Source organism: Clostridium manihotivorum (genome assembly GCF_004015185.1).
Taxonomy (GTDB): domain Bacteria; phylum Bacillota; class Clostridia; order Clostridiales; family Clostridiaceae; genus Clostridium_AR; species Clostridium_AR manihotivorum.
In genome coordinates this window covers 5,593,721-5,651,391 of the sequence record NZ_CP025746.1, presented here as the reverse complement: position 1 = coordinate 5,651,391, position 57,671 = coordinate 5,593,721, and the positions used below count along the sequence as shown (strand labels likewise).

The window sequence follows — 57,671 nt, the reverse complement described above, 5'->3', positions numbered from 1 at the left end:
AAGTAGCTTTATCCCAGGAAGAAAAGTATATTGTTATAAGTGTAAAGGACGATGGAGAAGGCATTCCAGAGGATATGCAAGATAAAGTCTTTGATAGGTTTACAAGAGTTTCTAGCACCCTTGTAAGAGAAAACGAAGGTAGTGGAATAGGGCTATCTTTAGTAAAAGAGCTTGTAGAAATGCACAATGGAAAAATTGTATTGGAAAGTAAAGTTAATGAAGGAAGTACTTTTAAGGTATATTTACCAGATAATAAAGAGATGGATTTAGGTATTGACTCCATGAAGAATCTTATAGATAGTGAAAGTAAAGAGATAGAGTTCTCAGATTTATTTTAGCAGTAAAAAACACACTGAATTGATTTAGTCAGTGTGTTTTTTTACTGTGTAATAAATTATAAAACTTTTTGATCTAAACCTAGTAACTTCAATGATCTAGATCAGCTATTTACTTTACTACTATATTAACTAAACGTCCCTTTATTACTATAACCTTAACCACAGTCTTTCCTTCAGTAGCATTTTTTATTGCTTCATCTTCTAAGGAAGCTGCTTTTATTTGCTCATCATTGTAGTCGCTTGGAATAACTATTTTAGATTTTATCTTACCATTAATCTGAATAGCTATTTCAACTTCATCTTTTATAAGGGCCTTTGGATCAAATACTGGCCATGCTTCATTAAATACTGAGAAGTTGTTGCCAAGTAGTGCCCAATTTTCTTCTACAAAGTGAGGTGCAAATGGAGCAAGTAATTTCAAATAGTCATCTAATACAGACTTAAGGAAAGTAGGGTTTATCTCACTTTCTTGAGTATATTTAGATAAAGCATTTATAAACTCCATCATTCTAGCTATAGCTGTATTGAATTGCATTTTTTCAGTGTCATCTGATACGGCTTTTATTGAGTTGTGTCTCCAATAGTTAAGCTCTTTTTCTGCCTTATCTATAGAAGCTTTTTTGTTGCTTTCGGAGTCTATCAATTCTCTAGAGGTTTCTATGATTCTTTCTATTCTTTCAACAAATCTATGAACTGACTTTATTCCATCATCACTCCAAGCTCCACCCTCTGTATATGCAAAGCCAAACATTAGGTACATTCTAAATACATCTGCACCATATTTGGATATATAATCATCTGGAGAGATCGTATTTCCTTTTGATTTACTCATTTTAAGTCCGTCTGTTCCAAGTATTAGACCTTGGTGAGTTAAAGATTTAAATGGTTCATCAAAGTTTACATACCCCATATCTCTAAGAGCTTTTGTGATAAATCTTGCATATAGTAGATGCATACAAGCATGCTCTGGACCACCTACATATTTATCTACTGGAAGAATCTTATTGATTGTGTCTGTATCAAAAGGTTTTTCACTATTTTTGTTATCTGGGTATCTCAAGTAATACCAAGAAGAGCATATAAAGGTATCAAGAGTATCTGCTTCTCTTTTTGCTGGGCCTCCACAACAAGGGCAAGTAGTGTTTATAAATTCGTCGCTTTTTGCCAGTGGTGATTTTCCGTCAGGAGTAAACTCAACATTATAAGGAAGTTCTACTGGTAGATCCTTTTCTGGAACTGGCACAGTTCCACATTTTTCACAATATACTATTGGAATAGGAGTTCCCCAGTATCTTTGTCTTGATACTAGCCAGTCTCTAAGTCTGAAGTTTACTTTTTGTTCTCCAACTCCATCCTTTGCTAGTTTTTCAACTATCTTAATTTTAGCTTCTTCAGTTGTTAGACCATCAAACTCTCCACTATTTACTAGAACACCGTATTCTGTATATGGAAGCTCAGAGCCTTCACCATTTTTTGAATTTATTACTCTTTCAATAGGAAGGTTGTATTTAGTTGCAAAAGTATAATCTCTATCATCATGAGCAGGAACCGCCATTACTGCACCTGTACCATAAGTTGCAAGTACATAGTCTCCAACCCAGATTGGAACTTCTCTGTTGTTTATAGGATTTATAGCGTAAGAGCCAGTAAATACACCGGTTTTTTCTCTTGTTATTGATTGTCTTTCTATATCAGACTGCTTTTTAGCTTCTTCTTTGTAGCTTTCAACAGCGGATTTAGATTCTTCTTTAGTTAGCTCATCAACTAGTGGGTTTTCAGGAGCCAAGACAACATAAGTTACTCCATTAAGAGTATCTACTCTTGTTGTGAAAACATCAAACTTAATATCTGAATCTTTAACTTTGAAAGTAACCTCTGCTCCAGTTGATTTTCCTATCCAATGCTTTTGCATAGACACTGTCTTTTCAGGCCAGTCAAGAGTATCAAGTTTTTCTAATAACTCATCAGCATAATCTGTTATCTTTAAGAACCATTGAGTTAGATCTTTTTTTGTAACTTCAGTTCCACATCTTTCACAGGAACCATCAACTACCTGCTCATTTGCAAGAACTGTGTTACAAGAAGGACACCAGTTTACAGGAGCTTTTTTTCTGTAGGCCAAGCCTTTTTCATATAGTTTTAAGAATAACCATTGAGACCATTTGTAGTAATCAGGAGAACAGGTTACCACTTCGTTATCCCAGTTGAACATAGCCCCCATAGCTTTTAACTGCTCTTCCATAGTTTCTATATTTTTATAGGTAGAATCCTTAGGATGGATTCCAGTTTTTATAGCGTAATTTTCAGCAGGAAGACCGAAGGCATCAAATCCCATTGGCTGAAATACATTGAAGCCTTGCATTTTCTTAAATCTAGCCCATGAGTCTACTGGAGCATAGTTAAACCAGTGTCCTGCATGAAGCTGGCTTCCTGATGGATATGAAAACATTTCAAGCACATAAAGCTTTTTATCTAAATTATCCTTGTCAAATTTGTATAGTTTTGTTTCTTCCCATTTCTTTTGCCACTTTTTATCTATGGCTGTACTGTACTTTCCCATTACTTTTCCTCCCTTAAAGCACTAAGATTTTAAATAATTCTTAGTGAAATATTATATAAGTTACTAAAGAATAAAAAATTGCTGAGGCCATCTTCTTTAGTGAATTTTTTTGTGCAGCTGCCTTTTCAAAAGAATAAAAAAACCCTTCGTCTATGAAAAGAGACGAAGGGTATAGTTCGCGGTACCACTCTTATTAGAGCAATATATATCTAAATATTTACTGCTCTCACTTAATATTATAACGGAAAAACCGTACCTGATTTTCTTCAGGTATGCTCCATGTCGAGTTCATATCACTACATCGCTGCGTTTCACCAACCCGCAGCTCTCTGAAGATGCATTTAATACTACTACTACATTTCACAGCTTTAATATATTTATTTATACGATATTATACAGTTTTGCAGCTATTAAGTCAACAATCATAATTTATTGTATTCATATATATCTAATAATAGCCTATTATTTACGGTTGTATACAAATCACATATATTTCACACAATTGTTCGATATTAATCTGAAAATTTATATATATAATAAATTCAAGCAGGAAACAAAAAGCAATATTAAATTATATATGCTGATATATCTTCCCCCTTTTGATTTTATCAGCATATATAATGAAATAGCTGATTACATTGAATTAAATTGCTTAAGTTAAGAAATTGTTTTATTTTACGATATATAAAGATGTATCACTTTAATACGAAAATATAAATTTTAGCATGAAGTGTTACATAATGTGAAATTAATTAAAAAAGTCATCAAGGAGTGTGGGCAGGTTGAAAATTTTAAACAGACTGAAATTAGGTCAAAAAATGATGGTACTTACTATTAGCTTTTTATTCTTTATTGCAGTAATAGGTGGAGCTTCTATAATGAAGTTGTCAGATTTAAACTCGAAGATAATTGAGCTTAACGATGAAAGACTTACTCCTATAATAGAATTAGAGAATTTAAAGACAGATGTGGATGCAATAAGATATGATGCTAATTCTCTTAGAGATGAAACTGATGGAAGTGCAATTACTACAACAAAAGCAAATATAGAAAAGCTTCAGACTTCTGTTAGTAAAGCTTTAGAGAAATATAGTTCAGATGCTGATTTTAAAACATTGATAGCAGATTACAAAACCTTTATTGAGGACAAGGATGCCTTTATAACTGAGAATGAAACACAAGCAAGTGCTAGGGCTTTAGGAGAGCAAGGAAATAAGATGACAGGGCCTCCAGCAGCTATGACAAACTTTGAATCAATAAGAGAAATCTTAGTTAAAGATTTTGATAAAATAATAGATAAGCATGCAACAGAGGCAAAAACTACATATGAAAGCAGTAAGGTAGTTTATCAAAATACAAGGACAATACTAATTGTAATAATAGGGGCTTCTGCTTTAATAAGTATTATCTTATCTATAGTTATAATAAGAGCAGTAACGGTTCCTGTAAGAAGGGTTACTTCAAAGCTTAAGGATATAAATGAAAGTAATGGTGATTTAACTCAAAGAATCAACTATGCTAGTAAAGATGAGATTGGGGACTTGAGTAAGAACTTCGATTTATTCATGGACAAGCTTCAAGGAATAATAAAAGATGTTGCTGTATCAGCAGATACTATTTCAACCTCTAGTGATCAGTTAAATGTAGCTACAACTACCTCAACTGAAAGTCTTGAGGAGATATCAAGGACAGTTATGGAAATATCGTCTTCAACTGCAGATGGTGCGGCTGCAGCAGAAGAAACAACAGCTAGTCTAATAGAAGCTGCAAGTTTCTCAGAGGCTACATCTACTGCAAGTAAAAATACTACTAATAACAGTAGAAAAGCAAAGGAAGCAGCTGAAGATGGAGAGAATAAGGTAAACGAGATAGTGTCTTCTATAACAGAAATTGCTAAGTCTTCTAAGGAAGTTTCATCTATAATAAATGATTTAGATAACTCATCAAAGAAGATAGGAGACATAATAAAGATAATAACTTCTATATCAGAGCAGACAAATCTTCTTGCATTGAATGCAGCAATCGAAGCAGCAAGAGCTGGAGAAGCAGGAAAAGGCTTTAATGTTGTTTCTGATGAAATAAGAAAGCTAGCAGATGAAAGTAACAATGCAGCTAGAGAGATAGCAGAGCTAGTAAAGGATAACCAAGTGAAATCCGCATCCGCGGTAGAATCAGTAAGCCAAGTTGAAAGCAAGGTTGCTCTTGGAGTAGCTAAGGCTACGGAAGTTAGCGAAACAATACAAAACATAATAGATAATATACAAAGTATTGCAACTGAAATAGAGCAGATAGACAACGCTAATGAACAACAGGCGAGAAGTACTAAAGAAATAGAAAAAGCAATAGGAAATTTAGCTGCTACTTCAAACGATATAGCTGGCAGAACAGAAAACATGAGTGCAAGTATAGAAGAGCAGCTAAGTGCTATGTCTGAAATAGAAAGAACTACAGATGAATTGTTTGAGATGTCTAAAAAGCTAAAAGAAATAACTTCAGGCTTTAGAGTATAGAAATTACATAGTGTACATATAAAAATAATGTGGCCTGCCGAATTTTCGTAATATAAATTCGAAAAGGTAGATAGATAAAAAAATCTCACTGAAATAGGTAGCTTCAGTGAGATTTTTTTGCAGTTTTTTCTTAAGCACTTAACTTCAATAATATTATTAAGTCTATTTAAAATAAAAGTTTATAAAGTGTCATAATTTTATAGATTTTCGCACAATGTAATAAATATGATACATAAATGTAATTATTGTAGAGTGTATTCATTATTTACTTGTGATATAATTAATTGACATTTTAATACAAGAGGAGAAAAGTATTATGGGGAAGCATGATAAGAAAAATGTGAAGAGTGAGAAAAAGGGTGGTAGTAAGAAAAAGCGTATATTAATAGTTTTAACAATAATTATTGTTGTACTTGGTCTTATTGTAGGGGTTCCATATTATATGTTTAGTAGTCAGTTTTCTAAAGTTAAAGTGAGTACTTTGCCAAAAGATATAGGGATAGATGAAAATATATATAATGAAAAAAATAAAAAGATCCAAGAAGACTATGTTAATATTCTACTTTTAGGAGTAGACGCAAGAGATCCTAATGAAAGTTCTCGTTCTGATTCTATGATGATTGCCACAATAGATAAAAAGCATAATAAAATAAAATTAGCATCACTAATGAGAGACATGATTGTAAATACAACTGGTCATGGACCTATGGAAGGTTTAAATCAAGATAGATTGAATCATACCTATCAATATGGCGGTGCAGCTCTTACCTTAAAGACTATAAATGAGAACTTCAAAATGAATATCAAGGACTTTGTGGAAGTAGACTTCTTTGGACTTGAGAAGATTATAGATAAAATAGGCGGTGTGGAGATTAATGTATCTGCAGCAGAGTTGCCTTATGTAAACTCATACCAAAATGAGGTTGCAAAGATAGAGAAGGTGAAGCCTGTACTACTTACAAAACCAGGTGTGCAAGTATTAAGTGGTAAACAAGCAGTAGGTTATGCCAGAATAAGATATGTAGGAGATATGGATTTCCAAAGAACAGAGAGACAAAGGACTGTTTTAACAAAGGTTTTTGAAAAAATGTCTAAGATGAATATATTAGAATTAAATAATGCCATAGGAGAAATGTTGCCAGATGTCAATACGAGTTTAGATAAAGGTGATATATTAGGTTTAGCTAAAGATATATTAATGAATAAAATGAGTAAGATTGACCAATTAAGACTTCCTATAGATGGCCATAATGGCACAATATATGTAAGAAATACATATTTCTTAGGGTGGGATAAAGAACCTAACTTAGAAGCACTACATAAATTTATATATGAAGAGGATTATGATCCTAATTCTATAAAGTAAAAAATAAAGAGTATATATAGAAAAATCACTAATTAATCTGTAATTAGTGATTTTCTTGCGTTCTAGAGTATTGTATTGAAATTAAGTGGCTAATCATCCAATGATTGCGCTAGTAGCTAGCGCATATAGTTTCTGCTGTATAACCACTTAATTTCAATAATAATATCTAAATATATCACTCTTAGTAAATATAGGTTTAGAGGTAATTATATTATAATGGTGAAAATTAAACTTTTTGTGTAGCAAAGCATCAATCTATGGTAATAATCTATATATAGTAATAACTATAATTATAGTAATGAAATCAGCTAAAGCTAGGTGATGGCATATATACTGTGGAGAGTGATAGCATGAGCATCAAACAGGGTAGTAATTTCTATGAAAACAGGCTCAAGAGGTTTTTATATAAATATTATTATATACTTATAATGATGGTATTTGCAGTTATCCTTATTAATCTATTTTATAAAATAGGTAGTGAACCTATAAATGATTGGGATGAGGCTAGGCATGGCATAAATGCCTATGAGATGATAAAAAATAGTAATTATATCGTTAATACCTATAATTATCAAAATGATTATTATAATTTAAAGCCACCTCTAAGCTACTGGGCCATTATTATTGGGTTTAAAATACTTGGTTACAATCTAGTAGGACTTAGATTTATGTCAGTGTTAAGTGCGCTAAGCACCATATTTTTGGTAACAATATTTACTTATAAAAGATTTGGCAGAATAGCATCCTTAATATCATCAGGGGTTATGGCTACATCTGTACAGTTTTTCAGATCCCATTGTGCTAGGTCAGCTGATGCTGATTCCTTATATGTTCTGCTTTTTACCATAGCAGTAATTGGCTGCATATATGCCTACTATAGGCTTGAGTTTATTTATATATCAGGCTTATCCTTTTCTTTTGCATTTTTAGATAAAAGCTGGCATTCAATTGCTATAGTAGGCGTAGTGGGTTGTTATTTACTTGTAACAAAGCTAATAACAAAGATTAACTTAAAACAATGGCTCATATTCTTTTTATGCAGTTTTGCGCCTATATTTTTATGGATATTTTTTAGAGTACGGTATGATGGATATAGGTTCATTAAAGAAATGATAAATTATGATTTGCTCTCCAGAACTAGTACCGCCTTAGAAGGGCATATAGGGCCATGGAATTATTATTTAGAGCTGCTATGCAATAACTATATACTGTATATTGCGGTTATTTTCATTCTTATATTTATTTTGATAGCTTCAAGAGGAATGCTTTCCAGCTTAAGGTCCAACTTTGCTGAGTATATTGGAGTTATTCTTTGGGGGCTTGTGCCGTTAATAATGTTTTCTATAGCTAAGACAAAACTAAGTTGGTATATAGTAAGTATCTATCCTCCTTTAGCTATATTGTTAGGTGCTCTTGCCGAAGAAAGTATTAGTGCTTTTAAAAAAAGTATTATACCTATAATATTGACAGTTGCTATCATATGTACTGGTGGAATTTATGAGTATAAGCTTTTAAGCATCCTGAAGAATTCTCCTAGAGATATATTAGAGGAATATATTAAAGATTCTAAAATATCTATAAAAGATTATGATGTATATATATATACGCCTCTCCAATACGGTGGAGCGGATTGGAATCAAAGAAATATTTTAGCTTTAGAAATGTATAAGGATGGAAGAGCTGAAAATGGTGGAGTGAAAGCATTCTTAAAATCAAAAAAATCCAGCGTTATACTACTGAATAATAATGATGAGGCTAGGAAGATAATTAAAGAAAATAAGCTTAAGATTTTGGATTCAGATGAAAATATTATTACTGCATATAGATAGGGAAATCTAGATGTTCTACAGGTAAGATATTTTGCATGACCACTTGATTTTAATGATATTAATAAATATATGCTAGATTTAATAAATTGCAAATAAAAATGGAGCTGTTTTGACAGCTCCATTTTGAGCTATTATATGTAAAATTTCCTGTTAATAAAGACCTTTAGAACCTTATAAGGCTTTTAAAATAGATTTCAGATTGAAGTTATATCTTTAAATAAGAAAAAAGATACCAAAAAAATGACACCAAAAACAAAAAACAATCACTTATGTAAACGTTAAAATAAATGTAGAATAATACTTGTAAACGGTGCAGTAAGGGGGAGAAACAATGCAAGAACCAGGAGTAGCAGTAGCAATAAATAAATCCAAAAATAACACACCATTTAGAAAAAAAACTGATAGGTTAAAACTAAAGTTTAAGAACCAAAAGCAGCTTCAAGTTATGGCATGGCTTGGAGTTATATGGATGATTATATTTTCTTACATACCTATGTATGGGTTAGTAATTGCCTTCAAAAAATACAGTATAATAAAACCTATTTCAGAGGCTCCATGGGTAGGACTTCAGTATTTCAAAGAATTTTTAGCAGATGATAACTTTATGAATGTAATGAAAAATACAGTGGGGATAAGTTTATTTAAGCTGTTAGTATGCTTCCCGCTTCCAATAATCTTTGCATTACTACTTAATGAGCTTACCTCAGTAAAGTTTAAAAAATTTGTACAAACTATATCTTATCTGCCACATTTCCTGTCATGGGTAATTCTTGGTGGTATAATGATGAATTGGCTTTCAGATGTTGGAGTAATAAATACTATATTAAAGGATTTACACATAATAAAAGAACCTATAAGCTATCTAGCTGAGCCAAAGTATTTTTGGCAGATATCAGTAGTATCAGAGTTGTGGAAAGAAATAGGCTGGTCGGCCATAATATATCTTGCAGCTATAGCAGGAGTAGATCCAGAACTATACGAAGCCGCTACCACCGATGGGGCTGGAAGACTTAGAAAGATGTTTAGTATAACTTTGCCTTGCATAAAACCAACAATCGCACTTCTCTTTATACTTGCAGTTAGTGGACTTCTAAATGCAAACTTTGACCAAATAATGGTATTAAAGAACCAATTAAATGCTAGTGCTAGTGATGTTTTAGATGTATATGTATATAGAATGGGTCTGCAACAGGCTAGATTCTCTTATGCAACAGCAGTTGGATTATTTAAATCTGTAATAGCATTTATATTGCTTTGGAGTGCTAATTTTGCAAGTAAAAAGTTAAATGATACATCATTATTCTAGGAGGTGTAGATATGAAGATAAATTTTTTAAAACGTAGAACTAAAAGTGAAGCTATATTTGATACTGTAAATATAATAATTATGCTTGTAATATGCTTTATAACTATATATCCGATTTGGTATACCATAGTTAATTCATTTAATGAGGGACAAGATGCTATGCGAGGTGGAATCTATTGGTGGCCAAGAAAGTTTACCTTGCAGAACTATGTAGCTGTTTTTAGCAACTCGGGAATAGTAAAAGCCTTAGGTGTTACAGTAGCTAAAACCGTCATTGGAACAGTAGTCCATGTGTTCTTTACTGCTATGGTTGCTTATGCTTTATCAAAGAAGGATTTGATAGGAAGAAATATATATACTACATTAGGTCTTATAACCTTATTCTTTAGCGGTGGATTGATACCACTATATTTACTTATAAAAAGCTTAGGTCTATTAGATAACTTTTTAGTATATATAATACCTGCAGCTTTTAGCTTTTACGACTTACTTATATTTAAATCGTTCTTCAGTCAGATTCCTGCTTCTTTAGAGGAAGCGGCAAGAATAGATGGTGCCAGTGATTTTAAGATATTTGTAAGAGTAGTAATACCTCTATCACTGCCTGTAATTGCAACAATAGCTCTATTTCATGGGGTTTATCAATGGAATGACTACTTCACAGGTATGATATATATAAACAAAAATGACTTACAGCCAATACAGACATATCTATATAAGGTGGTAGCTCAGGCCGGTGCTAATTCTGTAAGTGCAAATATGCCTGGTGCAGTAGGTGCAACAACGGTAACTCAACAAACTATAAAACTAGCAACTATGGTAGTGACTACCTTCCCAATAGTTTGTGTTTATCCATTTCTTCAAAAATATTTTGTAAAAGGAATGCTTTTAGGCTCAGTAAAGGGTTAGCAATTTCTGATTAAATACAACTAAAATTATTTGTAAGCTCTAAATCCTATAATCAGAAATTTATATAAATTTTATAAATATATGGGGGGAATATGTATGGTCAAGAAGAAAATTTGTAAAGCTTTAGCCATTGGGTTAACCGCAGTAATGAGCATAGCTCTATTTACTGGTTGTGGTGACAAAAAGACAGATAAGGCTGATGATGCTAATAAGTTAACAGCAGATCAGCCAGGTTGGAAAGAAGATACATCGCCTGTAACTCTAGATTGGTATATGAACTTTTCTTGGTTTGCAAAAAAATGGCAGGATGATGCTGTATCAAAGTATGTTACTAAGAAAACAGGTGTTAGCATAAACTTTATAACACCAGCTGGAAATGAAACTGAAAAGGTTAATACTATGATAGCATCAGGTAAACTTCCAGATATGTTGACTTTAGACTGTAATGACTCAGCGGCTGCAATAAAAACTATGATTGAAGGCGGTCTAGTATCACCTTTAGATGAGTTAGCTAAAAAATATGATTTATATTTTACCAAAGTTGCAAATCCACAGAAGCTAGCTTGGTATAAGCAAGATGACGGACATGTATATGAGTATCCAAATGCATCCTCATCTTTAGATGACTTCGATAAATACAAAGAAAAGAAACCATCTAACCAGACTTTCTTAGTAAGGAAAGATATGTATGAAGCACTGGGAAAACCAGATATGACAACTCCAGAGGGCTTCCTTAATGCATTAAAAGCTGCTAAAGAGAAATTTGGAACTGTTAATGGACAGCCTCTAATCCCAATAGGCTTACATGAATTTAATGATACAGGAAATTATTCTTTAGATGCATATATTCAAAACTTCTTAGCTATACCTATGGAGAAGGATGGAAAATTATATGACAGACAAACCGATCCAGAGTATGTGACTTGGCTTAAGACTTTCAGAAAAGCTAATGAAATGGGACTTTTGTCAAAGGATATATTTGTAGATAAAAGAGCTCAAATGGAAGAAAAGATCAATCAAGGTAGATATTTTGCTATGTTATATCAGAGATCAGATATGGCTACACAGCAGTTAAACTTATATAAGAAGGACCCTAACTCAATATATATAGCTGTAGATGGTCCAGAAAATTCAAAGAAAGAAGCTCCTAAACTTGCAGGAGACAGCTTGGCAGGATGGACAGTAACTCTTATTTCAAAGGATTGTAAAGATCCTAAGAGAGCTATAAGATTCTTAAGTTATTTAATAAGTGAAGAAGGAAATAAAGATTTATTCCTAGGTGAAAAAGGTGTTACTTATGACACTATAGATGGTAAAGATCAATTTAAACCAGAGGTTCTTGACCTATTGAACACTGATAGAACTGCCTTTGATAAGAAATATGGTGCATCTTATACTTATTGGATGCTTATGGATACAAACTTACAACTTCAATGGACACCACCATCAACAGCACCAATTAAGGCGATGGAAGACTGGACAAAAGGTAAAACTGTAAGTTATGCGGTGTATGACAATACCAAGCCAACAGGAGATAATGCTGAAGGAATAGCTAACACAAAGATAGAACAGCTCTTCGGTGCTACACTTCCTAAGTTACTAATGGCTAAATCAGATTCTGAGTTTGACAGTATGTTCGCTGATTTTAAGAAGAAGAGAGACGAAGCTGGTTTTGACAAGGTAATGACTTACAAGCAAAAACAATATGAAAACAACAAGAAAAAGTTAGGCATTAAATAATTATAATAAGGTGTTGGTTCAAATTTAGGTTTGGACCGACACCTTACAGACCTTTTTATGGAAATATTGTGGTATAATTAAGATGAAAACCTTTAAATGGGGGTGCCAGATGATAAAAAGACTTTTAGTTAAATTTAACGATATGACCCTAGTGAGGAAGTTTCTCATCTCATATGTCACAATAATTGCCATACCTATAGTAGTTTTTGCTACGGTTTCTTTTCGAACCATTCAAGATAGAAATCTTCAAGATATAGTAAGACAAAACCAGTATAGGCTAGAGGCAGAATACGAAAACATGGCTAGAAACATGGATATAATGGGTAACATTGCTCAAATAGTGATAAGTAATAAAGAAATGCTTGGGTTTATAGCCAGTGACCGTGAATACACTACTGAGGAGCTTGTAAAATTTAATAGTACAACCTATAAAGAGATTTTAAATCTGCAAAATAATAATGCAACAGTTAAAGGTATAAATATATTTACTGACAATGACAATGTAAATGAGATATGGCCTTTGATTTATAGAGAAAATAGAATAAAGGATGATCCATGGTATGAAAAAACTCTAGAAAACAAAAATAGGGTTTACTGGGATATAAATCACTATGATAACGATATTAATAAGGCGGTGACTAGTACCGATGGAAATCCAGACCTGGTGGTCTCCTTAAACAGAGAGTTAAAGTACCCAGAAAATAATCATATAGGCATTATTAGAGTAAATATGCTTTCAAAGAGTTTTTTTCCAAAGATGTTTGAAAATCCAAAGGATGATAGCAATGAGATTTTATTAGTAAATAAAAGTGGAAAGATTTACGGTAATAACGATAATGCTTTTGAGCAGAATACTAACTTCAATAAAAACAAGTTTTTTAAGATTTTTCAAGATAAGATTGAAGGAACAAGTGGCATAATATCCTTTAATGAGGGGTTTAGTACTTACAAAGCAGTATATAAAGAGGCTCCTTTAGACGGTAGCTATATTGTAAGCATAATAGCTCTAGATAAGGTAAATGGTAGTATAAAATATACTAGGAATCTAGTAGTATTTGGAGTCATATTATTAATAGGTATACTTTCTTTAATAATATACTATATAACCAATATAATACTAAGAAGACTTTATATAATAATTAAGTCCTTAAAGAGGGTACGTGGTGGAGATTTAAATGTGGATATACCTGTGTATAGCAATGATGAGATAGGACTTTTAGCTCATCATTTTAGGCAGTTAGTAAATAAGATAAATGTTTTGATACAAGATAGTATAAATAAAAAGACAATAACAAAAGAGGCAGAGTTAAAGGCTTTAAAAAATCAGCTAGATGCACACTTTTTATACAATACTTTAGAGAATATAAGGATGATGGCTGAGATTGAAGAGAATTATACTGTATCTGATTCCTTGGCTAGTCTTGGAGAAATGATGAGATACAATATGAAGTGGGAACGTGATTATGTTCCTTTGTTTGAAGAGATAAACCATATTAAAAATTACATTGCTCTCATGGCAATAAGGTTTGATCATAATATAAATCTAAAAATTAATATAGATGAGAAGCTAATGGACAAGGAGGTTTTAAAGTTATCCCTGCAGCCATTAGTTGAAAATTCAGTGAAGCACGGACTTATTAACAAGCTTAGAAAAGAAGATGGCAGTATAGTTATTGAAGGCAAAGAAGATGAGGAGTTTACTTATATAACTATTGTTGATAATGGTTGTGGCATAGATGAAAAATCACTTGAAGAACTAAAAAGTTTCTTAGATAGCAGCGAAGAAAATAAGAAACATGGACTAGGTATGAAGAACGTTTATGAAAGAATTAAGATATATTATGGGCCATGTTATGGAATAGATATTGAAAGTAGAAAGAACTGTTTTACTAAGATAATACTAAAATTACCAAGATAAGGTGGCGAGGTATTTGAAAAAGGTTTTGATAGTTGATGATGAAAAGCTTATAAGGACTGGATTACAATCGATAATTAACAGAAAATATGGTAAGGAGTATGAGACCATTTTATGCTCTAATGGTTTTGAAGCTTATGAAAATATTAAGAAGGAAGATATATTTTTTGTAATTACTGATATAAGGATGCCTGAATATGATGGAATTGAGCTTCTTAAGACTCTAAGTAGAGAAGAAAGAAAAGTTCCGGTGTTGATGCTTAGTGGTTATGATGATTTTAATTATGCTGTGGAGGCTTTGAGATATGGTGCAAGAGATTATTTACTAAAGCCTATTAAGAAGGATGAGCTGTATGAATGCATAGAAAAAATTGAAAAAGAGTATTCTGAGTCTATTGAAAAGTACAACAGCAAGAATATTACTCTTATAAACGATGTGAGTAATAGGTTTAATATATTGCTTCTAAATAAAAGGATTAACGATGAAGAAGTTAGAACTGAGATGACTAGCTTATGTGAAGGAATTAATGAAGAATCCTATTATTTAGCTATATTATTTAATAAAGATCTAATGAAGATTCCTGAAGTTGAGAGAAATGAAAAGTATGATGAATTCATTAAAACTATAATTGTAGATGAAAGAGGGACACGTGCATTTGTAGACAATCAAGGCAGTTTAAATATTATATTAAATGACCTAAGCACAATTAATGATATAAAGGGTTGGGTTAACAATAATAGAAAGTACAGCTTTTATTGTGGTGTAAGTAATGAACTTAATAGTTTTAGTAAGTTTAGGTTAGGTCATAGAAATGCTACTATTGCACTAAAGAGCAACATATTATATAAGGAAAATAAAAAAGTTATATTATATGACGCCAGCTTAGAAAAAGAGAAGTCAATGTTACCCAATGATAAAATAGAAAAGCTATTTAATTTAATAGGAACTAAAAAAACAGATAAGATATTGGAGCTGTTTCACACTATATTTGGAGAAGAAGTGGTCAGGCATCATGGCGTAGTTTACTTAGAAAAATCCTGTGAGAGTTTATTAAAACATATAAATATATATTTAGAGCAGCAGTTACACCATAATATAGAGCTTAAGAATAAGCTTGAAGGTATAAATAATGTACTGGCTTTTGACAGCTATAGAGACTTTTATTATGAATTTAAGGATATAGTTATTTATCTAGATGAGTTACTTTTCGAGATGAGAAGAGCATTATGTGATAAAAGTTTTATAGGAAAAGCAATAGAATATATAAACAGTAACTATGATAAGGATTTGTCACTAACTATAGTATCAAATGTAGTCTCTGTTAATTACAGCTATTTCTCACAAGTGTTTAAAGAACATACAGGAGAAAACTTTATAACCTACTTAAGAAATATAAGGGTTAATAAAGCAAAGCAATTACTGAAGCACCATGAGCTTAAGGTTTATGAGGTTGCAGAGGCTGTTGGATACTCTGACTCTAAGCAGTTCACCAAGGCCTTTAAAAGCGTAACTGGAATAACACCGCAGGAATTCAAAGAAAAGAATTTTGTGCACTAAGGTTAGATATATATATATAACTTTATTGTAAACTCGATATTTTCAAAAGCTTCCTTCAGACCATAGAGGAGCTTATGAAAATAGCTTTCGGATTTAAGTTACACATTTTTAGCTATCTTATATATATTATGAATAACAATTTGCTTCAATAATTTATAATTGTAGATCATCATATAAAGACATGGTATAAGAAATAGTAATTATTAAAATGGTAATACTGATTATCGGTTGAGAATAATTATCTACGATTGAACTGAAAATAATTAATAGATAAATATGATAAAAGTGTTGAAAATACTAGAGTTTATATAAGTAGCTCTAGTGTTTTTATTTCATATATTGGGTATGTTTATTATTTAATGAAAAAATTTCTGGAAAAAGTCTTTACAACAAATAATAATTATTATATAATATGGACTGTAAGGAAGTTATCAAATAATATTTCAAATATATATATTAAGAGGAGGATTTTACAATGAAGAAGTTTATATGTACAATATGTGGATATGTTTATGAAGGAGAAGCTGCTCCAGAGAAATGCCCAGTATGTGGAGCACCAGCTGCAAAATTCAATGAACAAAGCGGAGAATTAGTATGGGCTGATGAGCACAGAATAGGTGTTGCTCAAGGCGTTGACGAAAGAATACTAGAAGGCTTAAGAGCTAACTTTACTGGAGAATGTACAGAAGTTGGTATGTACTTAGCAATGAGCAGACAAGCTGATAGAGAAGGCTTCCCAGAAGTTGCTGAAGCTTATAAGAGAATAGCTTTCGAAGAAGCTGAACATGCTGCAAAGTTTGCTGAATTATTAGGAGAAGTAGTAGTTGCTGATACTAAGAAGAATCTTGAAGCAAGAGTTGAAGCTGAATACGGTGCAACTGCTGGTAAGAAAGAATTAGCTACATTAGCTAAGCAATTAAACCTAGATGCAATCCATGACACAGTTCATGAAATGTGCAAAGACGAAGCAAGACACGGAAAGGCTTTCCAAGGTCTTTTAAATAGATATTTCCAATAAGCCGACCACATATACTTTAGTGGCTCACAAAGCTTCTATAATCCTTTATTTATAAAGGGTTGTAGGAGCTTTTTTTATGTACTAACTCTATAGTCCTTTCTGAAATGTATTATTTATCTCTCAAAAGTATACAGAAAATTATTTTTGAAATGAAAAAAGGCAACGAATAACAAAATGCTTCATAAAGCATAAGCTTAAGAGGAGCATTTTTCATTCTGAAAAATGTTTTAGGTTGAACCATCGAGATGCCTGGTTATATCATATAGATGAAAGTTTAAGAAAGTGGTGAAGCTGATGATAAAATAGCTAAATGATTCTCTAAATACTCTAAGCATATTATATGACAAAATTATATATTAAAAGGAGGTTCAAAAATGTGTACAAGTTTTGCAGTATACAGTGAAGAAAAAGCTATTTATGGTATGAATTTCGATACTGATGATATTGATTTAAAACTGAAAATTAATAGTTATAATGATAAAAATATTTTTAATATTTCAGGTTTAATGGGAAATAAATACGTTGATATCGCCGGTGTTAATAGTGACGGTCTTTTTATCTGTACTCAAGCAGTACAATATAGTCCAGGTTTTAAATCAAGTTGTGACGAAAATGATTGGTTTGCTTTTGATATTTTTGATGAGGTGCTAAAGAAAACAAGAAAAACATCTGAATTTTTTGAAATTCTTAATGAAAGAATAATCTCGTATCCTAGAAATCCATTATTCCCAGATTTAGGGCTACATACTATTATCGCTGATAAAAGTGGTGATGCATTTATTCTGGAAGAAGGAAATGATACAAATATAGTAAGTCCTATTCAGAATGATTTTATTATTATGACCAATTTTCCAAATGGGGATTTTAAGGAAACAAATTATAATAATGTATATGGTATAGGTGCTGATAGATATATTTGTGCTCATGAATATATTAATAATAATATTCATAGCTTTGGAATAAATGAAGCCTTTGAAGTTTTAAGTAAAACTTATCAGCAGGATACTCTGTGTTCAATAGTATATGAACCATTAAAAAATGAAGTTTATATTAGTTTTAAAAAAGAATTAAGCAAAAGGTGGAAAATTTCTATTATGGAAAAAACAATCCAATCATTGGATGGATTTTTAAGCAATAATAAAATTCAATTTACAAATGGAGAAATACTAGTGAATGATCTTATTAGCTTGTATAAGTGAAAAGCATTTAAATAAATTGAAAAACTCCATTGAAATATTCTAAATAAATTTAATATTTCAATGGAGTTTTATATTAAGATATTCTATAATCCTTTTTGAGTTCCTTTAGAAAGTCCTCTTTCCTCTAAAATCTCATAAATTGTCTTAGAAGTAGTATCTCCCATACTATAACCTAAGGCTTCAACCACCTCTTTAAGCTCATCTTCATAAGCTGTTTCAATTTCTATGTATGGAAAAGGACAATAGCTTTTATCATTTATATCTATTTCAACTAAAGTGTTTTTGTATTTATAGCTTTCTCTAGACTTTTTTATAGTTTCCACTAGGGTTAAGCCTAAAGAGGAAAATAGCTTTTCAGCGGTATCACCATCATCAACGATTATTTCATTTTCATCCATTATCTTATATTTTTCCTGAGACAGCATCTTTTTAGTAGTCATGAAATAAACTATCTTGTTACTAAGTTTGTCGCTAACAGTTCTAACTCTAGCATATCCCTTTTCAGAAAGTAACCTTCTATCAGGAAAGTCAAAGATCTTGTTTATCTGATCTTCATCTTTAACCTTGTAACCTCCTAAGTCAATCATTTTTCTCTTTATGTCTTCAACGTCAATATCTAAAATTCTAGTTTCTAATTCTTGCATAAGTGCCTCCTAAGTTTATATTTAATTTAACTTAATTTTTAAAATTAAAACAATACATATATAGTTTATCAAAGTACGTATAAAGTTCAATGTTGATAAGAGATAATTATAAAAAATTATGCTATTACAAAGTACTCTACTGAAATTAAGCAGTTAGTCAGTTGATTTTAGTTATATCCCATTTTTATGTTTTGGATATTATATTAAAGAAATATAGTTTTTTAGTTTGGCTATGTTTAATAATATTGCTAAAATTAAGTGGTTAAGAAGGAGATACTATATTAATTCTTTGCGCAAGCTCATCTAAGAACCGGATGGCTAAGCACTTAATTTCTACAGGGTACTTTAACAGAGCCTTTATTTTTTTATATGAAAGTTAAAAGTACTATTGTATGAAATATATAAGAAACAAATTAGATTTTAGTTAATTTGCCCAAAATAAAAATCCTTACGGAAAGGATTACATTTTGTGTTATAATGAGATAAGGAAAAATAACGGTTTAGGGGGAAGTTATATGGATCAATTTAAAGAACAACTAGTCAAAGCAGAAAATGTAGGAAAATACAAAATAGTAAGGGTACTTATGTTCATAACTGGTGCTATGACATTATTATATTTGATGCTTGGAAACATTATAGTAGGGTTGCTACTTGCATTAATTACAGGTATACTTTTCTATGTGAAAAGATTCTTCTATACTGAATTTGAGTACGTTATAACTAACGGTGATGTAGATATTGATGTTATATACGAAACTAAGACAAGAAAAAGAAAATTGTCTTTTAGTATGAAGGAAGTTTCACTTTTAGCTCCATATGACGGTAATGAATATAAGGAGCTAAATAATAAGCCTTCGAAGATAATAGATGCAATACCTGATGGAAACAAAGATAAGGTTTATGTGGCTGTAATAACAGAAGGAAGCCAGAAATCACAGCTTGTTTTTGTACCTAATCAAGATTTCGTAAATGTTTGTTATTTATTCAATCCGAAGGTGGTAAAGAAAAACTAGTACCAGAGGTGAATAGATGGAATACGTTAATGACATAAATATAGTGGAAGCAGTAATTCATATATTAGATACAAATGGAGACGAACCTATATTAAATGAATATAGGCTGGAACTAAATGAGGACACATATAAATTTTTATATAGGCATATAGAAAGAGCTTTTAAAGATGAAGAGCTTAAATATGCTGTATTTAACGCAGAAAGAAATATAGTAAAGGAAGTTTCTCAAGATTATCTAAGCGGAATTAATTCTGACATTGTTTCTGTGTCAAAGGAACTAGCAAGACAAATGTTTGCGGTTATGAAGGGCAATGGCAATATACCATCCTGTGATCTTATAGTTGTAGCTATAAGCACAGATCAGGGACCAATGCTTGCCATAATGAAGATGGATTATGTAAGAAATTTTACTCACAAGATAGATTTTATAGAGGAAAAGATAGGAATTGATATAATAGAACAGGCTTCAGGACTTCCTGCAAGCAGCCAAAGACTTCAAAAATGTGCTTTTATAAAACCTATTATAGATGAAAATGCTGTTAATCTTATGGTCATAGATAAGCAAAAGAAGTCTAAGGAAGAAGAAGAGTATGGATCCAACTACTTCATAAATAATTATCTTGGATGTTCTATAGTTACCAACGAAAGAGATATGACAAAAACCTTTGTAAAAGCTGCAGAAGCGTGGACTAGAAACAATATAACTGAAGATGCAGATAAGGCTGAAAAGATAAGAACCACCATAAAGGCAAAACTGAGAGAAGAAGATACTATAAATGTTCAAGAGCTATCTCACGAACTTTTTAAGGAAGAACCTCAGACTAAAGAAAGCTTTAATCAATTTGTATCTGCACAAGGTCTCGATGAAGAAATACCTGTAGATAAACAATGGGTTGAGAAAAAGCTTAAAAGGGTAAGACTTAAGATTGACAAGGATATTGATTTATACATAACAGAAGATGCTTATCACGATCCAGAAAGATTTGAGATACAAAGAAACGGTGACGGAAGTATCAATCTTGTGGTTAAGCATGTTATGAATTATATAGAAAAGTAATCTATGGTACATGATATTAACATAAATATAGTAAAAGATAAGATTCTAATATAGAGTCTTATTTTTTGCTGTTAAGAAAAGTATAAAATCATGGATATGAACATGCAATTAATTTGACTTTATAATGTGTAGGAGTGTAAAATTAATTAGAAAAAGTTATAACAAATGTGGAGGATAATATGAAGAGAAATGACTTTTTAATTCTTGTTCTTGTTTTAATATATATAATATTTCTTCCTCTTGCACCTAACTCAAAGATAGAGTGGATGCTTATTTTATTAATATTATTAGCAGGACTAATTTATTTAATTGAACTTTTATTCTTGAAAGCTGAAAGAAAGAAATTTAAAGAAAAATTTAAGAGCGTACTTTTGGATAGATTTACGTTACTTTTTCTAGCTCTTATTTTACTTATGACTTTGTCATCCTTGTATGCAAAAAGTAGTGTAAGTGCATTAAAAGAGGCTGTAAGATTTGTATACTACTTCGGAGTTTATTTGTTGATAAGATTTAGAATAGATAAAAAGAAGTTATTCGAAGGTGTAATAAATGGTTATATGATAAGTGCTTTTGTAGTTTCGTTAATGGGAATAGCTGACTTTATAAAGCATTATAAACCTAATGAAAGTATTCAGTACATACTTACTACTGCAAGAGTTAAGGCAACTCTTGGACATCCAAATACACTTGGAGCATATTTAGTACTTGCAGTCTTCCCAGCAATAATGATAGCTATGAGATCAAAGGGTATAACAAGGATAATATATTCAGGTTTATCTATTCTTATAGTTCTTAATATAGGTATGACTTTTTCAAGAGGTGCCTGGATTGCATTAGCTTTAGGTGCTTTACTTATTGCTATACTATATAATTGGAAGTTTATTTTTGTTTACATAATACCAATAGCATACTTGCCTTTTAATCCTAATATAATGGCTCGTATAAATCAGTTTGGCAATGCAGAAATGAATTTAGGTAGACAAAGACTATGGATGGCTGCAGGAAAAATGTTAAAGGAACATCCGATTTTTGGTGTGGGAAGTGGTAACTTTATAGTTAACTTTGAAGACTATGTTAAAAGATTTCCTGAGCTTCAAATAGTTGAGCCAGAACCTATACCTCCTCATAACAGCTATATAAAAATGTTTGCTGAGTTAGGTGTTGTAGGCGGAGTTTTATTTATCCTATTATGCTTAGAAATACTTAGAAAATTATACTCTGTAAGAAATAAGTGTACAGGGCTAGTAAATAAATTTTATGCGGGATTTTTTGTTTCTGTAGTAAGCTTCTTTGTTATGAATTTTGTTGATGATTTATTCTTTTCACCTAAAGTAGTGTTCAACTTCATATTATTTGTAAGCTTAGCTTATAATATTGATTCTATAGAAGCTTAATTGAAAATATTATCTTTAATAAGGAGCAGCACATTAAAAGTAGTAGAAGACTTTTAATGTGCTGTTTTTACTATTCAGGAATCCCCAATAAGGGTAAAAGCCTCGCAAAGTAGAATGAAAAAGTTTTTTGTAAGGAAGTATAAAAAAGTCTCCAACTAAACCTAGTAATTTCATGGGATTAGAGTAGCTAGCTATGGTAAACAGTAAAAAATAAATCATATTTCTCTGCCAAGTTTTCCTCATATTAATACGGAAAGGCTAATGCGTAAAAAGATTTCGCTGAAGAAGGATTCAGTGAACTTTTTTTGAATTAAAAATAACTTGTAAACGGGAAGTGTTTTTGATACAATAAGTCTGCAATTTTTGGATAAAGAAGGATATGATGTTAAATAATTTAATTTTTATTAAGGAGATTTTATGAAAAGCTTTAAGGGTTTTTTAAAAAATTGTGTAATTATGTTTTTAGTCGCAGTTTTAACTACTGTAACTGTGTCTGAACTAGTTTTGGCAGCTTTAGCGGTTGAAGATAGTGATTTAGTTGGATTGAAAATAGAACTTTCTTCAAAGAATATCTATGTAGGCGATAAGGTGGATTTAAAGACGTATGGTGTTTACAAAAAAGGCACTATAGAGCTAAAAGATGGTGTTAGATATGAGTTTGGTAATAAAAAGGTTTTTACTATAGATGATAAAAAGTTAGTAGCTGTGAGAACTGGTGGGGCTTACTTGACAGCTTCTTATAAGGATAAGACTGTAACTAAGCTTTTAGTAGCACAAGATCTAAAAGCTTTAGAAAATAAGCAAGATAAGATTGGCATTCAGGTTAAGTTGATATGGAGAAGAGAGGCTAAAGGTATAGAATTACAGTGGGACAAGGTAGGCTTCTTAAAGTTTTATACAATTTCAAGAAGAGTTGTTGGTGAGGGAAATTATAAGACTATAGTAGAAAAGGCAGAAGGAAATCTGTTTTTAGATAAAGATATAGCCTCAGATAAGGAATATGAGTATCACGTAGTTCTTATAGATGATAATGGTACTAAATATCCTTTAAATGACTTTAAGGTTCCTTTAGATCATTAAGGTAAATAAAGAACAAAAGGTTGAAGTTTCAAAGGAGCAGAATAAAATAAAAACTTTGATAAAATACAAGAGTATATTTAATTGGCTAAAAATAAATACGATATAGAAATATGTTTTAGAGGAAAATAGATTATGTTATTTAAACCAGAAGTTAGAGAAGCTTTATTTAAAATAGATTTCGTCAAAAGAGCTAAGGAACTTACGCAAAATTATTCTTTTGATAGAGAAAATTCATTTGAATGTTATGATAATGACAATGTTAAAAGTATATTTGATGAACTCGACTATAAAGTGAAATATTATAAAAAAGAAAAATTTTTTAAAGTTGCTGAAAAAATAAAAGATAAAAAGATTCAATTTAATATATGCTTAAAATATGGTTATGTAGAAATGGGATGGTATTTATTTAGAGATAATAAGTATTACAATGGTAGCGTATGGTCTATGATGAAGGAATCATTGGAGGATGATGGTGAAAATTTAAAAGACCCTTGCTTTCATAATTATGAAGAACTTAAAGAAATATTAAAAGAAGCATTTTTAATGTATGAAGATTTTAAAAAAGAATTATGTAGTATAAGTTAAATTAAACACTAACTACAAAACTTAATATTTTCATGATACAAAAAAATAAGGTATCTCAGGGTAGAAGAAAATCTGCTTTAAATGAAGGTATTAGTGTAATAGAAAAAGTAAAATATAACTGCATAATATTAATAATGTAGCTAATCAAGTAAAAAAACATAAAGCCCTCGAAATAAAAGTATAAAATAGATTAAGTTTTTAATAATTGAATAAATAATCTAGTACATTAAAAAAATACGGGATTCAAGGTCAATAAAAAAATTTAAAAAGGTTGATGTTTCAGTAATTGAAGCATTAATCTTTTTTTATGTAGTGAAATAGATTTAGAAGTAAAGATAACAAGGCAAGCTACCCTATACAATATCAGTAGATATTCAGGATAAGGGATGGGTATAGCCTGTAAACGATGGACAGTTAGCAGGAATCACTGGTGAAAGAAGGAAAATAGAAGCTTTTAAAATCAATACAGTGAAAGACTTACCTCCAAAAATGAACATTGATGCACTAACTGAAGGGCAAAACATAAAAAGTAGTTTTAAATTATATGGATGGTCTTAACACAAAGGTGGAGTGAAACAGGTAAAGGTATATATAGAAAGTACAAGTGTAAGTGTAATATTTTCAGATAATAAAATTAGTGATTGATTATAAAATGGCGACATTGATTTTTATTTGAATAATAGACTAGACACATAATAATAAACTAAGTGTTGTTGGAAACTTTAATCGGTAAGGTAATTTAGCTAACTTAAATCTTGCATACCGTATATTGCCAATAATGATACTTTTTGATAATATAGAAATGTTGCTTTTAACATAAAGCTATTTAAAGAAGTTTGTTTTACTTAATCTGTACATAATAGGGGGGATAAAAATGATTATATGGAAGGGATATGGGATATTAACCTTTGTATTTTTAATTCTAAGTTTTACTGTGGTTGAATTAGTTGCAGGAAAAGAGTTTTATGGAGCTCATAGTTGGGTAAGTCTTTTTGCTTATCTACTTGCTGGTTTGTTATGTTTCTTTGTTGGAAGAGCCTTAAATAGAGGAAATGGTAAAGTATACATAGACAAGGAAACTGGTCAAGAAATTATAGCTAGAAGGACACATTCATTTTTCTTTATTAAGATGGAGTATTGGGGATTTATATTGCCTATATTAGGTATTGTTATACAGTTCACAAACAAATAAGGGATTAAAAACTATATTGCTTAGGCTAATGCTTCTACATAATAGCATTAGTTTTTTTTATTCTTTGGGAAGTCCAATGAAATTAAAAGCTCTCAAAAAAGTATTATGAAAAAGCTTGCCTTTTTATTAGAAAATTATATTTCAGATAAAGCTTAGAATAAATATGACTGGATGATTCAAAGACATATATAGGATTAAGAATAAGAATAAAAAAATATATCTTCTGCTAGATTTTAAGGTAATCTTAAGATTGAATTAATAGGTACTTAAGTAAAAGTGGTTAGAATTATAAATAGACTAAACGTCATTCATAAAAAAGCAATAGTGCAAAACTACAAAGCATAAGCTTTTTAGAAAGCTATTGTTTCATTAATAATGAATGAAGATACAATAATCATTGAAAGGTTTGGGAGGATTAAAATGATTGAAATAAAAGAATTGTCAAAGGTCTATAGGATGGGAAAAGAAAAGGTTGTGGCTTTAAATAAGGTTTCTTTTAATATTGAGGATGGCGAGTTTGTTGCTATAGTAGGGCCTTCTGGTTCTGGTAAATCCACACTGATGCATCTTGTTGGTGGGCTGGACAGCCCTACTAAGGGAAGCATAACTGTTGATGGAAAAGATATTTCAAAGCTTAAAGACAAGGATATGGCTAAGTACAGAAATGAAAAAATAGGCTTTGTGTTCCAAGCTTTTAATCTTGAGAATACACAAACTGCTTTAGAGAATGTTATGATGCCTTTAATATTTTCAGGTGTCAGCAAGAAGGAAAGAAAGGAAAGGGCTCTTAAAGCTCTAGAACTTGTAGGGTTAAAGGATAAGGTAAAGCATAAACCTACTGAAATGTCTGGTGGACAAAGACAAAGGGTTTCTATCGCTAGAGCTATCGTAAATAATCCGCAGATAGTGTTTGCAGATGAGCCTACTGGTAATCTGGATTCTAAGACTGGTGAAAATATAATGAATTTGTTTCAGGAGCTTAATGGTAAGGGATATACAATAATAATGGTTACCCACAATCCTGTTGAGGCTCAAAAAGCGAAGAGAATGGTTAAAATAATGGATGGAGTTATAATCGATGATGTGGTCAATGAAAGGGGCGTAGAAAATGCGATTTAGGGACAATGTCGGCATGGCCCTTCATGATCTTAAAAGGAGAAAAGGAAGAACCTTTCTTACTTCTTTAGGGATAGCAATAGGTACTATGCTGGTTTTGATAATGGCAGGACTTGGATTTACTTTGAAAAACTTTATAGTGGATTCAATGAATGGAGAGCTCAGTTCAAAGGTTGTTACAGTGAGTCCTATCAAGAAAGATGCACCGGAATTAGATGATATGTCAGATTATGAAGATTGGAATGAAAAAAACTTCAAAAAGATAGATAGTAATATGATAAGTAAACTTGCATCTATGGATGGAGTAAAGGAATTAAAGGCTTCTATTACTGCTAGTGCAGAAAAGATTAAAGTAAATGATAGCGTTAAAGAAGGATTTTTTAGCATACAAGGCTATGATTTAAAACATTCCATATTCTTTGAGGATGAACTTAGCAGTAAGAAGAAAGCTTTAAAAAATGACAATCTTAAGATTATGCTCAGTGGCAAAATATTAAGTGAAGATTCAAAGGGTGAAGCTATTATAAGTGAGAATGTGGTTTCAGCATTGGGCTTTAGCAAAGCAGAAGATGCTGTTGGTAAGGAAATATCTATAGTACTGGATAAGGCAAATAATATAAATATTAAACCAGTTGAAAAAAAGCTTAAGATAGTTGGAGTAGTTGATAAAAACCTACTATCTGGAGACAGCATAATAACTTCATCAAAAGATGCAGCTGAAATCCTTGGAGTTACACAGTTTGTAAATGACTATGAGAGCGAAAAAGGTTTTAATTCCTTAGTGCTTTCTGCAGATAAGATGGATAATGTTGAAAAGGTGAAAAATGCAGTATTAGCTGAAGGCTATCAAGCTGTATCTAATCAAGATATGATTAAGGATATAACAAAAGCCTTCAACAATATAAGTTTAGTACTATCTATATTAGGTATAATTGTTTTATTTGTTGCTGGTTTAGGAATAGTAAATACCATGGTTATGTCTATTTATGAGAGAACTAGAAGTATTGGAGTAATGAAGTCAGTAGGGGCAAATAACTCAAGTATAAGAAGTATATTCTTAGTTCAATCAGGAACAATTGGTTTCATAGGTGGTATAACTGGAATAATCATTAGTGTAGGTATATTTAAGATAATACAACTTGGATTGATAGCTTATTTGAAGGCTTCAAAAATAGATATTACCTTTAATTTTAGTATACCACTATGGCTTATAGGTTCTACTTTAGCATTTTCTATTGCTATAGCAGTGTTAGCAGGCTTATATCCAGCTATGAGAGCTTCAAAGATGGACCCTATAGAAGCACTAAATGGTTAGGAGGAGAAAAGATGAAAATATCTGATGGATTATCAATGGCAGTTAGTGATATAAGAAAACGAAAAGTAAGAACCGTTCTAACCGTAGTGGCCCTGTCAGTTGGAAGCTTTTTGATGGTATCTATGATGGGAGTAGGAGACTCTATATCTAAAGGTGCCAATAAATTATTCTCAAGCTTTGGAGATACAAAACAAATAAGTGTTATGCCGCTAAAGTATGATAAGAGTTCATCTCCAGTAGCAGTATCAGTGAATACAGGAAGCAGTAGTACAAGTACCGCTACTTCTGATAAAAAGGAAGATAAGACTAAAAAAATAGATAAAGATGCCTTAACTAAGATGTCTAAAATAGATGGAGTAAATGAAGTTTATGCAGTTGTGAATTCTAAGTTAACTAGTGTTGAGGTAGAAGGTAATAGTGACGCTAAGAAGAAGAGCGTAAATATAATTGGTTTTTCTTTTGATTTTAATTATAAGACTGATAATAATATAACTTATGGAAATGAACTTTCAGGCAAAAACGATGAAGTCTTAGTAGGAGAAAAGTATCTAGATAGACTGGGTATAAAGGATTATAAATCAGTTATAGGAAAAAAGATAACTATGAAGGTAGAGTTTCCAAAGGTAAATGGAGCTGAGGTTAAGAAGCCTTTCTCTATTGATGGGAAAATAGTTGGTGTAGTTAAAGGAAAGAGTGATTTTGGAACCAATATATTAACTTCTGAGGATATAGTAAGTAAGGTACAGGGTTACTATGAAGAAAAGGATAATTACCTTGCAGATAAAGGCTATTCTCAGGTAGGAATAGTTGCTAAAAGTGATGATAAAGTAAAGGCAATTACAGATAAAATAAGAAAAGATCTAGGATATAGCGCATCTAATATGGTAGAAATGCTAGATATTATAGGCTCTTTTACTAAAGGAATAAAAAGTATTCTAACCGTTGCGGGAATAATTGTTCTTCTAGTTGCAAGCTTAGGTCTTATAAATACCATGACTATGACCATCCAAGAAAAGAAAAAGTCCATAGGAGTTATGAAGGCTGTAGGAGCATCAAAGAAACAGATTAGCTTCGTGTTTATGTTTCAATCCTTGGTGCTTGGAGTTCTTGGAGGACTGTTAGGATGCTTAACTTCTTCCCTAGCTATTTATGGAATAAATTTATATATGAAATCAACCTCAAGTACCTTGAGCTTAGCACTAAACTTAAATAACTTATTAGTGGCGTTAGGAATATCTGCACTAGTAGCATTTTTTGCAGGCATAATACCAGCTATTAGAGCATCAAAACTCAATGTGGTAGAAATATTAAGTTATGAGTAAGTCATATTAAGCAAATTTTTAAATTTTGCTTGTACCTCGAACAACATTAAATTATAATATTTCTTATAACTAGAAAATAATGTATAGTAATAAGTTTATATTATACCTAATTTAAAATCGCTATTTTTATGGCGATTTTAAGTTATGTGAAAAATAAGGTTATTTCAATTATAGTTGTTAAAGTTATTAAAACTTCAATTAGTAAGTTTATATAGGGAACCTTTATGAAAAATTAATTTATACTTGTTATAAAATCCCGGCTTCTGGGGATAGGATGATCCCGGGGGCTGGGGATCATCAGGCATGTATAAATTAATAGTTGAAGTTGGTTCCATATATATTGATAACAACTTTAGTATTAGTGTATAACCTGCGCAAATTTATGGTTGGAGGTAATTATGGCAAAAAACATATTAATTGCTGATGACGAAATTGAAATAGTTGAATTAGTTGAACTTTATCTTGAAAAAGAAGGTTACAACATAATAAAGTGTTTCAATGGAATAGATGCATGGAATATTTTATGTGAAAAGAGTATAGATTTGGCTATATTTGATATAATGATGCCCGGCATTGACGGCTATCAGCTTATAAAAAAGGCTAGAGAAAAGCTCAATGTCCCAATAATATTAATATCTGCCAAAAATGATTTTAGCGATAAGATACTTGGATTGGGTCTTGGAGCAGATGATTATGTAACTAAGCCCTTCAATCCATTAGAGCTTATAGCTAGAGTACAGGCTCAATTGAGACGATATTATCTTTTAATGGGTGGAGCAAATAATAAGAGTAAGGAAGCCCAAAATATAGTGTATGGTGATATAGAACTAGATGAAGAAAGCTGTGAAGCTTTTAAGGCTGGAAGACTTCTTGATCTTACATCAACAGAATACAAGATATTAAGTCTTTTTATGAAAAATGTAGATAAGGTATTTACTAAAAAACAAATCTTTGAAACAGTTTGGGAAGAGGTATATTATGGTGATGATAACACCATAATGGTTCACATAAGCAATCTTAGAGACAAGATTGAAGATAATCCTAAAAAACCAGAATATTTAAGGACGGTGAGGGGCTTAGGATATAAGTTTACTGGAAAGTCAAAGGTGGACTAGATGAAAGTATTAAAGAAAAGAAGAAAACCTAAAAGTATATATATTAAGATAATGTTAGGCTATTTTATATTTGGGGTGGTAACTATAGTGTTACTATTTCTTATGATAATAGCTCTAGCATTTTTTACTTTATTTTCGGCTAAAAGACATAACGATAACGATTTTCCTAAGTCTACAGCAAAGGCTATTGTGTGTAGTGACTATAAGAATATAGATTCTACTTATATAGAGAAGTTTGGTGGATGGGTTGAAATACTTAAAGACAATAAGGTTATATACGTAAAAGGTCAGAAAAAGGATGATATAAAAGAGTATACTGAAGAACAACTTGTAAATGATTTGTCTACAGATTTGAAAGCAAGCTTTGACTTTAATAGAACTTCTTACTCAGCAGCTACTTTTAAAGGTAATGATGGTCTTAGTTATATATGTCTTGTAAAGTTTCCACCTAAAAATATGGGGTTATCTCTAGGTGGGCAGATGACTGGTTCACCTCTTGAAAGGGATATACAGCTATTTATGCTTTCCATATTTAGTGGGGCAGGATTGGTACTATTACTTATAATGTTTGTACTTAGTAAGATAATAGCTAAGCAGATAAGTAATCCTATAAAGCATATAATAAAGGGAATACAGACCATAAGTACTGGAGATTATAATTATAAGATTAGATGTAAAGCAGACAGTGAACTTGCTATGATTAGAGATGCACTAAATGATATGTCACAGAGGATACAGGAAGCAGAAGAACAAAAAAGATGGGCAGAAGAAAGCAAAAGGATGATTATTGCAGATATTTCCCATGATCTTAAGACACCAATAACTTCAATTCAAGGCTATGCAAGAGCTTTAAATGATGGGCTAGTTGTAGAGGAAGAAAAGAAGAAGAAATACTTAAATTATATATACGAAAAGTCCAATAGAATGAATTATCTAATTGATGAATTATTTACATTTTCCAAGATGGATACTCCGTCATATAAGTTAAATATAGTAGAAGGTGATTTGGCTAACTTCTTTAGAGAAACAATAATAGGCTTTATACCGGATATAGAGAAGTGCAACTTCCAATATGAAGTAGATATAAGAGAGGAATATATAAGGTTTAGCTTTGACAGAGATGAATTATATAGAGCAATTTCTAATATAATAATAAATGCTCTAAAGTATAATCCTCCAGGAACTACGTTGACCTTTTTTCTAGACAAAAATGATGAAGGAATATTAATGTCAATTAAAGATAATGGAATTGGAATATCTGAAAAGGTTAGAAATACTATCTTTAATGAGTTTACAAGAGGAGATAGTGCTAGAAAGTCTGATGGTGGAAGTGGACTTGGTATGGCTATAACAAAGAAGGTAATAGAGCTTCATGAAGGAATTATAGATATTGAAAGTGAATTAGGGAAAGGGACAAAGTTTATTATCAGGTTTCCTAAAAAGTGATTATTTTATACGCACAAAAAACGCTAAAGCAAATTTGCTTTAGCGTTTTTATATAAATATTAAGCTTGGTTAACTGATCCGAAAAGTACCATCTTTTCTTTAACTGTAGCTTTTATAGCTTCAAATCCTGGTCCTAAAAGTTTACGTGGATCAAATCCCTTTCCTTCTAGGTCTTTACCAGCTTCTATATACTTACGAGTAGCTTCAGCAAATGATAATTGACATTCAGTATTAACATTTATTTTAGCAACTCCTAGAGATATAGCTTTTTTAATCATTTCTTCAGGAATACCTGTACCACCGTGTAGAACTAGTGGAACATCACCTGTTATATCATTGATTTGGCTCAATGCATCGAAAGCTAAGCCCTTCCAGTTAGCTGGGTATTTTCCGTGGATATTACCGATACCAGCAGCAAGCATTGTTACTCCTAGATCAGCTATTTGCTTACATTCGTTAGGATCAGCGATTTCTCCTGCTCCAACAACTCCGTCTTCTTCTCCACCGATTGAACCAACTTCAGCTTCTAATGAAAGTCCTCTTTCACCAGTAACTTTTACTAATTCAGTTGTCTTTGCTATATTTTCATCTATTGGATAGTGAGAACCATCAAACATTATTGATGAGAATCCAGCTTCCATAGCTTTGTAAGATCCTTCGTAGCTACCGTGGTCTAAGTGTAATGCTACTGGAACAGTTATCTTTAAATCTTCTAATAATCCATTAACCATTCCTACAACAGTCTTATATCCGCCCATGTACTTTCCAGCACCTTCAGATACACCAAGGATTACTGGTGAATTATTTTCTTGAGCAGTTAATAGTATAGCCTTAGTCCATTCTAAGTTGTTGATGTTGAATTGACCAACAGCATATTTCCCATCTCTAGCTTTATTTAACATTTCTTTAGCACTTACTAATGACATGTTCATACCACCTTTCGTTTAATAAAAATCATATGGTAAGGGACTTTTATAGTCCCAGTGGGACTTATCCCTTATGTACATTATATACTATTATTATTATATTTTCTACCAGTATTATTATATTTTCTCACAAAAAATAATAAAATAATTCTAGAATATGTTTTCTAGCTTTGGAGTTTGAAGAGCCTTTATGGCTTTAGTGGAATATTTTATTAGATGTATGCTTGAAAGTGCTTCTGATTTATTCTCATATTTAGTGTATTGAGAGAGCTTTAAAGATTCATTTACAAGTATATCTGCATCTTGATGGTTTATATAAACTGAGAGCGGTTCAAAACTTTTTTCTATATACTCCTTAAGATCTACTGACAGCTTATAGGATTCATCCCATTTGTCGTTCTTTATTGAATCTTCTATCTTAACACACTTTGTACTTACATCATCGCAAATTTTTATTAAATCACTATGAGAATAAATTATGAAACCTAGTAGGCATAGAAAAATTAATATGGATGTAATAGTATTTTTCATAAGTCATCATCTCCAAAATCAATTGAATCATCTCTCTTTTGGAGAAAGAACTCTCCATTTGAATCCACCATGGCTATATATACATCTTTCATATTGGTTACATCATTATTGTCTAGCATGTTTTTTAACCAGGTATCATCTTTTTTCAATTTAAGCAGAGCCTTTTGATTTATCTTGCCGTTTACAATGATAACTACTGGAAGTTTATCCTCATCTTCTTTTATCTTTAAATCACCTTTGGTTGATGGAGAAAAAACTTTTTTAGGAATTACAGAAACTTGCCCGTTATTTTCTAGAATAGCATATTGGATATCTGCTATGTTGAAATATCCGCTTAGTCTCAGTTCTTCCATAAGATCATCTATGTTTATTCGTTGACTTATAAGTGACTGGAAGTTTACTTTGCCTTCCTTAATTAGTACACAAGGAGTTCCATCTATAACTCTTCTGGCAATCTTACTCTTTAGCTGTATTTCTGATAAAACAGTTTTTAACATTAGCAATGTTATTATTGGAATGACACCCAAAAGTAATGGAAGTCTAGTGTCTTGCATTGGAAGTGCAGCTAAATCTGATATCATCATAGTTATAACAAATTCGTAAGGCTGAAGCTCACCTATTTGCCTTTTTCCCATAAGCCTCATAACAAGAACAACTACAGAGTAAAGTATTACCGTCCTTATAAGTACAATTAACAACTCGATCACCTCTCCAATGTTATAATTTCTTATAGCAATTTAAATTATTCAAATATTAGGATTTTTTTAAAATCAAAGATGTATAATAATCTTAAGAGAGATAGAATAACTTTTAGATAAGTTATATTAAAGTAGTGTTTTGAAATTAAGTGGTTAGCGATCCTATGTTCTAATGAGATTGAGCTAGTTGCTCGCTAATATAGCATCTCCTGCATAACCACTTAATTTAAACAGTATTCTTAAAGCTAAAATGTACGTATCAACAGTAGTTTTGAGTATTTATAAAAGGTTGGTATGAAAATAAAATAATACTAGGAGTGAATACAAGATGGTATTGAGACTTGAGATGGATGAAAAGATTATAGAAGTGGAAAAAGGAACAAAATTTTATGATTTAGTTAAGCTATATCGTCCTAATAATATAGTACCTATTACTTTAGGAAAGCTTAACAATAAATATTATGAATTGAGATGTCCTATAGAAGATAGTGGAAAACTGGAGTTTGTAGAAGCTGATGATCGTATAGGTAATAGGGCATATGTTAGGACTCTTCAATTCGTATTTATAAAGGCTAGCCTAGATTTGTTTCCAGAAGCCAAAATAACAATTGAACATTCCTTAAGCAAGGGTATTTATGGAGAAGTTCATATGGAGAAGGCTTTAGATGCTGAAGATATAATCTTAATAAAAAAGAAGATGAAAGAGCTTATTGAGAGGGATATTCTTATAAATACTATTAAGATGCCAAAGGATGAAGCTATAAGAATATTCTCTTCTTATGGAATGACGGATAAAGTAAAGCTACTTAAAAATATATGTAATAGCGAAGTAAGGCTGTACGAGTTAGATGGAAGATATGATTATTTTTATGGAAAGTTAGGCTACTCTACTGGTATATTAAAATATTTTGATGTTTTATATCATGAACCTGGTTTTTTACTTAGATTTCCTGAGGAAGGAAAGAAAATAGAAATCCCTGTCTTTGAACCGCAAGAGAAGCTGGAAAAAATCTTTCAAGAGACTGAACAGTGGCTAAATATATTAGATATTGCAGATGTAGGATCATTAAATAACAAGGTTATAAAAAGGGAATTTGATGAAATCATAAGGGTTTCAGAGGCGTTACATGAGAAGAAGATTGCATATATTGCAGATATGATCAGAGATAGGAATGAAGTAAAGATAGTACTTATAGCTGGACCATCTTCTTCAGGAAAGACAACGTTTGCTAAAAGATTAGGAATACAGCTTAGAGTAAATGGTCTGATTCCTATTCCTATTTCTCTTGATGATTATTTTATAGATAGAGATAAAACTCCTTTAGACGAAGAGGGAAAACCTGATTTTGAATCTATTTATGCTTTAGATTTAGAGCTTTTCAACAAACAGCTAAATCTTCTTTTAGAAGGAGAGACAGTTAATGTACCTACCTATAATTTTAAAACTGGCAAGAGAGAGCATGAAGGCGGAGCTATGCAGCTTCCTCAGAACGGTGTATTGATAGTAGAGGGGATACATGGACTTAATGACATACTAACTTCAACCATACCAGATCATAACAAGTTTAGAATTTATATAAGTGCCTTGACACAACTCAATGTCGACAATCATAATAGAATTGCAACCTCTGACGTAAGAAAGATAAGAAGGATTGTAAGGGATTATTTATCTAGAGGTTATGGCGGAGAAGAAACTCTAAAGATGTGGCCTTCTATAAAGCGAGGGGAAGAAAAAAATATATTTGTCTATCAAGAGCAGGCTGATGTAATGTTTAACTCAACATTGGTATACGAACTTTCAGTGCTGAAAAAGTGTGCTATAGAAGAGCTTTCAAAGATACATCAAGACAGTGAAGTATATAATGAAGCGGAAAGACTAATAGACTTTCTAAAGTTATTTCAAGGTATAGACAATGATATGGTTCCTGAAAACTCAATTCTTAGAGAGTTTATAGGAGGTAGCTGTTTTTATAAGTATTAAGATGGTAAGAATGGGCTAAACCCGCATTATTACTATAAATTCTTAAGAATTTAACAACTTAACAATTTAAGAAGTTAAGAATTTTTAAATTTAAAAATATAAAAATTTATAAATATAAAAATTTAACTTTATAAAAATTTAAATTTATATATTTATAATAGTCCTATCACCGAGCATCTCCGTTATAACCACTTAATTTTATAAAATAGAACTGGTTCATATGCAAATGAATAGATTAATAATATGATAACTTTAAGATGGAGCGTGGCAAATGAAAAAATATGGAGCTTTTGATATAATTGGACCGATTATGATTGGTCCATCTAGTTCTCATACTGCTGGAGCAGCAAGACTAGGAAAGGTGGCTGCAGCCATTGCTGGAGACAGTATTAAGGAAGTTACTTTTTTGCTTCATGGGTCTTTTAGCAAAACCTACAAAGGTCATGGTACTGATAGAGCTTTAGTTGCAGGTATACTAGGGATGGAACCAAGTGATGTAAGACTTAGGGAATCCATAGAGATAGCAAAGGAAAAGGGAATAAAGATAGAGTTCAAGGAAAAGTATCTAGGAGATGTTCATCCCAATACAGTTAAGTTTGTAATAAAAGACAATCAGGATAATATCTCCGAAATAACTGGCTCCTCTATAGGTGGAGGAAGTATCGTTATAACAGAGGTAAACGGGCAAGAAGTTAACTTTACAGGTGAATATCCCACTGTAATAATATCTCACAGAGATGTACCAGGAGCAGTGTCAAAGGTTTCAGCAATACTTTATAACAATAATGTTAATATAGCTTTTATGAGTGTATTTAGAACTAAAAAAGGAAAAACTGCCACTATGATTTTTGAAGTAGACAGCCTTTTAAATGAAGTTGTTATTAATGAGATTAAAAAAGTAGAAGCTGTAGATAGAGTTATAAAGATAAACCCAGTCAGAGCTTAAAGTTAAGTCTTTGTTAAAGTACCGTGTTGAAATTAACTGGTCAGTCATCCGATGCTTAGATGAGCTTGCGCTAATTGCTCGCTCATATAGCATCTCCTTTATGACCACTTAATTTCAACAATATTATTAAACATAGCCAAAATTAAACATATCCAAAATTAAAGATAAGATTAATTAAAATATCTATAGATATTGAAAAGGAGAATAACTTAAGATGGTTAGGAATGGAGAAGAGCTTCTCAGCATATGTAAGGAAAACAACTGGACTCTTAGTGAATTTGCAATTCAGGCTGAAATGGAGCAAAGTGAAGCATCTAGAGATGTTGTAATGAATGAAATGAGAAAAGCTCTAAAGGTTATGATAGAAGCAACTACTGAAGGCCGTGAAAAAGAGGTTTACTCTGTTAGTGGTCTTATCGGTGGAGATGGATATAAGCTTCAGAAATATTTGATGCAAGGTAAGAGCCTAACTGGAGATGTAATGGTATCTGCTATGGCAAAAGCAATATCCTGTGCTGAAGTCAATGCATCAATGGGAAGGATTGTGGCTTGTCCTACTGCAGGTTCTTGCGGTATACTTCCTGCAGTTTTACTCACGGCTGGGGAAAAACTAAATTTGAGTGAAGATAAATTAATAGAAGGCTTGTTTGCAGCTTCAGCGGTTGGTAGTATAATAGCTCAGAATGCAACGGTTGCAGGAGCTGAGGGTGGTTGTCAGGCAGAATGTGGCTCTGCAGCTGCAATGAGTGCAGCTGCCATAGTAGAACTTATGGGTGGAACACCTGAAATGAGCTTAAATGCTGCCGCAATAGTTATAAAAAATATACTAGGGTTAGTATGTGATCCTATAGCTGGGCTAGTAGAAGTTCCTTGTGCAAAGAGAAACTTTGCTGGTGCTGTAAGTGCTTTGACCACTGCGGATCTAGTTATGGCTGGTGTAAGCTCAAAGATTCCTTTCGATGATACCGTTGATGCTATGTATAGAGTGGGGAAGAGCCTACCTAGTGAATTGAGAGAAACAGCTCAAGGTGGCCTTGCTATTACAAAAACAGGGCTAAAACTTAAAAAGCAAATTTTTGGAGATCAATAAGCATTAGGCTCAGGTATATGAATATAGTGACAGAAGAAGAATTATATGATATAATAATATATATTAAGTAAAAGTAAATAGTAATCTGTGCTAGGGGGGCTGGTTATGCCAGCTGAGATAGAGAACGTTATTCTCTGACTCTTAACACCTGAACTGGTTAGAACCAGCGTAGGGAAGCAACAATAATTTTGTTAATTAGTGCAGCTTCTATGCTGCACTTTTTTGTGCGGCTAGATAAACTTTTGATTTATATTTCGGCAGTTTAAAGTAAAGCAGCCTATAAATTTAAAGAGTTTAGTATAGAAGCTAATTAGTAGGTTATAAGCCCCCTTCACAGATAAAAGAAAGAAGGAGGGCTTTTTCATATGAAACAAAATAATACAGCAATACAAGGTAGTAGTAATATGGTTTATAAGTTGACCTTAAGTGGGTTGTTTATAGCTTTTGGTACTGTAACAGGATCAGTATTCTATATACCGTTTTTAGGTGGAAAGATGTTCCCTGTTCAACATTTCTTAAATGTAGTTGCAGCAATAGTTTTAGGGCCATTTTATGGTGTTGCTAATGCCTTCTGTATATCGCTTCTTAGAAATATATTGGGAACTGGGTCAATACTTGCATTTCCAGGAAGTATGGTAGGCGCATTTTTAGCAGGAATTGTGTATAAGAAGTTTAAAAATATTTATTTCACTGCAGTTGGAGAGTTTATAGGTACAGGCATATTAGGTGCTTTAATAGCTTATCCAATGGCTACTCTTATATTAGGTAAAAAGGTAGCGGCTTTTGCATATGTATTTCCCTTTTCCTTAAGCTGTGCAGGGGGATCAATACTTGCGGTGGTGTTACTATCAGTACCTATTATAAGAAAAACTTTAAAGAGGGAGGCGCAATAAATGATTAAAAAAGCACTTACAATAGCTGGCTCAGATACCTGTGGAGGAGCTGGAATTCAAGCTGATCTAAAATCCTTTTCTGCCAATGGTGTATATGGCATGAGTGTCATAACTGCAATAACGGTTCAAAATACTCAAGGTGTTTTTGGAATACAGGATGTTAATCCAGAAATTATCTCAAAGCAGATCGAAGCTATATTTGATGATATTGAAGTTGACGCAGTGAAGATAGGAATGGTATCTAAGATAGAGTCAATTAAAGCAATAGCTGATACTTTAAAGAAGATAGACAAACTTCCTCCAGTAGTATTAGATCCAGTAATGGTTTCAAAGAGTGGTTTTAAGCTACTTTCAGAAGATGCAAAGGAAACTCTTATAAAGGAACTATTTCCTTTGGCAACTATCATAACTCCTAATATTCCAGAAGCAGAAGAAATATTAGGTTATAAGATAAATGATTTTGAAGATATGTATAAAGCTGCAAAAGACCTAAAAGAGTTGGGACCGAAGTATGTTTTAGTAAAAGGTGGACACCTAAAGGGTGATGCAATAGATTCACTATTTGACGGAGAAAGACTTATAAGCTTTAAAGAAGAGCGAATAAATACTAAAAACACCCATGGAACTGGATGTACTTTATCATCAGCAATAGCAGCTAATATTGCCAAGGAAATGAGTATAATTGATGCGGTGGATGAAGCTAAAAAGTATATAACCATAGCTATAGAACACAGTATAGAGTTAGGAAAAGGTGTAGGACCAACTAATCATTTTTATGAGTTATATAGAAAGGCAGGTTTGAATAATGAGTAAGAAAATAGGCTTTTTTAATATGACTGCATTATGGTTTGGTGCGGCAGTATCTTTGTCAGAAATGATGACTGGTGGACTTTTAAGTTCAGCTGGGTTAAAAAAGGGTATAGCAGGAATATTAATAGGACATTTGATAGGGGCAGCAATTCTTGCTATAGGAGCTTATATAGGAGCAAAATCTAAACTAGCGGCAATGGAATCTACCACTAATTCTTTTGGAGTTTACGGTACTAAGCTTTTATCATTATTAAACGTTGTTCAACTTATAGGTTGGACTACTGTTATGATAATAATGGGGGCAAGAGCTTTTGAAGAGGCCAGTAAAGGACTTATATCTATAAGTAGTGGTACAGTTTGGATACTGTTAATAGGGTTATTTGTATTTATATGGATTGCTTTAGGAATGGATGGTCTAAACTATGTAAATACTGTTGCAGTTTTATTACTTTTTGTAATGACTATAATCATGACGATTAATATATTTACATCAAATACTGCTTTAGCAGCTAGTCAAGATCCAATAAGTATGGGTTCCATAATAGAGCTTAATGTAGTTATGCCGCTTTCTTGGCTTCCGTTAGTAGGTGACTACACTAGATTTGGAAAGAGTATTAAAGGATCAACCTTAGGTACCTTCTTAGGATATTTTGTAGGAAGCTCCTGGATGTTTATTGCTGGGCTAGCAGCCAGTTTAGTAACTGGGGATAGTGATCCAACTAAGTTATTCACAGTTATGAATTTAGGAATTGTTGCTCTAGGAATAATATTATTATCCACAGTTACAACAACCTTTATGGATGCTTATTCAGCTGGGGTTTCCTTTATTAATATAACCGGCAAAGTCAAGGAAAAACACGCTGCTCTTATAATTACAGTTCTAGCTACAGTATTGGCTTTTGTTTTCCCTATGGAACAGTATGAGGACTTTTTATATTTTATAGGGTCTGTATTTGCTCCACTGTTTGCTATAATTTTTGTTGATTATTTTGTATTTAAAAAAAGTTTTGTGGATAAAAATAAAAAATTTAAAGTTGATATATTAGCACTAATAGTTTGGGCATTAGGAGTAGCTTTATATTATGGTATAAAGAATATGGATATCATCATTGGAGTTACTACACCTGTTATGATAGTAACGTCGCTTATATATGGTATTGCTAGAAAAGTCCTTAGTGAAACAAAGACAAACTATGGACAGTATGAAACAGAAAGTATTTAATCCAAATATGAATTAGAGGTGAGATTTATATGGATGGATATTCTAAGAAGTTATATCTAATAACTGATTATTTAATGCCCTTTGATGCTATGCTGATAAAAACCGAACAGGCTTTAAAAGCAGGTGTTGATATTGTGCAATATAGAGCTAAGGATAAATCTACTAGGCAACTTGTAGAAGAGGCAAAAGTTCTTAAGGCTTTATGTGAAGTATATGCTTGCACCTTCATAGTAAATGACAGAATAGATGTTGCACTGGCAGTAGAAGCTCATGGAGTTCATTTAGGTCAAGAAGATATGATGGTAAAGACAGCAAGAAGTATATGTGGGAATAACTTTATAATAGGTGCTACAACTAAGAACAAAGAGCAAGCTATAGTAGCTCAAAGAGAAGGAGCTAACTATTTGGGAGTAGGGGCCTTGTTTCCTTCAAAGACTAAGAAGAATGCTGTTGGAATAAGCTTAAAGCAGCTTGAAGAAATAAGGGACATTGTGGATATACCTATATATGGAATTGGAGGTATAACTCTAGACAATCTTAGTAGGGAGATTATTGAAGTGGTAGACGGCATATGTACTGTATCTACCATATTGGATGCAGAAGATGTAGAAGCTACAGTTAAGAGCTTCAAAGCTAGTATAGGATAAATGCTTTCCGTCAATAATTTTTAATAATGGTAATTTTATTATATAGTATTGAAATGAATCAGTTTACCATAAGTAAGCTGGTTCATTTTTTATTATTTAGGGTGAAATTTTTCAATATATAATCCTAGCAAAATTATGGGTTTAGAATAGCTATAGAAATAACCATGATTAAAAGCTATAATTAAGATATAGTTTACTGATTAATACTAGTTTAATCAGATGAGTATCTTATGCTAGAATAAGATTATTTATAAAGATATACTGATTCAATCCGAAATTATAAGTTTTATTATGAAGTGATATATATGCAAGTATAGCTTCAATATATAATTTAGAAGTCTTTGCTTGAAAGGGTATGTATTAAAAAGTCAGATTAGTGGGAGTCAAAGATGGATAATACATTGAGGGTATTAAAAAAAGTATTTGGCTTTTCTAGCTTTAGAAAAGGCCAAAGAGAAATAATTGAAACTATATTAAGTGGAAAAGATGTATTTGCGGTTATGCCTACTGGAGGTGGGAAGTCTATCTGCTATCAAATACCAGCCATTCTTATGGGGGGCGTGACTTTGGTAATTTCTCCACTAATTTCTCTTATGAAGGATCAAGTTGATAGTATAAAAGATGTGGGAATAAATGCTGCTTTCATTAATAGCACTATAGATAAGAATAAAATAATAGAAATTATAGAAGATTCGCTTATAGGAAAATATAAGCTAATATATATATCGCCAGAGAGATTAGAAATGGAGTACTTTGTTAAGCTAATTAGGAGTTTAAATATATCACAGATAGCTGTAGATGAAGCTCATTGTGTATCTCAATGGGGACATGATTTTAGGAAAAGCTATAGATTCATACTTCCCTTCGTAAATTCATTAGCAAAGAGACCGGTAATAACAGCCTTTACAGCTACTGCCACCGAAGAGGTAAGAAATGATAGTGTTAAGTTATTGGGCCTAATAAACCCATATCTACATATAAGTAGTTTTAATAGAGATAATTTATCTATAAATATTCATAAAGAAGTAGATAAGCTTGAATTCGTTAAAGATGTAATAAGAGATCGGGAAGAAGAGTCTGGAATAATATATTGTTCTAGAAGAAAAGACGTAGATGGATTGTATAGTTACCTTAAGGAAAGAGGATACAATGTAGCTAAGTATCACAGTGGACTTAAAGATGAAGAAAAGGAAGCTTTTCAAGATGATTTTCTTTTTGATAGAAAGGAAATAATGATAGCCACCAATGCTTTTGGTATGGGAATTGATAAGTCAAATGTAAGGTATGTAATTCATTTCTCATTGCCTAAGAATATAGAAAACTACTATCAAGAAATTGGTAGAGGTGGCAGAGACGGTGAAAAATGCGATTGTCATCTATTATATTCTAGAGAGGATATCCCCTCTATGGAGTATATGATCAATACGTCAACCTTACTTAATAGAAGAGAGATAGAGCTAAGAAAGCTGCAGGCAATGGTAGATTTCTGCGAGACTCAGAACTGTTATAGACAGTTTATACTAAATTACTTTGGAGAAGGAACAGTAAAACAATATTGTAACAACTGTTCAAACTGCTTAAACAGTGATGAGTTAAGAGATATAACTGTTGAGGCTCAGAAGATACTATCCTGTTTGTATAGAACTAAGGAAAGGTATGGAATTTCAGTAATAGTAGATATATTAAGAGGGTTTTCTGGACCTAAGATAATAGATAATAAATTGAATGAGCTTTCAACTTATGGAATTATGCAAGAGTATAGTAGTAAATTCATAAAGGATGTAATTCAGACTCTTATAGAAGAAGGTTATGTAGACAGAAAAGAAGGAACTTATTCCATGATAAGGCTTAATAGTAAGTCTATCAATATACTTAAAGGAAAAGAGAAGGTTATGGCTAGGCTTAAAGATTCTGTGGACGATACGGTGTTAGATCAAGAATTGTTTAAGAAGCTAAGAATACTTAGAAGAGACCTGTCTCAAAGTGAAAAGGTGAAACCTTACATAATATTTTCTGATTCAACTCTTATACAGATTGCAAATCTGAGACCTAAGAGCAGGGAAGAATTAATGAACATACGAGGTGTTGGAGAGAAGAAGATTGAGAAGTATGGAGATAGGGTGCTTAGAGTAGTACATAACCACACTTTAATAAAAAGCAAAGTAAATTGAGAAAAAGAATATATTGAAATTAAGTAGTTAGTCATCCGATGCTTGGATGAGCTTGCGCAAAGAATTAATATAATTTGCTCGCTCATAGAGCATCTCCTTCATAACCACTTAATTTCAATAATATTTCAAGTATAAGAAGAGAGATAAGTCAGAGAAAAAAGTTCTTTGATTTTTTTTGTTTTTGTATCATAATATAATTATGACAATGTTTACAAAAGGGGAGTTATTATGGGAAAATATGTAGTTATTGATGTAGGAGGATCTTCAATTAAGTATGCTCTAATGGATGGTGAAGGGAAGTTTTATGAAAAAGGAAGTGTAAAAACTCCTGATACTGGAATAGAAGAGTTTATCGATACTGTTGGGAATATAGTTGATAATTTTAAAGAAAACCATGAAATTGTTGGACTAGCATGTAGTCTGCCAGGAGCAGCTGAACCTAAAAGTGGAATTATATATGGTGCAAGCGCAATCCAATACATACATGGACCTAATATAAAAGATTTACTTTCTAATAGAACTCAGGTAAGAGTTTCAATAGAAAATGATGCAAACTGTGCTGGTCTTGCTGAGGGATGGCTTGGTGCTGCAAAGGATTGTGAGAACTTCATATGTGTAGTTATAGGGACTGGCATAGGAGGATGTGTTGTTGTTAATAAAAAAATCCTTAGAGGCAAGAATCTCCATGGTGGAGAGTTTGGATATATGCTAATGGATGATAGTGATGGCATAGATGAACATACTTGGAGTAATACTGGATCTACTTTTTCGTTAGTAAAGAGAGTTGCTAAGGTTAAAGGTATTGAAGTTGAAGAGCTTAATGGGAAAAAGGTCTTTGAAATGGCCGAACAAGGAGATGAAGAGGTAAAGCAAGCTATTGATAAATGGTATAACTATTTGGTTAGAGGTATATTCAATCTACAGTATATAATAGACCCGGAAAAAATATTAATAGGAGGGGCTATAAGTAGTAGACAAGACTTCTATGATATAGTAAACGGAAGACTAAGTAAGATGAAGAGTGAGTATGCTAAACTAGATATCATTGTTGAAAAATGTGCTTTTGAAAACGATGCAAATTTAATTGGAGCATTATACAACTTTTTATATTGCTAAGCGATGCGCAAAAAAATAGCTAAAGAAGTTCGCTTTAGCTATTTTTTATTCTTTAGAAATTAAAACTTATATAAAGCTGTATATAAATATGTATAGATGGCTTAAATGCAAAGATAGAAGAAAGAATAAAAAAATAAAATATGTCGCCTGCCAGAATTTCTTCACATACGTTCAGAAAAGGCAGATGCGCAAAAAAAATAGCTAAAGAAGTTCGCTTTAGCTATTTTTTTTCCATAATTAAATCCATATTAGGCATAGATAGTTTGTCCCTTTGAATATATTTTTATAAAAGGAGGGAGATGTATATGGATTTTAAGCATTTTATTGAAAGTGATAGAGAAAAACATAATAAGCAGAAGTTTAAGGGTACATTCCTAGATTATTTGGAGATAGTTAAGCAGAACCCAGATGTAGCAAAGTTGGCGCATAAGAGAATCTACGACATCATAGTTAATAAAGGTGTAAAAATATTAAAACCGGAAGAAAACCCAAGGGTTAGAAAGATATATGGTAACGAGATAATAAAAAAATACAACTTTTTTGAAAGTGACTTCTTTGGAATAGACAAAATCTTAATGAAGCTTGTAAATTATTTCTATTCAGCTTCTATGAAGGGTGAAGAGGCAAGACAAGTTCTTTATTTAGTTGGACCTGTTGGAGCAGGAAAATCTTCATTAGTAGAAGCTCTAAAAAAAGCTTTAGAAATTGCAGAGCCAATTTATGCTATCGAAGGGTGCCCAATGCATGAAGAGCCACTTCATCTAATACCTAAGCACCTTAGACCTAAATTTGAAGAAATGTTGGGAGTTCAGATAGAAGGTGATCTATGTCCTGTCTGCAGATATAGACTAATGAATGATTTTAATGGAAGATATGAAGATTTTCCAGTAGAAACAAAGGGCTTTTCTATAAGATCAAGAAAGGGAATTGGAGTTGTACCTCCAGTAGATCCTAACAATCAAGATACATCTATATTAACTGGTGCTGTAGACATATCTAAAATGGATATGTATCCTGAGGATGATCCAAGGATATTCTCACTTAATGGTGCCTTTAACGTAGGTAATAGAGGTTTGGTTGAGTTTATAGAAGTATTTAAAAATGATGTTGAATATCTTCATACTATAATAACAGCAACCCAAGAAAAGTCCATTCCATCACCTGGTAAGGGTTCTATGATTTATTTCGATGGTTTGATAATAGCTCATTCAAATGAGGCTGAGTGGAACAAATTTAAGTCTGATCATACAAATGAAGCAATTTTAGATAGAATAGTTAAGATAGAAGTTCCATATTGTATGGAATTAAATGAAGAAAAGAAGATATATGAGAAGATATTAAAGAAGAGTAATTTCAATGCTCATATATCACCTCATACCATAGAAGTTGCTGCAATGTTTGCAATACTTTCTAGGTTATCTCCATCAGCAAAGGTAGACCCTATAACAAAGCTTAAGATTTACAATGGAGAAGATATAGTTGAAAAAGGTTCTACAAAGCGAATAGACCTTTTAGAGCTTAAAGAAGAAGCAGGTCCAAATGAAGGTATGAAGGGAATCTCAACAAGATTTATCATAAAGGCTATTGATAATGCGCTTTCAAGCTCAGAGTATCCTTGTATAAATCCTTTAAGTATAATGGAAAGCATAATAAAGTCAGTTAAGGACTTAGATATTTCTCAAGAAGAGAAGAAGAAATACCTTGGATTCATACAGGATACCCTAAGAAAAGAATATAATAAGATTCTTGAAAAAGAGATTACTAAAGCCTTTATCCATTCCTTTAGAGAACAAGCCGAAAGCCTATTTAATAACTATATAGATAATGCAGAAGCTTATGTGAACAAAACTAAGCTTAAGGATAATTCTACTGGCGAGGAATTGAATCCAGACGAAAGTTTTATGAGAAGCATAGAAGAGCAGATTGGTATATCAGAAAGTTCAGCTAAAGGCTTTAGATCTGATGTAACTTCTTATATGTTCTACGTTGTAAGAAATGGCGGACATATTGATTACACTGCTTATGAACCTCTAAAAGAAGCTATTGAGAAAAAACTCACAGCTTCAGTTAAGGATCTTTCTAGAATAATAACTAAGTCTAGAGTTAGAGATAAAGAACAAGATGAAAAGTATAATGCTATGGTTGAAGAAATGAAGGCAAATGGATACTGTGATCATTGCTGCGATGTCATATTGAAGTATGCTGCAAACAACTTGTGGAAGGATTGATACTATGGCTATATTCAGAGATCATGCAGAAAATCCAGTAGAACATGACAGAGCTATAGAGGATAGAAGAAGGCATAGGCAGTTAGTTGAAAAGTCTATAAAAGAAAATCTAGGAGATATACTTTCAGAAGAAAGTATAATTGGTGAATCTAAGAATAAAAAGTTCAAAATTCCTATAAGAGGGATAAAGGAATATCAGTTTGTTTACGGCAACAATAACGGCGGTGTAGCTAGTGGAACAGGAGAAGAAAAAAGAGGGGATAAGGTAGGAAAGGCTTCAGAGCAAGGGGGTAACGGCCCCGGCTCTGCTGGCAATCAAGAGGGTGAGGACATATATGAAACCGAAATAACTCTTGAGGAACTATTAGACTATATTGTTGAAGACCTTGATCTACCTAACCTGGACAGGAAAAAGTATTCCGAGATAATTGTAGAAAGTGCTGGAAGAAAAAGAGGATATCAAAAGTATGGTATTAATCCAAGACTTGCTAAGAAGAAAACAGTAATGGCTAAGATTGCAAGAAAGCAGGGGAAGAAGAGAGCTTTAATGGAAATCGGTGAAAACGGAAAGGTTGATAGATTTCCTTTTAGAGAAGAGGATCTAAGATACTATAAGGTTAAGAAAAAACCTAAAAAAGAAAGTAATGCAGTAATGCTGTTTATAATGGATGTATCTGGATCTATGGATAACTCTAAGAAATTCTTGGCTCGTTCATTTTTCTTTGTATTATCAAGGTTTATAAGAAGAAAGTATAACAATATAGCTTTTGAGTTTATATCTCACACAACCTTAGCTAAAGTTGTCAATGAGTATGAATTTTTTCATAAGGCTGAATCCGGTGGTACGTATATATCCTCAGGGCTAAATAAAGCATTAGAAGTTATAAGAGAGAAATATCCTCCAGATATGTGGAATATATACCCTTTTTATGCATCTGATGGTGATAACTGGAGTGAAGACAATGAAAGAGCAATAAAAGCGGTAAATGACTTATGCGAAATAAGTAATTTATTTGGTTATGCTGAATTACTACCTTCTACTTATTCTACAACCATGTATTATAGATTTTTAAAGGAAATAAAGAAGAAAAATTTTGCAATGGTTGTAGTAAAAGAAAAGAAAGACCTATGGAATGCATTGAAGTTTATGCTATCTAAGGAGCTTAAGGAGGAAGGGTGATGGATTATACAGTTAGAGATTTAGAGAAATGGAACATTTTAATAGAACAGACTGCAAAGGAAGTAGGTCTTGATTTCTATCCTCAAGAATTCGAGATAATAGGATATAATGAAATGCTAAGCTATGAAGCTTATGTGGGAATGCCATCAAGATATCCTCATTGGAGTTATGGAAAAGCCTATGAAAAGAATAAGACTTTGTATTCATTAAATTTAACTGGACTACCATATGAGATGGTAATTAATTCGAATCCTAGTTTAGCATATCTAATGAAGGATAACACATTACTCCTTCAGATATTAACTATGGCTCATGTATATGGACATAATGATTTCTTTAAAAACAATAGATTGTTTAAAGAGGGGACTGATGCTAATAATACCTTAGAGATGTTTAAGTTGGATGCTGAAACTGTAAGAAGGTATATAAATAACCCTAGCATCGGCTACCAAAGAGTTGAAAGAGTTTTAGATGCTGCTCATGCAGTAAGATATCAGATTAGTAGAGTTATTGGAGAAAAGAAAATATCTCAGAGTGAGCAGCGTAGGAGGCTTATCGATGATTTCTCTAGAAAGATTGAGAGTAGGGGAATATTGGATAGCAATGATCCAATTGAAGAACCTAATTTGTCAAAAATTCCACTTAGTCCAGAAGATGATTTGATTCAATTTATAATAGATTATGGTAGTTTGGAAGATTGGGAGAAAAGTCTTTTAAGTATAGTTAGAAGAGAGACACTGTATTTTTTACCACAGATCGAGACAAAAACTATGAATGAGGGATGGGCTAGTTTTTGGCATTATAATATACTTAAAAAGTTAGAACTTCCTCAAGAGTTACATTTTGAGTTTTTGAAGAGACACAACGATGTAGTTGCTCCAATGTTAGGTGGCTTAAATCCATATTATGTAGGATTTAGAGTTCTTGAGGATATTGAAAGAAGATATGGCAGAGATAAGATTTTTGAAGTTAGAGCTATTGAGAGAGATAATTCGTTTTTAAGAAAGTATCTTACAGAGGAATTATGCGTTGAACTTAATTTGTTTCAGTATGCAAAGAAAGGTTTTGATTTTGTCGTAGATGAGGTTTCAGACGAAAATGGTTGGAAAAAGATAAGAGATACTATAGCATCTAACTGCGGAGTCGGAAGTATACCATATATAAGGGTTATAGATTTAAATAGAAGAGATAATACCCTTACTCTAGAGCATGTTTTTGATGGTAGGGAGCTAGATATTGTTTATGCTAAAGAAACCTTGAAGTATGTTCAGGAGCTATGGGGGTATAAGGTAGTTTTGGTTACAAAGAATAAAGACTTACAGGAAGTTTCCTTAATATGTGATGAAGGTAAGAAAATAACTACAAAATGAAAAATCGCGGAATAAACCGCGATTTTTTGCTTTCTAGAGGAATATAAGTTTTTTATAACCTAAACCTAGTAATATTTAGGTGAGGATAACATCTTATTAGGACATACAGCGAAAAAGAAGAACAATAAGCAAGTTGGTGAATATACTAATGTGTGAAGTATTTTTGGGAGAATTTTTATGAAGTTAAAGGATAGTGAAACCTTAAAAAATCTGCTTAAAACTTTTGCTGGAGAGTCTAGAGCTAGAAACAAATATAATTTATATGCAGAGAAAGCTAGGCAAGAGGGTTTTGTTTGGATAGGACAAATTTTTGATATGACTGCATCCAATGAATATGCTCATGCTAGAGAAGCATGGGGAAGATATTTGGGGATGATAAAGTCTACTGAAGATAACCTCCTAGATGCTGTTATGGGAGAGGGAGAAGAGACAGACAAGATCTATAAGGAGTTTGAAGAGGTTGCTAGAAAAGAAGGTTTTGAATCCATTGCTAATTTTTACAAAGAACTTAGAGAAGTGGAAGAAAGCCATAAGGAACGATTTAAAGAACTATATGAAAAAGTTAAAAGTGGAACAGTATTTAAGTCTAACTGTGAAACTTTTTGGAGATGTTTAAATTGTGGATATATCTATGAAGGCAAGGAAGCTCCAGAAGTATGTCCTTTGTGTAAGTTCCCAAGAGCGTATTTTGAACCATATGGAGAAGGTAAGAAAGAGTAGGAGGAAGAGTTTATGAAGTTCTCATATGCAGAAGAATATTTCTTTCCAGTTGTGATGAAAGATATAAAGGTATTTGACTTTTCAGAGGATGCAGTTAAAGATGAAGCTTTAAGGAAAAGTAAGGATGAGGATTTGTATAAGGAACTGTTTAAAGAAGTTGACGATGAGTTTATAAATGAAATACTTTGTAATAACATATAAGAATATAGCTAAGGTTAAAAGCCTTAGCTATATTTTTACTTCTTAGGAGGATATATGCTGATATTAGGGAAATTAGCGTTTTTTAGAAGGAATTAAATACAATGTATTTTAATATATTGTTATGATAGCAATATTAAGGTGATTTAATGGAAAGCTTCAAGGAACTTTTTGACTCGTATTTTTTAGAAGTTAATAACTTGACTGACCTTTTAACAAAGTATGTTAATTCATATAGATTGCTTATAGGTGGTGCAGGGGAACTTAACGGGATTGCACTAGCTAGAAAGAAAGAAGTAAGAGATGCTATAAAAAGAGCAAACCAGCTAGGGGATATTATAGATGTATTACTTAACGTTATTCAGAGTGTGGAGTGTTGTTATCTTGACTATATAAGGATGAAGGCAGATGTAATAGCCTTAAAGACAGCACAGAAATCTATAATATTAACGGAAATAGATAATGAATTACTATTTCAAAATTCCAGTGGAGGGCCAGCGCAGCAGCAGGCCAATAACCAAGGAAGGCCTCCTATTAAGCCACCTCCAACAAGAAAAAGGAGAAAGATTAATAAAGGCAATGATGATGATAGTCATGAGGAAGATAAGGATTGTGATGATGATCATGATAGTTGTGAAGATAAAGATGAAAATCCTTATGATAAGAAATGTGATGATGATAAAAAGAATCCAGAAGATTAAGATGACTATGATGAGTGGTAGAGCTTCTTCATATGAATTAGGGCAGGAAGAGATGCAAAAAAGCTCGCTGAAAAGACTTTCTTCAGCGAGCTTTTTGTTTTTTTACTATCTTAAAGTTTTTTTAACTTTAAATTTGATATCATCAAGTAAGAAAAGATTAGCATCAATATTACAGGTAATGCTGTTGGTACAAAGTATCTTGTTGTAATTAAAGAAAAGATTGCCATAATGCTTCCAGCTATAGTTATTGGAATTCCTGTAAAAACTCCATCAAATTCTGATAAGTTATATCTTGCTAGTCTGAATGCTCCGCATATAGGGAAAATTATTAGTGCGCAATAGCCAAATAACCCTTTAGGTCCAAGTATATTTAAACTATGCTGTGTATATATTAGTATAGCAGGTGCAACTCCGAAAGATACCAAGTCAGCTAAGGAATCTAGTTCTTTTCCTAGTTCACTAGATACGTTAAGAAAGCGAGCAACTCTTCCATCATATCTATCAATTAGCGCAGCTATAATTACAAATATTGCTGCTAAGAAATAATCTTCATTTAATGTGGCAAGTATTGAAAAAATTCCGAAAGATAGATTGGCAAAGGTGAAATAATTAGGGATACTACTTTTTCTCATATAATCACTCCTAGTAAAATAAATATAATTCCATCATCAATAAATAATTATAACGCATTTTAAATAAAAGTATAAGAGGTAAAATCTTATATATTCCAGCTAAAATACAGATATTCCGTTATTTTTAGTTATTTTATTAACAAAATGACAGTTGTACACTATGAAAATCTATAATAATCTTAAAATTGGCTATAATATATATAATTCTTTGCAATATTATTATTTTTACTACATAAATAAGTTATAAAGTTTTTTAATGTAGAGTTTCTAGTTAAATTAATATATAAGGTAGTACATATCTACAAAAGAGTATATAATGTAAGTGGTTACCATTTGTTGATGTATTTATGTTATGGAAATTATTTATTTTTTTATAAACAGCAGCATTAGACCAAAACTGGAGTTTATTGGCTAAATGGTATAATTATAAGTGTTTAGGACAACCTCGACATAAGATTATAATTCTGCTATAATGTTTAATGATTGAATTTACAAGAATATGATGTAAGAAATGAGAAAAGTTTACATACGTTGTTATGGAGGTATTCATGAAAAAGGTAAAGTTTATATATAATCCATTTTCAGGGGAGAATGTCATTTTAGACGAATTAGATAAAGTTATAAGAATCCACCAAAAATATGGTTATATAATTGTTCCTTATAGAATAAATAAAGAGTCTGATATATCGGAAGCTTTGCACGATATTGATGAAGATTATTATTATATTTTAGTAGCTGGTGGAGATGGTACTGTAGATTCTCTAGTTAATGCCATGAAAGCAAAAAATATAGATTTACCAATTGGAATATTGCCAGTAGGAACAGCAAATGATTTTGCAAAATTTTTAGATATACCATCAGCGGTAGGGGAAGCCTGTAAGAGGATATTAGAAAGTGAACCTACTCCTGTAGATATAGGTAAAATTAACGATAAATACTTTATAAATGTAGCAAGTACTGGTTTGTTTACCGATGTTTCGCAAAAGACAGATGAAAATCTAAAAAATATGATAGGAAAATTAGCATATTATTTAAAGGGACTTGAACAGTTACCTAACTTTAGAAAGCTAAAGGTGAAGATTTCATCAAAAGAGCTTGAATACGATGGATATATGTATCTAATGTTAGTCTTTAATGGTCAGACTGCAGGTAACTTTAATTTAGCTACTCGTGCAGATGTTATGGATGGATATTTAGATGTAATAATATTTAAGGCTGTATCAATAAAAGATCTAATACCTTTGTTTATAAGAGTTATAAGAGGTGAACATCTAGATGATCCTAAGGTTATATACTATAAAACGAAGGAATTGACTATAGAAACTGATGAAGATATAGTTACTGATATAGATGGTGAAAAAGGACCAGGATTTCCGCTGCATTTACAGTGTATAGAAGGTGGAATAAAGGTTTTAGGCATAAAATAGATTATAACATAATAAATTATAAGTAAGAGTTTCTAAAGACTTTATAGCATGAATAGTTATTATAACTTATTTATTCAGATTAAAGAGAGGAACCAAGATATTAAGAGGTGTGATATGGTGGGTGTGTATCTATACTTTGTAATATTATTACTTATAATTTTTTTATGTGTTTTTATGTTAGACAAGCTATTAAAGGTTGCACCTATTAAGATTAAACTTATATCATTATTGGTGCTTAGTTTAATGATTGTAAGATATGTAGCATTGATTTTATTCTCCATTATTCAGGATCAAAAGTATATATACTATATAAAATACGTAGCTTTTCTTCAATATATCTATATACCAGCAATTTTATTTACAGCATATTATATATTTAGAAGAAGCGAGAAATTAAAGTTTTCTATTAGTTACGCAATTCTATTAATATACGCAATAATATATTTTTTGATAATTATAATATATGAACCTACTTTAAGTATATCTTTAAGTTTTGGTTATGTAATCAGCTTTAGCCAGGAGTTGATCCCTGCCTTAATATTTATTTTAAGCCCTATGATAATATTGGTTCTTTCAATAGTTTATATGGACAGGAGATTTGTTAATAAACAGGGCCTTAGACTGCTTATAATTACTTCAATAATTATAATATTAGAAAGTATGTTAAAGCTTTCTGGAGTGTATATATATCCCTATTCAATTATAAGTGAGCTACTAACAGTATTAGTATTTAACTATTCATTGGGATTATTTAAAAGGCAATAATGTGAGGTCTTATAATAGCTTGTTAGGGGAGTATACAGTAAGAAATTTATCTGCCTGCCAGGCTTTCTTATATGAATGTAGAAAGGCAGACAAGGAAAAAACATCACTGAAGAAGGTCACTTCAGTGATGTTTTTTGTTCTTTAGAAAATTATAAAATTTTAGTGTACTCTTTTATTCCTTGGTGAATTATTCTTACTATTATTTAGCTTTTTGTTTGAATTTGAAGTAGTAGACTTTCTTTGAGTTTTATCACCATTACCTAAGTTTCTTTCTGATTCATGAGTGTTTTTTAACTTGGAACCATTATTATGATTCTTACTACTATTAGACTTATGATTTCTTTCTTTAGCAGGAGTCCAATCTATAAGGCAGTTTTTATCTTTTCCTATAAGGTCTTCACGTCCAGCCTTTAGCAACGCTTTCTTTACTAAACTATGATTTTTTGGAACAGCGAATTGAAGTAGTGCTCTTTGCATGTTCTTTTCTTCTTGAGTTTTTGGTGTATAAACTTTTTCACCTGTGAAAGGGTTAACGCCAGTGTAGTATATAGTAGTAGATATACTTCCTGGAGTTGGGTAAAAATCTTGTACTTGTTCAGGTGTATATCCCATGTCTTTTATGTAAAGTGCAAGCTCAATTGCAGCCTTTAGATCACTTCCAGGATGAGAACTCATAAGGTAAGGAACTAAAAATTGTTTCTTGCCGATTTTTTCATTTACTTGGAAGTATTTCTTTACAAATTTATCATATACTTCTCTTGTTGGTTTACCCATTTGGGCTAAAACTTTATCGCTTACATGCTCAGGAGCAACCTTTAATTGACCACTTATATGATGCTTGCAAAGTTCTGAGAAAAATTCGTTATTTTTATCTTCAATTAAATAATCATATCTTATTCCTGAACGGATAAACACTTTTTTTATTCCAGGAAGAGTTCTAACTCTTTTTAGTACGCTTAAGTATTCGCTATGATCAACTATAAGATTCTTACAAGGCTTTGGAAACATACACTGTTTGTCTTTACAAGTTCCAAGCTTTTCTTGCTTTTTACAAGACTTATGTCTAAAGTTAGCGGTAGGCCCACCAATATCATGTATATAGCCTTTAAAATCATCTAATGTGGTTAAAAGCTTAGCTTCGTCAACTATTGATTCACCACTTCTGTTTTGTATTATTCTTCCTTGGTGAAAGGTTAATGCACAAAAGGAGCAAGAACCATAACAACCTCTATGGCTGGTAATAGAAAACTTGACTTCGTTTATTGCAGGAATACCACCTTTAGCTTCATATATAGGATGATAAGTTCTTGTATAAGGTAGATTATATGTTATATCCATCTCTTCTTCTGTCAATGGAAGTTGAGGAGGATTCTGAACAAGGTATCTATCACCATGTGGCTGGATTACAGTCCTTCCTATTATTGGATCCTGTTCGTAGGATTCTAGTTTATAGCTCTCTCCATAAGCCTCTTTACTTGAAAGAGTTTCTTCAAAGGAAGGAACTAAAACATAGTCTTTAAGGTTAGTTATATCCTTAGTTAAATAACAAGTTCCTCTTACATCAGCAATCTTTTTTACTTCCATTCCATAGGATAAGAGATTAGCTATTTGAACGATGGTTTTCTCGCCCATACCATAACTCAAAAGATCTGCCTTAGAATCCACTAGTATGCTTCTTCTTACTTTATCATCCCAATAATCGTAATGAGCAAATCTTCTCAATGAGGCTTCTATACCACCAATTATAATGGGAATGTCCTTGAAGGCTTCTCTTATTCTATTGCAATATACGATGACTGCTCTGTCAGGTCTATGATCTGCTTCACCACCTGGAGAGTAAAAATCATCTCTTCTTTTCTTTTTAGCTGCAGTGTAGTGATTTACCATGGAGTCGATATTTCCTGAGTTTACAAGGAATCCATATTTAGGTCTTCCTAAAGCTTTGAAATCTTCAGAATCATGCCAGTTTGGCTGAGGAATAACCCCTACAGTAAATCCGTTTGCCTCTAAGGTTCTTCCAATTATGGCTGTACCAAAGGAAGGATGATCGACATAGGCATCACCTGTAACTATTATAAAATCTAATTGCTCTATATTACGTCGTTTTAAATCTTCTTTATTAATAGGTAAAAATTCTTTTGATAGATTCATTACAAAACTCCTTAATAGATATTTTGCTGGTAAGCAAACAATCATTTGATGAACTAAAATATCCTAAATAAGTATGGATTTTAGATTCATGATTTTGCTTGATATAAGATTTATAAACACACATAGAATATCATATCTTTATATCACTAAGTTATATTATCATAATGGTGGTAAAAATAAAAGTGTCAAAAGTCAAATGGAAGAATATGAAGCAAATTGAAGATTTCTTGCGATATTTTGCAAAAAGTAATGATATATAAAATAATTTTGGAAATTTAGACATTATAGGTTGCAAAATGGGCTTAAAGTAATATAATATTAATGTATAAAGTACTATTAATAGTATTTTATAAAAAAAATTAATTGTTAGGTGAGGCTCCTACAAGAATGCACGCTACTGCCCGGAAACATCGAGAGATGCCAATGGGTCAACAGGTTTTATCGAATCAAGGTATAACTTAATGTAGCTAGACGATTTTGTCTTAAGTCTTGTAGTGCTAAAACTCAACGTTTCTAGCTGTATTTAGTTGAATTTTAGAGCCTTAAAGGCTCTTTTTTTCTGTCTAGGAAAGTTAAAAGACGGTATATTATTAATAATATTGTAAATTTAGTGAAATCATAACAATAAATAATTGGTTATCAGGTGGTGAAATTAGATGGAGAGTGGCCCTCATAGTAGGTCGCAAGAACAATTGAATAAAATAATAAACAATGAGTGGCTTCAGCGAAATTTTAACATATTCTAAAGTATAGCTCTAGCTATGCCCTCATTGATTTCTGAGGGAGGTAGAAGAATGAAAAGATTAGCTGTAATTCTTTATAGTTCTTATTAAATAAAAAGGTATACGATGAGTTTGACGATATACTTGGAATCCTAAAGGACGTATATGTTACAACAGAAGATGGCTATCCAAGAATTATTGGATACAAGATAAAGAGAGATGGCTCAGTGTTTGATTATGAGTTTAGAAATATAGATTTTTATTTGAAAGATAGTGGAAAACTAAGAATAGAGACCAGAGGAAGTAAAGAGATATTGCCAAGAAAATATACCTATTTACTAACTCAAAATCTTTTAGATAAAAAAATAGTTGATATAAACGGAAAAAAAGTAGTAAGAGTAAATGATTTAAGAATTGCGGAAATTGCAGGAGAGTACAGAGTTGTTGCTGTGGAAGCAGGTCAAATTGCTAGATATAGAAGAATGGGAATTGAAGGTTTTGCTAAAACCTTACTTAAATTAATGAATAAAGAAGCCACTGATCAATCTTTGATGTGGGATGATGTTGAAACCTTAGAAATAATAAAGGATAGTTTACAGCTTTCAGTACCTTATAAAAAGCTATCTACTTTGCACCCTGCTGACCTAGCAGATATATTAGAAGATCTTGATGAGAAGCAAAGAAAACAAGTATTTGAAAATTTAGATGATGACTTGGTAGCAGATGCACTAGAAGAGATAGAACCAGAATTTAAGGGATCTATAATAAGAGATTTAAGTGTATCAAAGACAGCAGAGATACTTGAAAATATGCCTAACGATGAAATAGCAGATCTTTTAGAGGGGCTCAATGAGGAAGAAAGAGAAAAGGTGCTAGTATCATTGGAATCAGAAGATGCGGCTGAAGTAAAAGAGCTTTTAGCTTATGAAGATGAGACTGTTGGTAGTATTATGAATAAAGATTTTATATCTGTAAATATAGATATAACAATAAAGGAAACAATAGAGCTATTAAGAGAAA

At 31.9% G+C, this 57,671-nt stretch carries 46 protein-coding genes, 1 pseudogene, 2 riboswitches and 1 other annotated feature (2 of these 50 running past the window's edge); of the genes and pseudogenes, 40 read left to right on the top strand and 7 right to left on the bottom strand.

The genetic code is table 11. The features are described from left to right. A protein-coding gene (locus tag C1I91_RS25115) for a sensor histidine kinase (protein ID WP_128215367.1) crosses the window boundary here: on the top strand, positions 1 to 338 show its end. It extends 1,105 nt beyond the left edge of the window; only the last 338 of its 1,443 coding nucleotides appear in the window; the start codon falls outside the window, past its left edge; the stop codon is at positions 336 to 338. Positions 339 to 447: 109 nt separating this feature from the next. Here the strand turns inward: C1I91_RS25115 and leuS are convergent, their stop codons facing one another. Continuing rightward, positions 448 to 2,898, bottom strand: coding sequence for a leucine--tRNA ligase (leuS, locus tag C1I91_RS25110; protein WP_128215366.1), 2,451 nt, complete (start codon positions 2,896 to 2,898; stop codon positions 448 to 450). 155 nt (positions 2,899 to 3,053) lie between these two features. Beyond that, positions 3,054 to 3,271, bottom strand: a binding site (T-box leader). Between the two features lie 409 nt (positions 3,272 to 3,680). On the opposite strand from leuS, the gene C1I91_RS25105 reads away from it, so the two are divergent. The 10 genes from C1I91_RS25105 to C1I91_RS25060 all read left to right on the top strand — a co-directional run bounded on the left by C1I91_RS25105 (position 3,681) and on the right by C1I91_RS25060 (position 18,247). Then, entirely contained in the window at positions 3,681 to 5,408 is a 1,728-nt protein-coding gene (locus tag C1I91_RS25105; RefSeq protein ID WP_238475892.1) for a methyl-accepting chemotaxis protein, read from the top strand. A 316-nt stretch (positions 5,409 to 5,724) separates the two neighbouring features. Beyond that, positions 5,725 to 6,774, top strand: a complete 1,050-nt coding sequence (locus C1I91_RS25100) for an LCP family protein (protein ID WP_128215365.1) — start codon at positions 5,725 to 5,727, stop codon at positions 6,772 to 6,774. Between the two features lie 350 nt (positions 6,775 to 7,124). Further along, positions 7,125 to 8,603, top strand: coding sequence for an ArnT family glycosyltransferase (locus tag C1I91_RS25095; RefSeq protein WP_128215364.1), 1,479 nt, complete (start codon positions 7,125 to 7,127; stop codon positions 8,601 to 8,603). 331 nt (positions 8,604 to 8,934) lie between these two features. After that, complete coding sequence (locus C1I91_RS25090) at positions 8,935 to 9,909, top strand: ABC transporter permease (protein ID WP_128215363.1); 975 nt, start codon at positions 8,935 to 8,937, stop codon at positions 9,907 to 9,909. A gap of 11 nt (positions 9,910 to 9,920) precedes the next feature. After that, entirely contained in the window at positions 9,921 to 10,817 is an 897-nt protein-coding gene (locus C1I91_RS25085) for a carbohydrate ABC transporter permease (RefSeq protein WP_205694255.1), read from the top strand. 96 nt (positions 10,818 to 10,913) lie between these two features. Continuing rightward, positions 10,914 to 12,557, top strand: a complete 1,644-nt coding sequence (locus tag C1I91_RS25080) for a type 2 periplasmic-binding domain-containing protein (RefSeq protein WP_128215362.1) — start codon at positions 10,914 to 10,916, stop codon at positions 12,555 to 12,557. A gap of 109 nt (positions 12,558 to 12,666) precedes the next feature. Next, positions 12,667 to 14,475, top strand: coding sequence for a sensor histidine kinase (locus tag C1I91_RS25075; protein ID WP_164880656.1), 1,809 nt, complete (start codon positions 12,667 to 12,669; stop codon positions 14,473 to 14,475). A 13-nt stretch (positions 14,476 to 14,488) separates the two neighbouring features. Further along, positions 14,489 to 16,030, top strand: a complete 1,542-nt coding sequence (locus C1I91_RS25070) for a response regulator (protein ID WP_164880655.1) — start codon at positions 14,489 to 14,491, stop codon at positions 16,028 to 16,030. Between the two features lie 475 nt (positions 16,031 to 16,505). Then, on the top strand, positions 16,506 to 17,048 hold the full coding sequence (locus tag C1I91_RS25065; protein ID WP_128215359.1) for an NADH peroxidase: 543 nt from the start codon (positions 16,506 to 16,508) through the stop codon (positions 17,046 to 17,048). A gap of 374 nt (positions 17,049 to 17,422) precedes the next feature. Then, complete coding sequence (locus tag C1I91_RS25060; protein WP_128215358.1) at positions 17,423 to 18,247, top strand: linear amide C-N hydrolase; 825 nt, start codon at positions 17,423 to 17,425, stop codon at positions 18,245 to 18,247. Positions 18,248 to 18,330: 83 nt separating this feature from the next. Here C1I91_RS25060 and C1I91_RS25055 read toward each other — a convergent pair whose 3' ends face one another. Beyond that, positions 18,331 to 18,891, bottom strand: coding sequence for a class IV adenylate cyclase (locus tag C1I91_RS25055; RefSeq protein WP_128215357.1), 561 nt, complete (start codon positions 18,889 to 18,891; stop codon positions 18,331 to 18,333). 515 nt (positions 18,892 to 19,406) lie between these two features. Here C1I91_RS25055 and C1I91_RS25050 point away from each other — a divergent pair. The 12 genes from C1I91_RS25050 (at position 19,407) to C1I91_RS24995 (ending at position 31,526) form a co-directional block, all read left to right on the top strand. Next, positions 19,407 to 19,904: a hypothetical protein gene (locus C1I91_RS25050; protein ID WP_128215356.1), complete on the top strand. Its 498-nt coding sequence runs from the start codon at positions 19,407 to 19,409 to the stop codon at positions 19,902 to 19,904. 16 nt (positions 19,905 to 19,920) lie between these two features. Then, positions 19,921 to 20,961, top strand: coding sequence for a nucleoid-associated protein (locus tag C1I91_RS25045; RefSeq protein WP_128215355.1), 1,041 nt, complete (start codon positions 19,921 to 19,923; stop codon positions 20,959 to 20,961). 179 nt (positions 20,962 to 21,140) lie between these two features. After that, positions 21,141 to 22,355, top strand: a complete 1,215-nt coding sequence (locus C1I91_RS25040; protein ID WP_128215354.1) for an O-antigen ligase family protein — start codon at positions 21,141 to 21,143, stop codon at positions 22,353 to 22,355. Positions 22,356 to 22,772: 417 nt separating this feature from the next. Continuing rightward, positions 22,773 to 23,435 carry a hypothetical protein gene (locus C1I91_RS25035; protein WP_128215353.1) on the top strand — a complete coding sequence of 221 codons (663 nt, stop codon included), beginning with the start codon at positions 22,773 to 22,775 and terminating at the stop codon, positions 23,433 to 23,435. Between the two features lie 132 nt (positions 23,436 to 23,567). Then, a complete protein-coding gene (locus tag C1I91_RS25030) occupies positions 23,568 to 24,020 on the top strand; it encodes a hypothetical protein (RefSeq protein WP_128215352.1) in 453 nt (150 codons plus the stop codon). 423 nt (positions 24,021 to 24,443) lie between these two features. Beyond that, positions 24,444 to 24,578 (top strand): hypothetical protein, encoded by a 135-nt coding sequence (locus C1I91_RS29880; RefSeq protein WP_420808487.1) that lies wholly within the window; start codon positions 24,444 to 24,446, stop codon positions 24,576 to 24,578. 316 nt (positions 24,579 to 24,894) lie between these two features. Beyond that, positions 24,895 to 25,212 (top strand): hypothetical protein, encoded by a 318-nt coding sequence (locus tag C1I91_RS25020; protein ID WP_128215351.1) that lies wholly within the window; start codon positions 24,895 to 24,897, stop codon positions 25,210 to 25,212. A gap of 420 nt (positions 25,213 to 25,632) precedes the next feature. Beyond that, positions 25,633 to 26,331, top strand: coding sequence for an ABC transporter ATP-binding protein (locus C1I91_RS25015; RefSeq protein WP_128215350.1), 699 nt, complete (start codon positions 25,633 to 25,635; stop codon positions 26,329 to 26,331). Next, complete coding sequence (locus tag C1I91_RS25010) at positions 26,321 to 27,643, top strand: ABC transporter permease (RefSeq protein WP_128215349.1); 1,323 nt, start codon at positions 26,321 to 26,323, stop codon at positions 27,641 to 27,643. Before C1I91_RS25015 ends, C1I91_RS25010 begins: the two co-directional genes overlap by 11 nt. Before the next feature lie 11 nt (positions 27,644 to 27,654). Further along, entirely contained in the window at positions 27,655 to 28,965 is a 1,311-nt protein-coding gene (locus C1I91_RS25005; RefSeq protein WP_164880654.1) for an ABC transporter permease, read from the top strand. A gap of 398 nt (positions 28,966 to 29,363) precedes the next feature. Beyond that, positions 29,364 to 30,080: a response regulator transcription factor gene (locus tag C1I91_RS25000; RefSeq protein ID WP_128215347.1), complete on the top strand. Its 717-nt coding sequence runs from the start codon at positions 29,364 to 29,366 to the stop codon at positions 30,078 to 30,080. After that, positions 30,081 to 31,526 (top strand): sensor histidine kinase, encoded by a 1,446-nt coding sequence (locus C1I91_RS24995; protein WP_128215346.1) that lies wholly within the window; start codon positions 30,081 to 30,083, stop codon positions 31,524 to 31,526. It abuts the gene before it with no gap. A 59-nt stretch (positions 31,527 to 31,585) separates the two neighbouring features. Here C1I91_RS24995 and fba read toward each other — a convergent pair whose 3' ends face one another. The 3 genes from fba to C1I91_RS24980 all read right to left on the bottom strand — a co-directional run bounded on the left by fba (position 31,586) and on the right by C1I91_RS24980 (position 33,681). After that, the gene (fba, locus tag C1I91_RS24990) at positions 31,586 to 32,452 is read right to left on the bottom strand and encodes a class II fructose-1,6-bisphosphate aldolase (protein ID WP_128215345.1); all 867 of its coding nucleotides are present in this window, start codon (positions 32,450 to 32,452) and stop codon (positions 31,586 to 31,588) included. 150 nt (positions 32,453 to 32,602) lie between these two features. Next, the gene (locus tag C1I91_RS24985) at positions 32,603 to 32,983 is read right to left on the bottom strand and encodes a DUF4363 family protein (protein WP_128215344.1); all 381 of its coding nucleotides are present in this window, start codon (positions 32,981 to 32,983) and stop codon (positions 32,603 to 32,605) included. Continuing rightward, positions 32,980 to 33,681 (bottom strand): YetF domain-containing protein, encoded by a 702-nt coding sequence (locus C1I91_RS24980; RefSeq protein ID WP_128215343.1) that lies wholly within the window; start codon positions 33,679 to 33,681, stop codon positions 32,980 to 32,982. The genes C1I91_RS24985 and C1I91_RS24980 overlap by 4 nt, the downstream gene beginning before the upstream one ends. 328 nt (positions 33,682 to 34,009) lie before the next feature. Between C1I91_RS24980 and C1I91_RS24975 the strand changes: the two genes are divergently transcribed. The 15 genes from C1I91_RS24975 (at position 34,010) to C1I91_RS28630 (ending at position 50,954) form a co-directional block, all read left to right on the top strand. Continuing rightward, positions 34,010 to 35,662, top strand: coding sequence for a nucleoside kinase (locus C1I91_RS24975; protein ID WP_128215342.1), 1,653 nt, complete (start codon positions 34,010 to 34,012; stop codon positions 35,660 to 35,662). A gap of 271 nt (positions 35,663 to 35,933) precedes the next feature. Beyond that, entirely contained in the window at positions 35,934 to 36,608 is a 675-nt protein-coding gene (gene sdaAB, locus C1I91_RS24970; protein ID WP_128215341.1) for an L-serine ammonia-lyase, iron-sulfur-dependent subunit beta, read from the top strand. A gap of 214 nt (positions 36,609 to 36,822) precedes the next feature. Further along, positions 36,823 to 37,698, top strand: a complete 876-nt coding sequence (gene sdaAA, locus C1I91_RS24965; RefSeq protein WP_128215340.1) for an L-serine ammonia-lyase, iron-sulfur-dependent, subunit alpha — start codon at positions 36,823 to 36,825, stop codon at positions 37,696 to 37,698. Positions 37,699 to 37,780: 82 nt separating this feature from the next. Beyond that, positions 37,781 to 37,890: riboswitch (TPP riboswitch) on the top strand. 173 nt (positions 37,891 to 38,063) lie between these two features. After that, a complete protein-coding gene (gene thiW, locus C1I91_RS24960; RefSeq protein ID WP_238475891.1) occupies positions 38,064 to 38,591 on the top strand; it encodes an energy coupling factor transporter S component ThiW in 528 nt (175 codons plus the stop codon). 3 nt (positions 38,592 to 38,594) lie between these two features. Beyond that, entirely contained in the window at positions 38,595 to 39,404 is an 810-nt protein-coding gene (thiD, locus tag C1I91_RS24955) for a bifunctional hydroxymethylpyrimidine kinase/phosphomethylpyrimidine kinase (protein ID WP_128216100.1), read from the top strand. Next, positions 39,397 to 40,623, top strand: coding sequence for a putative hydroxymethylpyrimidine transporter CytX (cytX, locus tag C1I91_RS24950; RefSeq protein ID WP_128215339.1), 1,227 nt, complete (start codon positions 39,397 to 39,399; stop codon positions 40,621 to 40,623). The genes thiD and cytX overlap by 8 nt, the downstream gene beginning before the upstream one ends. A 29-nt stretch (positions 40,624 to 40,652) precedes the next feature. Then, positions 40,653 to 41,270 (top strand): thiamine phosphate synthase, encoded by a 618-nt coding sequence (gene thiE / locus C1I91_RS24945; RefSeq protein WP_128215338.1) that lies wholly within the window; start codon positions 40,653 to 40,655, stop codon positions 41,268 to 41,270. Between the two features lie 389 nt (positions 41,271 to 41,659). Next, complete coding sequence (gene recQ, locus C1I91_RS24940; protein WP_128215337.1) at positions 41,660 to 43,441, top strand: DNA helicase RecQ; 1,782 nt, start codon at positions 41,660 to 41,662, stop codon at positions 43,439 to 43,441. A gap of 228 nt (positions 43,442 to 43,669) precedes the next feature. After that, on the top strand, positions 43,670 to 44,557 hold the full coding sequence (locus C1I91_RS24935) for an ROK family protein (RefSeq protein WP_128215336.1): 888 nt from the start codon (positions 43,670 to 43,672) through the stop codon (positions 44,555 to 44,557). 305 nt (positions 44,558 to 44,862) lie between these two features. Next, complete coding sequence (locus tag C1I91_RS24930; RefSeq protein ID WP_128215335.1) at positions 44,863 to 46,785, top strand: PrkA family serine protein kinase; 1,923 nt, start codon at positions 44,863 to 44,865, stop codon at positions 46,783 to 46,785. A gap of 4 nt (positions 46,786 to 46,789) precedes the next feature. Then, positions 46,790 to 47,965, top strand: a complete 1,176-nt coding sequence (yhbH, locus tag C1I91_RS24925) for a sporulation protein YhbH (RefSeq protein WP_128215334.1) — start codon at positions 46,790 to 46,792, stop codon at positions 47,963 to 47,965. Continuing rightward, entirely contained in the window at positions 47,965 to 49,335 is a 1,371-nt protein-coding gene (locus tag C1I91_RS24920; protein WP_128215333.1) for a SpoVR family protein, read from the top strand. Before yhbH ends, C1I91_RS24920 begins: the two co-directional genes overlap by 1 nt. 177 nt (positions 49,336 to 49,512) lie before the next feature. Then, positions 49,513 to 50,055: a rubrerythrin family protein gene (locus C1I91_RS24915; RefSeq protein WP_128215332.1), complete on the top strand. Its 543-nt coding sequence runs from the start codon at positions 49,513 to 49,515 to the stop codon at positions 50,053 to 50,055. 12 nt (positions 50,056 to 50,067) lie between these two features. Next, positions 50,068 to 50,256, top strand: a complete 189-nt coding sequence (locus C1I91_RS24910; protein ID WP_128215331.1) for a hypothetical protein — start codon at positions 50,068 to 50,070, stop codon at positions 50,254 to 50,256. Between the two features lie 146 nt (positions 50,257 to 50,402). Continuing rightward, positions 50,403 to 50,954 (top strand): hypothetical protein, encoded by a 552-nt coding sequence (locus C1I91_RS28630; RefSeq protein ID WP_205694254.1) that lies wholly within the window; start codon positions 50,403 to 50,405, stop codon positions 50,952 to 50,954. A gap of 110 nt (positions 50,955 to 51,064) precedes the next feature. Here C1I91_RS28630 and pssA read toward each other — a convergent pair whose 3' ends face one another. Beyond that, entirely contained in the window at positions 51,065 to 51,586 is a 522-nt protein-coding gene (pssA, locus tag C1I91_RS24900; protein WP_128215330.1) for a CDP-diacylglycerol--serine O-phosphatidyltransferase, read from the bottom strand. A gap of 548 nt (positions 51,587 to 52,134) precedes the next feature. Here pssA and C1I91_RS24895 point away from each other — a divergent pair. Further along, positions 52,135 to 53,013, top strand: coding sequence for a YegS/Rv2252/BmrU family lipid kinase (locus C1I91_RS24895; protein WP_128215329.1), 879 nt, complete (start codon positions 52,135 to 52,137; stop codon positions 53,011 to 53,013). 924 nt (positions 53,014 to 53,937) lie between these two features. Here the strand turns inward: C1I91_RS24895 and C1I91_RS24890 are convergent. Further along, the gene (locus C1I91_RS24890; RefSeq protein ID WP_128215328.1) at positions 53,938 to 55,929 is read right to left on the bottom strand and encodes a YgiQ family radical SAM protein; all 1,992 of its coding nucleotides are present in this window, start codon (positions 55,927 to 55,929) and stop codon (positions 53,938 to 53,940) included. 355 nt (positions 55,930 to 56,284) lie between these two features. Further along, positions 56,285 to 56,454: riboswitch (M-box (ykoK) riboswitch) on the top strand. A 269-nt stretch (positions 56,455 to 56,723) separates the two neighbouring features. On the opposite strand from C1I91_RS24890, the pseudogene C1I91_RS24885 reads away from it, so the two are divergent. After that, positions 56,724 to 57,671 (top strand): annotated as a pseudogene (locus C1I91_RS24885) (magnesium transporter) (it continues 317 nt past the right edge of the window).

Bases quoted from the DNA above. Each gene is read 5' to 3' on its own strand.
- leuS (WP_128215366.1), bottom strand. From the start codon at position 2,898: ATGGGAAAGTACAGTACAGCCATAGATAAAAAGTGGCAAAAGAAATGG.
- C1I91_RS25100 (WP_128215365.1), top strand. From the start codon at position 5,725: ATGGGGAAGCATGATAAGAAAAATGTGAAGAGTGAGAAAAAGGGTGGT.
- C1I91_RS25095 (WP_128215364.1), top strand. From the start codon at position 7,125: ATGAGCATCAAACAGGGTAGTAATTTCTATGAAAACAGGCTCAAGAGG.
- C1I91_RS25090 (WP_128215363.1), top strand. From the start codon at position 8,935: ATGCAAGAACCAGGAGTAGCAGTAGCAATAAATAAATCCAAAAATAAC.
- C1I91_RS25085 (WP_205694255.1), top strand. From the start codon at position 9,921: ATGAAGATAAATTTTTTAAAACGTAGAACTAAAAGTGAAGCTATATTT.
- C1I91_RS25080 (WP_128215362.1), top strand. From the start codon at position 10,914: ATGGTCAAGAAGAAAATTTGTAAAGCTTTAGCCATTGGGTTAACCGCA.
- C1I91_RS25075 (WP_164880656.1), top strand. From the start codon at position 12,667: ATGATAAAAAGACTTTTAGTTAAATTTAACGATATGACCCTAGTGAGG.
- C1I91_RS25065 (WP_128215359.1), top strand. From the start codon at position 16,506: ATGAAGAAGTTTATATGTACAATATGTGGATATGTTTATGAAGGAGAA.
- C1I91_RS25060 (WP_128215358.1), top strand. From the start codon at position 17,423: ATGTGTACAAGTTTTGCAGTATACAGTGAAGAAAAAGCTATTTATGGT.
- C1I91_RS25055 (WP_128215357.1), bottom strand. From the start codon at position 18,891: ATGCAAGAATTAGAAACTAGAATTTTAGATATTGACGTTGAAGACATA.
- C1I91_RS25050 (WP_128215356.1), top strand. From the start codon at position 19,407: ATGGATCAATTTAAAGAACAACTAGTCAAAGCAGAAAATGTAGGAAAA.
- C1I91_RS25045 (WP_128215355.1), top strand. From the start codon at position 19,921: ATGGAATACGTTAATGACATAAATATAGTGGAAGCAGTAATTCATATA.
- C1I91_RS25040 (WP_128215354.1), top strand. From the start codon at position 21,141: ATGAAGAGAAATGACTTTTTAATTCTTGTTCTTGTTTTAATATATATA.
- C1I91_RS25035 (WP_128215353.1), top strand. From the start codon at position 22,773: ATGAAAAGCTTTAAGGGTTTTTTAAAAAATTGTGTAATTATGTTTTTA.
- C1I91_RS25030 (WP_128215352.1), top strand. From the start codon at position 23,568: ATGTTATTTAAACCAGAAGTTAGAGAAGCTTTATTTAAAATAGATTTC.
- C1I91_RS25020 (WP_128215351.1), top strand. From the start codon at position 24,895: ATGATTATATGGAAGGGATATGGGATATTAACCTTTGTATTTTTAATT.
- C1I91_RS25015 (WP_128215350.1), top strand. From the start codon at position 25,633: ATGATTGAAATAAAAGAATTGTCAAAGGTCTATAGGATGGGAAAAGAA.
- C1I91_RS25010 (WP_128215349.1), top strand. From the start codon at position 26,321: ATGCGATTTAGGGACAATGTCGGCATGGCCCTTCATGATCTTAAAAGG.
- C1I91_RS25005 (WP_164880654.1), top strand. From the start codon at position 27,655: ATGAAAATATCTGATGGATTATCAATGGCAGTTAGTGATATAAGAAAA.
- C1I91_RS25000 (WP_128215347.1), top strand. From the start codon at position 29,364: ATGGCAAAAAACATATTAATTGCTGATGACGAAATTGAAATAGTTGAA.
- C1I91_RS24995 (WP_128215346.1), top strand. From the start codon at position 30,081: ATGAAAGTATTAAAGAAAAGAAGAAAACCTAAAAGTATATATATTAAG.
- fba (WP_128215345.1), bottom strand. From the start codon at position 32,452: ATGTCATTAGTAAGTGCTAAAGAAATGTTAAATAAAGCTAGAGATGGG.
- C1I91_RS24985 (WP_128215344.1), bottom strand. From the start codon at position 32,983: ATGAAAAATACTATTACATCCATATTAATTTTTCTATGCCTACTAGGT.
- C1I91_RS24975 (WP_128215342.1), top strand. From the start codon at position 34,010: ATGGTATTGAGACTTGAGATGGATGAAAAGATTATAGAAGTGGAAAAA.
- sdaAB (WP_128215341.1), top strand. From the start codon at position 35,934: ATGAAAAAATATGGAGCTTTTGATATAATTGGACCGATTATGATTGGT.
- sdaAA (WP_128215340.1), top strand. From the start codon at position 36,823: ATGGTTAGGAATGGAGAAGAGCTTCTCAGCATATGTAAGGAAAACAAC.
- thiW (WP_238475891.1), top strand. From the start codon at position 38,064: ATGAAACAAAATAATACAGCAATACAAGGTAGTAGTAATATGGTTTAT.
- cytX (WP_128215339.1), top strand. From the start codon at position 39,397: ATGAGTAAGAAAATAGGCTTTTTTAATATGACTGCATTATGGTTTGGT.
- thiE (WP_128215338.1), top strand. From the start codon at position 40,653: ATGGATGGATATTCTAAGAAGTTATATCTAATAACTGATTATTTAATG.
- recQ (WP_128215337.1), top strand. From the start codon at position 41,660: ATGGATAATACATTGAGGGTATTAAAAAAAGTATTTGGCTTTTCTAGC.
- C1I91_RS24935 (WP_128215336.1), top strand. From the start codon at position 43,670: ATGGGAAAATATGTAGTTATTGATGTAGGAGGATCTTCAATTAAGTAT.
- C1I91_RS24930 (WP_128215335.1), top strand. From the start codon at position 44,863: ATGGATTTTAAGCATTTTATTGAAAGTGATAGAGAAAAACATAATAAG.
- yhbH (WP_128215334.1), top strand. From the start codon at position 46,790: ATGGCTATATTCAGAGATCATGCAGAAAATCCAGTAGAACATGACAGA.
- C1I91_RS24920 (WP_128215333.1), top strand. From the start codon at position 47,965: ATGGATTATACAGTTAGAGATTTAGAGAAATGGAACATTTTAATAGAA.
- C1I91_RS24915 (WP_128215332.1), top strand. From the start codon at position 49,513: ATGAAGTTAAAGGATAGTGAAACCTTAAAAAATCTGCTTAAAACTTTT.
- C1I91_RS24910 (WP_128215331.1), top strand. From the start codon at position 50,068: ATGAAGTTCTCATATGCAGAAGAATATTTCTTTCCAGTTGTGATGAAA.
- C1I91_RS28630 (WP_205694254.1), top strand. From the start codon at position 50,403: ATGGAAAGCTTCAAGGAACTTTTTGACTCGTATTTTTTAGAAGTTAAT.
- pssA (WP_128215330.1), bottom strand. From the start codon at position 51,586: ATGAGAAAAAGTAGTATCCCTAATTATTTCACCTTTGCCAATCTATCT.
- C1I91_RS24895 (WP_128215329.1), top strand. From the start codon at position 52,135: ATGAAAAAGGTAAAGTTTATATATAATCCATTTTCAGGGGAGAATGTC.
- C1I91_RS24890 (WP_128215328.1), bottom strand. From the start codon at position 55,929: ATGAATCTATCAAAAGAATTTTTACCTATTAATAAAGAAGATTTAAAA.